The sequence below is a fragment of the Alkaliphilus flagellatus genome, assembly GCF_018919215.1.
GTDB lineage: Bacteria > Bacillota > Clostridia > Peptostreptococcales > Natronincolaceae > Alkaliphilus_B > Alkaliphilus_B flagellatus.
In genome coordinates, this window is the sequence record NZ_JAHLQK010000004.1 from 173,015 (window position 1) to 230,685 (window position 57,671).

Annotated in this window: 58 protein-coding genes, 1 pseudogene and 2 other annotated features (1 of these 61 cut by a window edge); of the genes and pseudogenes, 9 read left to right on the forward strand and 50 right to left on the reverse strand. The window is 30.7% G+C overall.

Features of this window, described 5'->3' with window-relative positions; all coding sequences use genetic code 11:
* The 5 genes from KQI88_RS11105 to KQI88_RS11120 all read right to left on the reverse strand — a co-directional run.
* On the reverse strand, positions 1 to 248 hold the 5' portion of the coding sequence (locus KQI88_RS11105; RefSeq protein WP_216417332.1) for a zinc ribbon domain-containing protein. Its footprint begins 16 nt before the window's first position; only the first 248 of its 264 coding nucleotides appear in the window; the start codon lies at positions 246 to 248; its stop codon lies beyond the left edge, outside the window.
* Between the two features lie 308 nt (positions 249 to 556).
* Complete coding sequence (locus KQI88_RS11110; protein ID WP_216417334.1) at positions 557 to 1,060, reverse strand: hypothetical protein; 504 nt, start codon at positions 1,058 to 1,060, stop codon at positions 557 to 559.
* Between the two features lie 379 nt (positions 1,061 to 1,439).
* On the reverse strand, positions 1,440 to 1,685 hold the full coding sequence (locus KQI88_RS11115; RefSeq protein ID WP_216417336.1) for a DUF2933 domain-containing protein: 246 nt from the start codon (positions 1,683 to 1,685) through the stop codon (positions 1,440 to 1,442).
* A gap of 15 nt (positions 1,686 to 1,700) precedes the next feature.
* Positions 1,701 to 1,832, reverse strand: a complete 132-nt coding sequence (locus tag KQI88_RS18345) for an LDCC motif putative metal-binding protein (RefSeq protein ID WP_330656205.1) — start codon at positions 1,830 to 1,832, stop codon at positions 1,701 to 1,703.
* A gap of 176 nt (positions 1,833 to 2,008) precedes the next feature.
* Positions 2,009 to 2,236 (reverse strand): SHOCT domain-containing protein, encoded by a 228-nt coding sequence (locus tag KQI88_RS11120; protein ID WP_216417338.1) that lies wholly within the window; start codon positions 2,234 to 2,236, stop codon positions 2,009 to 2,011.
* A gap of 184 nt (positions 2,237 to 2,420) precedes the next feature.
* Between KQI88_RS11120 and KQI88_RS11125 the strand changes: the two genes are divergently transcribed.
* On the forward strand, positions 2,421 to 2,717 hold the full coding sequence (locus KQI88_RS11125) for a hypothetical protein (RefSeq protein WP_216417340.1): 297 nt from the start codon (positions 2,421 to 2,423) through the stop codon (positions 2,715 to 2,717).
* Between the two features lie 160 nt (positions 2,718 to 2,877).
* Here the strand turns inward: KQI88_RS11125 and KQI88_RS11130 are convergent, their stop codons facing one another.
* Both KQI88_RS11130 and KQI88_RS18495 read right to left on the reverse strand, forming a co-directional pair.
* Positions 2,878 to 4,890, reverse strand: coding sequence for an alpha/beta hydrolase family protein (locus tag KQI88_RS11130; RefSeq protein WP_216417341.1), 2,013 nt, complete (start codon positions 4,888 to 4,890; stop codon positions 2,878 to 2,880).
* A gap of 119 nt (positions 4,891 to 5,009) precedes the next feature.
* Entirely contained in the window at positions 5,010 to 7,277 is a 2,268-nt protein-coding gene (locus KQI88_RS18495; RefSeq protein ID WP_330656226.1) for an EAL domain-containing protein, read from the reverse strand.
* Positions 7,278 to 7,463: 186 nt separating this feature from the next.
* Between KQI88_RS18495 and KQI88_RS11140 the strand changes: the two genes are divergently transcribed.
* A complete protein-coding gene (locus tag KQI88_RS11140) occupies positions 7,464 to 8,039 on the forward strand; it encodes a rhomboid family intramembrane serine protease (protein ID WP_216417345.1) in 576 nt (191 codons plus the stop codon).
* A gap of 66 nt (positions 8,040 to 8,105) precedes the next feature.
* Here the strand turns inward: KQI88_RS11140 and KQI88_RS11145 are convergent, their stop codons facing one another.
* The 4 genes from KQI88_RS11145 to KQI88_RS11160 form a co-directional block, all read right to left on the reverse strand.
* Positions 8,106 to 9,293, reverse strand: a complete 1,188-nt coding sequence (locus KQI88_RS11145) for an FprA family A-type flavoprotein (RefSeq protein ID WP_216417347.1) — start codon at positions 9,291 to 9,293, stop codon at positions 8,106 to 8,108.
* A 172-nt stretch (positions 9,294 to 9,465) separates the two neighbouring features.
* Positions 9,466 to 10,668 (reverse strand): uracil-xanthine permease family protein, encoded by a 1,203-nt coding sequence (locus KQI88_RS11150; RefSeq protein ID WP_334300610.1) that lies wholly within the window; start codon positions 10,666 to 10,668, stop codon positions 9,466 to 9,468.
* A gap of 384 nt (positions 10,669 to 11,052) precedes the next feature.
* The gene (locus tag KQI88_RS11155) at positions 11,053 to 11,862 is read right to left on the reverse strand and encodes a DUF92 domain-containing protein (protein ID WP_216417351.1); all 810 of its coding nucleotides are present in this window, start codon (positions 11,860 to 11,862) and stop codon (positions 11,053 to 11,055) included.
* A 12-nt stretch (positions 11,863 to 11,874) separates the two neighbouring features.
* Complete coding sequence (locus tag KQI88_RS11160) at positions 11,875 to 12,537, reverse strand: diacylglycerol/polyprenol kinase family protein (RefSeq protein ID WP_216417353.1); 663 nt, start codon at positions 12,535 to 12,537, stop codon at positions 11,875 to 11,877.
* A 188-nt stretch (positions 12,538 to 12,725) separates the two neighbouring features.
* On the opposite strand from KQI88_RS11160, the gene KQI88_RS11165 reads away from it, so the two are divergent.
* Positions 12,726 to 12,893 (forward strand): CDIF630_02480 family spore surface protein, encoded by a 168-nt coding sequence (locus KQI88_RS11165; protein ID WP_216417355.1) that lies wholly within the window; start codon positions 12,726 to 12,728, stop codon positions 12,891 to 12,893.
* Between the two features lie 83 nt (positions 12,894 to 12,976).
* On the opposite strand, the gene KQI88_RS11170 is transcribed toward KQI88_RS11165, so the two are convergent.
* The 3 genes from KQI88_RS11170 to KQI88_RS11180 form a co-directional block, all read right to left on the reverse strand.
* Complete coding sequence (locus KQI88_RS11170) at positions 12,977 to 13,987, reverse strand: ThiF family adenylyltransferase (protein ID WP_216417357.1); 1,011 nt, start codon at positions 13,985 to 13,987, stop codon at positions 12,977 to 12,979.
* Positions 13,988 to 14,190: 203 nt separating this feature from the next.
* Entirely contained in the window at positions 14,191 to 17,721 is a 3,531-nt protein-coding gene (gene nifJ, locus KQI88_RS11175; RefSeq protein WP_216417359.1) for a pyruvate:ferredoxin (flavodoxin) oxidoreductase, read from the reverse strand.
* Positions 17,722 to 17,861: 140 nt separating this feature from the next.
* The gene (locus KQI88_RS11180; RefSeq protein ID WP_216417360.1) at positions 17,862 to 18,533 is read right to left on the reverse strand and encodes a beta/alpha barrel domain-containing protein; all 672 of its coding nucleotides are present in this window, start codon (positions 18,531 to 18,533) and stop codon (positions 17,862 to 17,864) included.
* Between the two features lie 152 nt (positions 18,534 to 18,685).
* Here KQI88_RS11180 and KQI88_RS11185 point away from each other — a divergent pair, with 152 nt between their 5' ends.
* Both KQI88_RS11185 and KQI88_RS11190 read left to right on the forward strand, forming a co-directional pair.
* Positions 18,686 to 19,201: a hypothetical protein gene (locus KQI88_RS11185; RefSeq protein WP_216417361.1), complete on the forward strand. Its 516-nt coding sequence runs from the start codon at positions 18,686 to 18,688 to the stop codon at positions 19,199 to 19,201.
* Positions 19,202 to 19,391: 190 nt separating this feature from the next.
* Positions 19,392 to 21,005, forward strand: coding sequence for a putative manganese-dependent inorganic diphosphatase (locus KQI88_RS11190; protein ID WP_216417363.1), 1,614 nt, complete (start codon positions 19,392 to 19,394; stop codon positions 21,003 to 21,005).
* A 54-nt stretch (positions 21,006 to 21,059) separates the two neighbouring features.
* Here the strand turns inward: KQI88_RS11190 and KQI88_RS11195 are convergent, their stop codons facing one another.
* The 8 genes from KQI88_RS11195 to KQI88_RS11230 all read right to left on the reverse strand — a co-directional run bounded on the left by KQI88_RS11195 (position 21,060) and on the right by KQI88_RS11230 (position 29,213).
* The gene (locus KQI88_RS11195; RefSeq protein ID WP_216417365.1) at positions 21,060 to 21,974 is read right to left on the reverse strand and encodes a chemotaxis protein; all 915 of its coding nucleotides are present in this window, start codon (positions 21,972 to 21,974) and stop codon (positions 21,060 to 21,062) included.
* 142 nt (positions 21,975 to 22,116) lie between these two features.
* Entirely contained in the window at positions 22,117 to 22,395 is a 279-nt protein-coding gene (locus tag KQI88_RS11200; RefSeq protein WP_212382201.1) for a DUF3343 domain-containing protein, read from the reverse strand.
* Positions 22,396 to 22,404: 9 nt separating this feature from the next.
* The gene (locus tag KQI88_RS11205) at positions 22,405 to 22,617 is read right to left on the reverse strand and encodes a sulfurtransferase TusA family protein (RefSeq protein WP_216417367.1); all 213 of its coding nucleotides are present in this window, start codon (positions 22,615 to 22,617) and stop codon (positions 22,405 to 22,407) included.
* Positions 22,610 to 23,722, reverse strand: coding sequence for a YedE family putative selenium transporter (gene yedE / locus KQI88_RS11210; RefSeq protein ID WP_216417369.1), 1,113 nt, complete (start codon positions 23,720 to 23,722; stop codon positions 22,610 to 22,612). The genes KQI88_RS11205 and yedE overlap by 8 nt, the downstream gene beginning before the upstream one ends.
* 200 nt (positions 23,723 to 23,922) lie before the next feature.
* On the reverse strand, positions 23,923 to 26,211 hold the full coding sequence (locus tag KQI88_RS11215; RefSeq protein ID WP_216417371.1) for an S-layer homology domain-containing protein: 2,289 nt from the start codon (positions 26,209 to 26,211) through the stop codon (positions 23,923 to 23,925).
* Positions 26,212 to 26,462: 251 nt separating this feature from the next.
* On the reverse strand, positions 26,463 to 27,845 hold the full coding sequence (locus KQI88_RS11220) for an MATE family efflux transporter (RefSeq protein ID WP_216417373.1): 1,383 nt from the start codon (positions 27,843 to 27,845) through the stop codon (positions 26,463 to 26,465).
* 11 nt (positions 27,846 to 27,856) lie between these two features.
* Positions 27,857 to 28,303: a MarR family winged helix-turn-helix transcriptional regulator gene (locus tag KQI88_RS11225; RefSeq protein WP_216417375.1), complete on the reverse strand. Its 447-nt coding sequence runs from the start codon at positions 28,301 to 28,303 to the stop codon at positions 27,857 to 27,859.
* 181 nt (positions 28,304 to 28,484) lie between these two features.
* Positions 28,485 to 29,213: a GNAT family N-acetyltransferase gene (locus tag KQI88_RS11230; protein ID WP_216417377.1), complete on the reverse strand. Its 729-nt coding sequence runs from the start codon at positions 29,211 to 29,213 to the stop codon at positions 28,485 to 28,487.
* A 194-nt stretch (positions 29,214 to 29,407) separates the two neighbouring features.
* On the opposite strand from KQI88_RS11230, the gene KQI88_RS11235 reads away from it, so the two are divergent.
* Complete coding sequence (locus KQI88_RS11235) at positions 29,408 to 29,899, forward strand: YajQ family cyclic di-GMP-binding protein (protein WP_216417379.1); 492 nt, start codon at positions 29,408 to 29,410, stop codon at positions 29,897 to 29,899.
* Positions 29,900 to 29,985: 86 nt separating this feature from the next.
* Here KQI88_RS11235 and KQI88_RS11240 read toward each other — a convergent pair whose 3' ends face one another.
* The 8 genes and pseudogenes from KQI88_RS11240 to KQI88_RS11275 form a co-directional block, all read right to left on the reverse strand.
* Positions 29,986 to 30,663 (reverse strand): phosphatase PAP2 family protein, encoded by a 678-nt coding sequence (locus KQI88_RS11240; protein ID WP_216417381.1) that lies wholly within the window; start codon positions 30,661 to 30,663, stop codon positions 29,986 to 29,988.
* Positions 30,664 to 30,874: 211 nt separating this feature from the next.
* Entirely contained in the window at positions 30,875 to 33,355 is a 2,481-nt protein-coding gene (locus KQI88_RS11245) for a DUF3656 domain-containing U32 family peptidase (RefSeq protein WP_216417383.1), read from the reverse strand.
* Positions 33,356 to 33,674: 319 nt separating this feature from the next.
* The gene (locus KQI88_RS11250; protein WP_246579260.1) at positions 33,675 to 33,845 is read right to left on the reverse strand and encodes a LexA family protein; all 171 of its coding nucleotides are present in this window, start codon (positions 33,843 to 33,845) and stop codon (positions 33,675 to 33,677) included.
* A gap of 183 nt (positions 33,846 to 34,028) precedes the next feature.
* Complete coding sequence (locus tag KQI88_RS11255; protein WP_216417385.1) at positions 34,029 to 34,205, reverse strand: hypothetical protein; 177 nt, start codon at positions 34,203 to 34,205, stop codon at positions 34,029 to 34,031.
* Positions 34,206 to 34,605: 400 nt separating this feature from the next.
* A pseudogene (locus tag KQI88_RS18695) lies at positions 34,606 to 35,015 on the reverse strand (phage holin family protein).
* Positions 35,015 to 35,512 carry an N-acetylmuramoyl-L-alanine amidase family protein gene (locus KQI88_RS11265; RefSeq protein WP_216417878.1) on the reverse strand — a complete coding sequence of 166 codons (498 nt, stop codon included), beginning with the start codon at positions 35,510 to 35,512 and terminating at the stop codon, positions 35,015 to 35,017. The pseudogene KQI88_RS18695 and the gene KQI88_RS11265 overlap by 1 nt, the downstream one beginning before the upstream one ends.
* Positions 35,513 to 35,817: 305 nt before the next feature.
* Entirely contained in the window at positions 35,818 to 36,321 is a 504-nt protein-coding gene (locus tag KQI88_RS11270; protein WP_216417387.1) for a hypothetical protein, read from the reverse strand.
* A 162-nt stretch (positions 36,322 to 36,483) separates the two neighbouring features.
* On the reverse strand, positions 36,484 to 37,077 hold the full coding sequence (locus KQI88_RS11275) for a hypothetical protein (protein WP_216417389.1): 594 nt from the start codon (positions 37,075 to 37,077) through the stop codon (positions 36,484 to 36,486).
* An 80-nt stretch (positions 37,078 to 37,157) separates the two neighbouring features.
* Between KQI88_RS11275 and KQI88_RS11280 the strand changes: the two genes are divergently transcribed.
* Entirely contained in the window at positions 37,158 to 37,511 is a 354-nt protein-coding gene (locus tag KQI88_RS11280; RefSeq protein WP_216417391.1) for an Arm DNA-binding domain-containing protein, read from the forward strand.
* A gap of 74 nt (positions 37,512 to 37,585) precedes the next feature.
* On the forward strand, positions 37,586 to 38,263 hold the full coding sequence (locus KQI88_RS11285) for a tyrosine-type recombinase/integrase (protein WP_216417392.1): 678 nt from the start codon (positions 37,586 to 37,588) through the stop codon (positions 38,261 to 38,263).
* 118 nt (positions 38,264 to 38,381) lie between these two features.
* Here the strand turns inward: KQI88_RS11285 and zapA are convergent, their stop codons facing one another.
* The 10 genes from zapA to infC all read right to left on the reverse strand — a co-directional run bounded on the left by zapA (position 38,382) and on the right by infC (position 47,235).
* Positions 38,382 to 38,948 carry a cell division protein ZapA gene (gene zapA, locus KQI88_RS11290; RefSeq protein ID WP_216417394.1) on the reverse strand — a complete coding sequence of 189 codons (567 nt, stop codon included), beginning with the start codon at positions 38,946 to 38,948 and terminating at the stop codon, positions 38,382 to 38,384.
* A 173-nt stretch (positions 38,949 to 39,121) separates the two neighbouring features.
* Complete coding sequence (pheT, locus tag KQI88_RS11295; RefSeq protein ID WP_216417396.1) at positions 39,122 to 41,515, reverse strand: phenylalanine--tRNA ligase subunit beta; 2,394 nt, start codon at positions 41,513 to 41,515, stop codon at positions 39,122 to 39,124.
* 22 nt (positions 41,516 to 41,537) lie between these two features.
* Positions 41,538 to 42,557, reverse strand: coding sequence for a phenylalanine--tRNA ligase subunit alpha (pheS, locus tag KQI88_RS11300; RefSeq protein WP_216417398.1), 1,020 nt, complete (start codon positions 42,555 to 42,557; stop codon positions 41,538 to 41,540).
* Positions 42,558 to 42,604: 47 nt separating this feature from the next.
* Positions 42,605 to 42,843: a binding site (T-box leader), on the reverse strand.
* A 20-nt stretch (positions 42,844 to 42,863) separates the two neighbouring features.
* Complete coding sequence (locus tag KQI88_RS11305) at positions 42,864 to 42,953, reverse strand: YqzL family protein (RefSeq protein WP_212376772.1); 90 nt, start codon at positions 42,951 to 42,953, stop codon at positions 42,864 to 42,866.
* A 101-nt stretch (positions 42,954 to 43,054) separates the two neighbouring features.
* Positions 43,055 to 43,897: a TrmH family RNA methyltransferase gene (locus KQI88_RS11310; RefSeq protein WP_246579262.1), complete on the reverse strand. Its 843-nt coding sequence runs from the start codon at positions 43,895 to 43,897 to the stop codon at positions 43,055 to 43,057.
* Complete coding sequence (locus tag KQI88_RS11315) at positions 43,875 to 44,531, reverse strand: potassium channel family protein (RefSeq protein ID WP_330656208.1); 657 nt, start codon at positions 44,529 to 44,531, stop codon at positions 43,875 to 43,877. The genes KQI88_RS11310 and KQI88_RS11315 overlap by 23 nt, the downstream gene beginning before the upstream one ends.
* An 11-nt stretch (positions 44,532 to 44,542) precedes the next feature.
* A complete protein-coding gene (locus KQI88_RS11320) occupies positions 44,543 to 45,898 on the reverse strand; it encodes a TrkH family potassium uptake protein (RefSeq protein WP_246579263.1) in 1,356 nt (451 codons plus the stop codon).
* Between the two features lie 212 nt (positions 45,899 to 46,110).
* Positions 46,111 to 46,470: a 50S ribosomal protein L20 gene (gene rplT / locus KQI88_RS11325; protein WP_212376763.1), complete on the reverse strand. Its 360-nt coding sequence runs from the start codon at positions 46,468 to 46,470 to the stop codon at positions 46,111 to 46,113.
* A gap of 31 nt (positions 46,471 to 46,501) precedes the next feature.
* Positions 46,502 to 46,696, reverse strand: coding sequence for a 50S ribosomal protein L35 (rpmI, locus tag KQI88_RS11330; RefSeq protein WP_012159827.1), 195 nt, complete (start codon positions 46,694 to 46,696; stop codon positions 46,502 to 46,504).
* A gap of 20 nt (positions 46,697 to 46,716) precedes the next feature.
* On the reverse strand, positions 46,717 to 47,235 hold the full coding sequence (infC, locus tag KQI88_RS11335; protein ID WP_216417884.1) for a translation initiation factor IF-3: 519 nt from the start codon (positions 47,233 to 47,235) through the stop codon (positions 46,717 to 46,719).
* A gap of 530 nt (positions 47,236 to 47,765) precedes the next feature.
* Here infC and ftsH point away from each other — a divergent pair.
* Positions 47,766 to 49,334, forward strand: a complete 1,569-nt coding sequence (ftsH, locus tag KQI88_RS11340) for an ATP-dependent zinc metalloprotease FtsH (RefSeq protein ID WP_216417886.1) — start codon at positions 47,766 to 47,768, stop codon at positions 49,332 to 49,334.
* Between the two features lie 226 nt (positions 49,335 to 49,560).
* On the opposite strand, the gene KQI88_RS11345 is transcribed toward ftsH, so the two are convergent.
* The 10 genes from KQI88_RS11345 to thrS form a co-directional block, all read right to left on the reverse strand.
* The gene (locus KQI88_RS11345; protein WP_216417402.1) at positions 49,561 to 50,331 is read right to left on the reverse strand and encodes an ABC transporter permease; all 771 of its coding nucleotides are present in this window, start codon (positions 50,329 to 50,331) and stop codon (positions 49,561 to 49,563) included.
* Complete coding sequence (locus tag KQI88_RS11350) at positions 50,328 to 50,984, reverse strand: ABC transporter ATP-binding protein (protein WP_216417404.1); 657 nt, start codon at positions 50,982 to 50,984, stop codon at positions 50,328 to 50,330. The genes KQI88_RS11345 and KQI88_RS11350 overlap by 4 nt, the downstream gene beginning before the upstream one ends.
* Before the next feature lie 271 nt (positions 50,985 to 51,255).
* Positions 51,256 to 51,546, reverse strand: coding sequence for a hypothetical protein (locus tag KQI88_RS18760; protein WP_330656210.1), 291 nt, complete (start codon positions 51,544 to 51,546; stop codon positions 51,256 to 51,258).
* Positions 51,547 to 51,648: 102 nt separating this feature from the next.
* Entirely contained in the window at positions 51,649 to 52,329 is a 681-nt protein-coding gene (locus KQI88_RS18765; RefSeq protein ID WP_330656211.1) for a bile acid:sodium symporter, read from the reverse strand.
* Positions 52,330 to 52,404: 75 nt separating this feature from the next.
* Complete coding sequence (locus KQI88_RS11360) at positions 52,405 to 52,806, reverse strand: arsenate reductase ArsC (RefSeq protein WP_216417406.1); 402 nt, start codon at positions 52,804 to 52,806, stop codon at positions 52,405 to 52,407.
* Between the two features lie 23 nt (positions 52,807 to 52,829).
* The gene (locus KQI88_RS11365) at positions 52,830 to 53,198 is read right to left on the reverse strand and encodes an ArsR/SmtB family transcription factor (protein ID WP_330656228.1); all 369 of its coding nucleotides are present in this window, start codon (positions 53,196 to 53,198) and stop codon (positions 52,830 to 52,832) included.
* Positions 53,199 to 53,452: 254 nt separating this feature from the next.
* A complete protein-coding gene (locus KQI88_RS11370) occupies positions 53,453 to 53,692 on the reverse strand; it encodes a thioredoxin family protein (RefSeq protein ID WP_216417408.1) in 240 nt (79 codons plus the stop codon).
* 41 nt (positions 53,693 to 53,733) lie between these two features.
* Positions 53,734 to 54,738 carry a permease gene (locus KQI88_RS11375; protein ID WP_216417411.1) on the reverse strand — a complete coding sequence of 335 codons (1,005 nt, stop codon included), beginning with the start codon at positions 54,736 to 54,738 and terminating at the stop codon, positions 53,734 to 53,736.
* A 37-nt stretch (positions 54,739 to 54,775) separates the two neighbouring features.
* Positions 54,776 to 55,063, reverse strand: coding sequence for an ArsR/SmtB family transcription factor (locus KQI88_RS11380; protein WP_246579264.1), 288 nt, complete (start codon positions 55,061 to 55,063; stop codon positions 54,776 to 54,778).
* Between the two features lie 212 nt (positions 55,064 to 55,275).
* Positions 55,276 to 57,186, reverse strand: coding sequence for a threonine--tRNA ligase (gene thrS, locus KQI88_RS11385; RefSeq protein ID WP_216417413.1), 1,911 nt, complete (start codon positions 57,184 to 57,186; stop codon positions 55,276 to 55,278).
* 169 nt (positions 57,187 to 57,355) lie between these two features.
* Positions 57,356 to 57,570 (reverse strand) — a binding site (T-box leader).
* Positions 57,571 to 57,671: the final 101 nt, after the last annotated feature.

Consider the following 57,671-nt stretch of genomic DNA (forward strand, 5'->3'; position numbering starts at 1 on the left):
CTATTTTCCTTTGCTATTCCACAATATGGACAGTACCTCCAATTAATATGAACCATTTTTCTACAATGGGGACACTCTTCCTTTAACGTTTCTTTACAATAGGGACAAAATTCATTGGATCCATTCACTTTTTCTCCGCAGCCATTACAATGAATATATTCGATTTCATCCTGGTTAGTGCTGTTATTATAATCCCTTAAAAAAAAGTACATACTCAAAAAAAATACAATACAAACTATCGTCGGCATATTTTCATCCTTTCATTATTTATATAAATTCCTACAAGAATAATTTAATAAACATTTTTATTATCCTTTAATCTAATTGTAGCATATGACACAGTTTCTTGTAGTATTTCATACAATGTAAATCTAACTACTACCTTTTTTACTTACAGTATTTTGTTTTTTTATTTTTAAAGTTTATATATAAACTTTAAAAATAAAAAATAGAAACTTACTATTTAACCATGCAATTTAAATACCAAAATCGACAAAATAAAGAGCATCCTGAATTATCCAAGATACTCTTTATTATTTATTTTATACTATTTTTATTATTGAAATCTGCCCATCATATTTCCCATTTTATTAAAATTAGAACCATTTCCACCCATCATGGAATTGTGCATATTAATCATATCTTCTCTTCCAATGGATTCCATCATTTTTGACATATTACCATAGCCATTTTCATTCATTAAATCAATCATCTTTTGATAATCTTCATCTGACATATTGTTCATAAATTCGTCCATTGATTTAAAGTTACCATCTTCCATCCACTTTGCCATATCCTCAAAACCATTTTCTTTCATAATTTGAATCATTTCTTCACTGTTTTCACAATGATTATTATTGTTTCCTGCTACTACCGGCTCCTGAATTGTAGGTTTTTGTTGACTGTTATAATTTTTAGTTGTTTCTTTTTCCCCAATTGTAACCTTTTCTTGATCGCTACTAAGTCTTATCCCATTGCTTCCTTGGGCGAAGGCATAACCTCCTATAGATGCCATTGTAATAATAGCTGCACTTGCTAGTACTAATACTCTCTTTTTCATAATCTCTTGCCTCCTATTTATTTTTTGTATTTTGCTAAGTAAATCTTGCTTCTTATACATTATAGAAAAAGATTTTGAAGAAAATATGAAGATAAACAATATAGATTTATAAGGTTTATTTTTCGTAGTTATGCTTTCTTTTCACTAACTAAGCTTCTCCAATCGCTTTTTGTTTGAGGCTTAAAGGCCAAACAAACTATTCTTCTTATAATTGAGTATTCTTATGTTATATAGCATACGCCTGTAAGGTATATAGCGAAGAAAAATCATTTTCTTCTGGCCTTATATAATTCCACAAAAAAAATGCCACAATGAGTGTAGCATATACTACACTTTCCTTCAAAGTTAATGTAGAGAGAACCTTTCGGCTCCATCCTAATTATTTTTGTTTTCCAATGTATTCAGATTGATGACAGTCTCCTTTTTTATTACCTTTAGATATAGCTATCATCATTCCAATATGCATTATGGGACAGATCAAAAACATTGCATAAGGTGCTAACCTACCTATAGGTCCCAGTTCAAATCCCAATCTTGGTAGAATCAAAACAACTAGTATGGGAACTAAGCAACATAGTAACATTAAAATACCGCTACTTTTTCCTTTGCGATTTTGATGATTCATTTTATTTCCCCCACTTTATTTTTTCTGCTGATTGTTTGTATTTTTCTTATTACTATTTAAATCGCAGCAATCCAGCTTCTGATTTCCGAAGTTTTGCTTATTTGCATCTTCAATTGATTTTAATAATTTTTCAAACCACTTTTTCACAACATCTCCTCCTATATTTATTTATATTACATACGCAAATTCCATGCCAATTTTCGAGATACAACTTATTAATTGAGATAATTAAAGGATTCACTATATTTAAACAAAAAACTAGGATAAGATTAAACTCTCCTAGTTTATATTTCAGATTTCAGCCGCTATATATTGATTGTTAGTCAATCTCTTAACATTTTCTTCTTTTGCATATACTCTTCTTCTGAAATTTCTCCCTTTGCATATCTTTGATTTAAGATATCAATAGCATCATTTTTCCCATTTCGCATATCATAATTCCCATTATTATTCTGCATTAATTTCACTACTGCATATATGACCAATACTATTAATATTACTGGAATAATCATACCAAATCCACCCATCAATCCATATCCATAACCCATCATATATATATCAATCCTTTCCATTCTTAATGGTGTGAAATTATCTGTTAGTCATATTGCCATACATATTTATTTCAACTGTTGATGATAACCATCTGTTACTGTTTATTTTCTGTAACTTTTAGAATTCTATTCTTTATATTAGGAAATCGTATTATTAGAATTAAATATTTCTAGGAGAGATATTATGAGCATAAACTGTAAGGTGCAGACAAATAGGAGCTTTGAAAAGGCTATTGAGGATCTAAAGAAAAGCTTAAGCAATCATAACTTTGCTATGTTATGGGAGCTAAATTTTAAGGATAAGCCTAAGGAAAAAGGACTATATTTGGATAAAAATTTTAAAATATTAGAGGTATGTAACCCTGTACAAACAAAAAAGTATTGGGAAAAATATAAAATTAAAAACTTGCAGTATAGACGATTGAATATCAGAATCTATTCTGCAAGTTTTTTATTCTTTATTAAAATGTTTGATTTTTGATTATTTTCCCTTCAGTTATTGCCGCCTGTACTACTGCATGATAACATTTTCCTAAAGGATTCTTAATTTTTCATTGATTTGTCCCCCTACATCTACAAATACAACTACAAGTGAGTGGTTCTAGTGGCAAAGAAAATTCTTTACCTTCCTCTCTTCTATATTATTTTAAGTATTTATCAAACCAATCTGTAATCTCTTTTAGCCTTCTAATGCGGTGTTTTGGTTTTCCACTTCTACTTAACTCGTGATTTTCTCCCCTAAACATACAAAGTCTTGCTTCCACATTATGATATTTTAAAGCAGTAAACATTTGTATTCCCTCTACTAACCAGCATCGGTAGTCCTCTTCTGAATGTATGAATAATGTAGGAGTCTTTGCACGATGGGCATACTTTAATGGTGAATGGTCCCATAGTTTTTCTTGATTATCCCATGGAGTTGCTCCTATTTGATCATGGTTAAAATAATATCCTATGTCCGTTGTTCCAAATTTAGAAATCCAGTTCGAAATACTTCTTTGGGATGCGGCAGCCTTAAATCGATCTGTATGCCCTATAATCCAGTTCGTCATAAAACCACCATAGGAGCCTCCAGTAACACCTACCTTATCCTTATCTATAAATGTATATTTTTCTAATACCACATCAGTAAACTTCATTATATCATCATAGTCTATAGTTCCATATTTACCTCGAATATCAGCAAAATTATTTCCTTTTCCATCGCTACCCCTAGGATTACAAAAGAAAACTACATATCCTTCGTTAGCCCAATATTGCATTTCATGATAAAAAACTTCCCCATAAGCCGTCTTTGGTCCCCCATGAATATCTAAAATTGCTGGGTATTTTCTATCTTCTTGAAAATCTACTGGCCTTATAATCCAACCATCAATAAATATATTATTAGAGGTTTCTACGGTGATTTTTTCAGGCTTAATTATTGATTTTGTTTCCTTAACCCATTGATTAAATTCCGAAATTTGATGCTCTTTATTATCTTTTAGTAAATATATCTCTTGAAGCTTTGTATCCCTTAACCCAATAAATAAAATATCCCTATTATCATTTACAGAGAAGTCATCTACACTTCCATTGTTAGAAGTTAATTTTTCGATTTCTCCATTCATGTTTAATCTATTTAAATATGAATATTCTCCTTCCGTTGAAATAAAATATATATTATCTCCACTTTTTTGAATGCTAGATGCTGGAGAAATTCCATATCTACAATCGGACCCAACAGAATTAGTTAAATTACAGTCTAAATCTGGAGTAATGCAAGTTGTTTTTTGCTCCTTAACATCTAAGATATAAAACTTGCTATTTTCATTCATTCCGTATTTAACCATATCTTTTCCTATATACACTATTTTATTATCGTCAATAAAATTAGCATATCCATGCATAACCGTGTAAGGAGTTTCTACTTTTTCTATTGTTTGTTTCAGTAAGTCATATACATATATTGAATTTTCAAGTTCCATTTTATTCTCAAAACTTTGTCCAATAAAAATAACTTTATCCTTTTTATCATTTAAATTTACACTACTTACGTTGGTAAAATCATCTGTAATCAAATTATAGCTATTTGTTAAAACATTATAGATATATAATCTATTTCTACTTTTATTTGTAAAGCCTACCCCATTGCTCCAAAATGGAATCTCATCTAAAATCTCATAATCCTTCTCTTCCTTTTGTGTTTTTAACTCTAGATTTCTTTCTTCTTCTGATAATTTATCTAGTTCTTTATTATAGAGATTAAACCTAGCAGTAAAAATATATGTATTGTCATCAATCTGTTTAATAGAAGTTACTTTTTTAGAAATTCTAAATGCTTTTTTAGCCTCTCCACCATTAATGCTAATTTTATAAAACTGGGTAAACACTTCTCCTTCTTTAACCTTTTCCTTATCCTTTAAATCTCTTAAACTTGAAAATAAAATGGTTTCATTATCTCCTAGCCATAGAAACATTTTGTCTTCATTAGATGATGTTAATTGCCTATATGTATTATCTTCATTATAATAAATCCATATATTAGATAGATACTTGTTACTATCTAAGTCAGCTTCGTTCACAGTAAAACAAACTTTCTCACCGTTTAAAGAATGTATTATATTTGACAAAAACTTATACCTTATAAAATCATCTAGCTTCAGTTTTTCCACTATGTTACCCCCTTTATTAATATTGTTGTCTATATTTTCCCTTAGTTTTATTATACATTAATATATACATAATTTAAAAAATTTTATGAATACAAGGTAGTTAAATTTGTTTTAATCTGTTAATCTAAAAACTTTTCAAATTCATCCGCTGATATTGGCTTACTATAATAATATCCTTGAACATAATCACAATCATTTTCTTTTAAAAACTCTAGCTGTTCTTTAGTTTCTACACCTTCTGCAGTTACAGTTAAATTCAATTGGTGAGCTAAAAGTATAATAGTTTTTGCAATAGCTCTCTTTCTACAATTATTATTTGTTTCACCAATAAAAGACCTATCAATCTTAAGTCCATCCACCTTCATATCTTTTAAGTAGTTAAAACTGGAATATCCTGTGCCAAAATCATCTATAGAAATACTTACACCTATATCTTTAAGCTTGTTTAATATTTCAATAGTATATTTTATATCTTGAACTACTGTAGTTTCAGTAATTTCAAGACCAAGATAATTAGGATCCAGTCCTGTTTCATTTAAAATAGTTATTATTTTTTCAAAAAAATCTTTCTGTTGGAATTGCCGAGCTGAAATATTAACAAATACTCTTTTTGCATTATAACCTCTATCTATCCATCTTTTATTTTGTATACAAACGCTTTTTAACACCCATTCACCTATAGGTATAATTAATCCTGTCTCTTCAGCTAATGGAATAAATTTATCTGGGCTAATAAACCCTTGTTCAGGTTTATTCCATCTTAGTAAAGCTTCCATGCCTACAACTTGCCCCTTTACAGTATCTATTATTGGTTGGTAAAACATAATTAACTCATTATTTTCAAGGGCTTGTCTTAGTTCATTTATTAAAATTAAATTTTCCATTTGTTTTTCGCTTAATGCTTTATTATAAACATAATAACAGTTTCCACCATTGCCTTTAGCTACATACATTGATATATCAGAGTTTTTTATCAGATCGTTAGAATTTTCTCCTCCATATGGATATATACTTATGCCAATACTAGTAGTTAAAAACAACTGATATCCTGATATTTCAAATGGCCTATTAAATTCTTCAATAATTGCATTTGCCATGTCTATTGTTTCTGCATCATTATTTATATGTCCTTTTAAAATAATAAATTCATCCCCACCAATACGTGCAAAAAAATCTTCTTTTTCCATGAGCTTTTCTATTCTTTTTCCTACAAGTTTTAGAACTTTATCGCCCGTATTATGTCCTAGTGTATCATTTATATGTTTAAATCTATCAAGGTCAAGATGCAAAACTGCAAATCTACTATTCTCTATACTAGCATTTTCAATATATTTATTTAAAGTTTCTACAAGAAAAAGTCTATTAGGTAACATTGTTACAGAGTCATAGTAGGCAAGATTATTTATTTTTTGTTGATGTAATAGTAATTCCTTATTTGCAGTCTCTAGTTCCATTGTCCTCTTCGAAACCTCTTTTTTTAATTTTTTATTCCAAATTATAAAAAGAGAAAAAACTGTTATTATAATTATTAGTGATAATATAATTTCTTCTAAATATGTTTTTAATATGTTTTTTCCATCAATAACTTCTTGACCAAACCACTTGGCATATATTTTATCATAGGTTCCACTTTTCTTTAAAAGCTCAATTCCTTCATTAAATAAATTAACTAACTCTTCATTTCCATTGTAAGTTACAGGGCCATACTCTACAGTATTCATCTGATCGCCTACCATCTTCACTAAAAATGACTTTCTGTATTTTTGTAAATAAAATAATCCTGTAAGCCTATTTCCTATATAAGCATCTGCATCACCATTTAATAATGCGTCTATTGCTTCTTCTTGGTTTTTTTTAGGAAGCATAATTATACCTGAAGTATCCATTATGTTTTCATGATTTATGTCCCCGTATTGAAATGCAACCCTTAAACCCACTAAATCTTCTAAACTTGAAATAATACTAGTTTCCTTCATTACAAAAATAGACTGAGAGTTAATTACCGTAGGAGTAGCGAATAAAAATTTTTTTTGTCTTTCTTCTGTCTTAGACATTCCCTGTATAGCATCAACTTCTCTTTTTTCAAGAGCTTCTATAGCATCTCTCCATTTCATTGGTATAAACTCTATATCTATTCCTAACTCTATAGATAACGCATTTATTATATCAACATTAAAACCTTTATAATTTCCAATCTCATCTGTATATTCATAAGGAGGATGATTTTCGTCCCCTGCTACCCGTATAGTTATAGCATCTTCTCTATAGGCTTTTTGTGGAGTGGCCTTTGAAAAGGATGTAATTATGGATATAACCGTAATAATAGCTATAAATGACCAAAACCAAATTTTATTTTTGAAAGCAATCCCTCCTTTTTTATTTCTTATAAATTAATTTCAACAAATTAATTTATAATCCTTCAAATAATTCGTATTTTGTACAAATATTTGTAATATTTTTATAATTCCAAATCTTTTTATAGATTGACCTTTCTTTCATTTTTATGATATATATAATAATATTGAATGATTTGTTAAATTTTAGGTCAATTTTTAAAGAAAGTAGGTTTTCTTATGTTAAAAAAAATTCAATATAACTCACCTGCCATACTAACCTTTACAATATTATCTTTTATATCTCTAATACTAGGGCAGTTAACTAGTAATTTCTCTACAGCTTTACTTTTTTCTGTATACAGGAGTTCATTAGCAGATATATTTTTCTATTTTAGACTTATAGGACATGTGTTAGGCCATGCAGATTTACAGCACTTTTTAGGTAATTTTCTTATTATATTACTAATAGGCCCTATCTTAGAAGAAAAATATGGTTCTCGGGTTATAATCCGCATGATGTTAATTACAGCTATTATTACGGGGATATTAAATATTTTATTGTTTGACACTGCATTACTAGGTGCAAGTGGCATTGTATTTATGCTTATTCTACTTAGCTCCTTTGTTAATACTCAAGAAGGTAAAATTCCATTGACCCTTATTCTAATTATTATTCTTTTTGTTGGAAGGGAAATAATAGATGTGTTTTTTGCAAATGATAATATTTCTCAACTCACTCATATAGTTGGTGGTCTATGCGGTGGTATTTTTGGATTTTATATAGATCGACGAAAATGGAGAATATCAGCATAATTTCTTTTAAATCAAAAAAGCTACCTAAATTTAGGTAGCTTTTTTGCTATACCAACAATATTTATACTACTCTATCATTTTTCCAATCTCTTTTCCAAATTCGTAACATGCTTTAAGATCTTCTTCCGTAGGAACATATTTTATTTGTAAACCTTCTTTAACAATACTAATACCTGCATCTTTTATTCTTTTTTCTATATTAGCAACTGCTCCCTTGCCCCATCCATATGAACCAAATGAAGCTCCTATTTTCTTTACTGGCCTTAATCCTACTAATTCTTCTAGGAAGTAAGCTACATCTGGGAGCATAGTATTATTTATTGTGGAAGAAGCAACAAGTACTGCCTTTGCATCTAAAATATCTGTCATAATATCATTAACATCGCTTCTAGATATTTTGTATAACTTTGTTTCTACACCTTCACTAGATAAACCCTCAATAATAGATCTCGCCATTTTTTCTGTGCTGAACCACATTGTGTCATAAGCAATTACAGCTTTCTTTGTAGTTTCACCTTTGCCCCACTGCATATATTTTTCTATAATTTTCTCTGGAGAACTTCTCCAAATAATACCGTGACTTGGAGCAATCATATCTATTTTTAGTCCCATCTTTACAATTTCTTCTATTTTCCTAACCACCAATGCACTAAATGGCATTAAAATATTAGCATAATAGCGTTTTGCCTCTTCCATTATTGTACACATATCATTTTCATCATCAAATCTACCAGTAGAAGCTAGATGCTGACCAAATGCATCGTTAGGAAAAAGTAAAGATTCTTCTTCTACATAAGAAAACATGCTATCTGGCCAGTGTAGCATTGGCGCCTCAACAAATTTAATTGTTCTTTTTCCTAACTCAATTACATCTCCTGTTTTTACAACTTCATAGCTATAATCACCAAAATAATGATGTAACATTGCATCCTTACCATTTTTGCTGCAAAATACCTTAGCATTTTTAGCATACTTCATAAGAGTTGGGAAGGCACCAGAGTGGTCTGGTTCCACATGATTAACTACAACATAATCTATTTTACTAGGATCAACGATTTCTCTAATATTATCAAGCATTACATCTACAAAGTCTGCATCTACAAGGTCTACTAATGTTATTTTATCGTCTATAATTAGATATGCATTATATGTAGTTCCCCTAGTAGTGTGGTATGATGGGCCGTGAAACTCTCTAATATCCCAGTCTACTGCACCTACCCAATAAATCCCCTTTTTAATTTCCACAGCTGACATTAAATCATCTCCTTATCCTTACATAATATATCTCTACAGACATATTAATTATATCCAATATAACATTTAAGTAACAAAATTTCATTACATTTAATAATAATATACTGATTAAAAATCCTCTTTAAAAGCTAATAATTAGCTTTTAAAGAGGATTTGATTATATTTAGTCCTACTATTTTCTATTTAATAATGTATTTAATGTTACACCCATTATTGCCGCAAGACTTAATCCCTCTATTTTTATAGTTTCAGTTATTGGAATTCCTATAGCTAGTCCTGTATGTTTTTCAATAAATCCTGCCCCTAGTCCTAGTATTAAAATAGTCGCCATTACTATGATGTTCTTTACGTTAAATTTAACCTTACTATTTCTAATTGTATTTACACCTACTAGAGCTATCATACTAAAGAGCATTAAACTAATACCGCCCATAACCGGAACTGGTATTGATCTTAAAAATCCACCTACTTTTGCAACAAATCCAAGTATAATTGCAAACACAGCTGCTAGTCTTAATATTGATGGATCATAGTTCTTGGTAATTGCCAATACTCCAGTATTCTCACCATAAGTTGTATTAGCAGGACCACCAATCAAGCCTGCAAATAATGTAGCCAATCCGTCTCCGAGCAATGTTCTATTTAATCCTGGATCCTCTATAAAGTTATGTCCAACTACTTCTCCATTTGTTGTAATGTCTCCCACATGTTCCATAAAAACTGCCAATACTATAGGGGCTATTATTGATATTGCACCTATATCAAATTTAGGTAATGTGAAGTTTGGTATAGCTATTAAAGCAGCTTGTGTTATCGGACTATTGTCTATTATTCCTAATTGTGCAGAAATGATATAGCCAGCTACTACCGCTATTAAAATAGATAATTGCTTAATAAATCCTTTTGCTAAAAAAGTGATTCCTAATGCTATAGCTAATGTAACCCCCGCTATAACATAGTGATTAGAAGCCATATCAATAGCTACTGGCACTAGAGTTAACCCTATTACTACTATCATAGGTCCAACTACTTGTGAAGGTAAAAATCTTTGAATATTGTCTACGCCTATTTTCTTAATCATAAAAGATAGTAGTACATAAATTAATCCGGCAACTATAATACCACCTTGAGCATAGCTTAAATCTCCATTAAATTTATCTTTTACTTGCATAATAACACCTATAAACGCAAATGATGATCCTAAAAATACTGGCACTTTTCTTTTAGTTACAAAGTGGAATATTAAGGTCCCCGTGCCTGCAGCAACAAGAGCAACGGAAGGGTCCAGTCCTGTTAGTATAGGTACTAATACAGTTGCACCAAACATAGCAATTAAATGTTGAATGGCTAATATAGCTTTTTTAAAGTTCTCCATTAAATAGACCTCTTTTTTTACAGACTCTGTTGTTTTAGATAATGTATTAACTGACATAAAAAAACCTCCTTTTATTTTTGCAAAATTGCATAACTAAAGGAGAAAACATATTATTTTTCTCCCTTTTCGGTCTCACAGAACCGATTTAAAGGTGTTAAAACCCTCAACAATTTGAAAAGTTTACTTCCTTATTACAATAAAAAAACTTCTTACATGAGGCGCAAGAAGTTATACTTATACTATGATTAGTAACTAAGTCTATTATTATAACCTTGCCAGCCTCACGGGACTGCATTAAAGATTTATTTTCTTTCCTAGTAATTGTATCACCTTTATAGTTTATAATCAAGAATTTTTTCATATATAAAGCAATTCCTATAGGTTTTATTTTACTATAGTTATAAACAATAATACTATTAAAGAAGCAAATAAACCACTCAAAAAATTGACGATATCATTGTTAATAAACCTTATTCCCTTTAGATATTTCGTTTGCTTACCTTTATAAAACTTTCTTTCAGTAATAATATTCTCCCTCTCATCTATATATTTTACTTGTATAGTCGCCCCTAAAATACTATCAATTAAAGCTCCCATAAATCCAGCAATAACTATAATCATGGTTTTTATAGGCAAAGTCCTATCGAATTTAAACAATATTATATACCCACCAAAAAATATAGTTGCAATTAAACTAGAACCTAAAAGTGAAAAAATAGTACCAAGAAGTGTAACACCTCCTGACATTCCCTTTTCCATTGGCTTAAAAGTAATTATTGATACAGGCTTTTTATTACTTAATACGCCTATCTCAGATGCCCAAGTATCTGCATTAGATGCCGCAAATACTGCAGCATACGCCATTAAATAATTATAGTTTTTAGTTTTATAATATAGAAATGAAAATACAAGACCCAAAAGTCCATTAGCGATTACCTGAATATACCCTCTACCTTCTTTATTTTCGTCTATTATTTTATCCATACTTTTCTTTTCTTTTTTCCTATATTTTGTAAATAATGAAGAGGATGCGAAGAAACTTATCATAATACCCCAAAAATAAAATCCACCAAAATAATAAATAGATGTACCTAATATAAAAGCTGCTACAAATCCACTCTTATTTAAAGACTTTTTCATATATGCCATAATTACTACTAAAAAAGTTATTATTGATCCAACAATAAGTTGCATTAATACTCACTCCTAAAAAAATAATATATAGTACAATAAACTAGAAAAAATAGGGACTGTTAAATTATCAAAACCCCAAGGAGAAAAACCTTCCAATATTGTAGCAAATACAGCTATTACTAAACTCTTAAAAAGAATAATATTAGGTGAGTAAATAGTAAAGATTAAAAAACATACTAACAGAGAAGCAATAAACATAGTTAGTGTTCCCTCAAAAGATTTTTCATTATTAAAAACATAATATTTGCTTTTTCCAAATTTTTTACCTATTATTGCTGCTAAACCATCACCATAACCCATTATCAATGTACCTAATGCTCCTATATATGGTATTTTTATAATACCAAATGTAAAAATTACTAAAATTAAAAGCGAGATAGGAAAATATACCGTTCCCAAATCATTACTTCCACTTTTACGTTCCATAGCATTAATTAGTTGAAACCGATATGATAAATAATTAATAATAATAAAAACCGATGGTAAAATTATCGCATACCATATATTATCAAAGTAAATCATAGCAATAATCCACCAATTAGATACTCCAATATGAATTAATTTTCTAGTTCCTTCTTTAGATAATTTATTTCTTTTTTCCAAAACAGTAGCAATACCAATAAGTATAAATATAAAAGCAAAAGAAATTATAATCCCTACTAAGTTTCTCTCCATTTAAACATATTCTCCCTTTTAAAAGTCATTTTTTCATATAGCTATTACATAATGTTATAAATTTTTTATAATATTGTCAATGTTTGGCTCTATCAAACTAGACTATGTAATTACCCTAAATACTTCCTAATATTGTTTCTAATAGATTTTGTTCTATATGAAAATACTAACTATAAAGGAGTGATTATATGGCAAAAAATAAATCCAAAGAAAAACACATGGCTATGCCTATTGAAAATCATATAACTGCAGCCTGGGCAAATATAGATCACCTCAAGAGTGTATCGAGGGTGCCTATTCCCAATGAAACAGAAGTAAGAAATGCTAAGGAATGGGTAGATACTAATCAAAAATAAATAAATTTTTAGCTATAATTGAAGATATACTAGTTAAAATAAGAGACAAGATAAATGATTTACCTTGTCTCTTATTTTCTATACTAAAAACCTATATACTTTCCGTATAATATTTTTGCTTTTATAGTATCAGAAATATTTTTGAGTATTGCTCTGCCATCATAAAACAAAGTAAACTCAATACCTTCAACTTCAAATTTTAAAAAGAAATTGTTTCTTCTCACTTCTATTCCTGTAGATTCTAATCTGCTCACAATACTATCTGCAGAAATATCATTATTCATAGGGTTTACTTGTACACTATCCTTACCGCATAAAAAAATTACATCTTGTGAATTACGATTAAGAAACTCCAGTTTATTGTTACTACAAGCTGGACAATCTTCTTTATAATTTATTTTTATAACCTCAAAATCATTATTCCAAACATCTATATACCTTAAATCTTTTATTACAGCCTCTGTTTTTCCGATCAATAGTTTTATAGCCTCTGTAGATTGAATAGATGCTATAATATTTACAATACTATTTAGTACCCCTACTAGATCACAGCTGTCTACAGATCCAGCTGGAGGTATATCTGGCATAATACATCTTAAACATGGTGTTTGTTTAGGAATAATAGTATGGGTCATTCCAGTACTTCCAATAACAGCACCATATATCCAAGGTATATTTAATTTTATAGATGCATCGTTAATAAGATATCGTATATTTAAATTATCTGTTGCGTCTAATATTAAGTCCATATCTTTACATATTGTTAATATATTGTTTGAGTTTACATCCTTTATAATACTATCCACAATTATGTTAGTATTAATTTTTTTTAGCTTATATTCCGCAGCAATAGCCTTAGGCAAGTTATTTTTGATATCTTCCTCATCGAACAATATTTGTCTCTGCAAATTAGACAGTTCAATATAGTCTCTATCAACAATCCTTATATAGCCTACTCCAGATCTTGCAAGGTTGTTTGCAATTACTGTTCCAAGAGCTCCACAGCCAATAACAACTACTTTTGATTCACTAAGTTTTTTCTGTCCTTGTTCTCCTATTTCATCAAACAGTATCTGTTTTGAATACCTTCCCATTTTAACTCCCCCATTTTAATATGGAACATAGATATAATTTCAGTACTCTTCACTCTAATTAAGATATTATTCTATAATACTTAATAAATACCTTCAGTAAGATATAAATATTAAACTATAATACTTAATAAATACCTTCAGTAAGATATAAATATTAAACTATAATACAGGCCAACTATTAATAATAGTTGGCCTGTATCTATTTATTCATATTTCATTTCTGCTAATCGTTTATAGGTAGCATATCTTTCTTTCGCATCTTCCTCTGCTGCACTAAACAGTTCATCTGCGAGATGTGGGAATGTATTCATAATTTGAGAATATCTGATTTCGCTATGAATAAACTCTTTAAATGATGCTATTGGTTCTTTAGAATCTAGTATAAATGGATTTTTACCTTGTTTTTTTAGTTCAGGATTAAATCTGAATAAATGCCAGTATCCAGCTTCCACTGCCTTCTTTTCTTGTCTAACAGAGGTACCCATTCCACTTTTAATACCGTGACTAATACATGGTGCATAACAAATAATAATCGATGGTCCTTTATAAGACTCTGCTTCTGTAATGGCTTTTACAAGTTGGTTCATATTAGCTCCTAGTGCAACCTTTGCTACATAAACATATCCATATGTAGTAAGCATTAAACTAAGATCTTTTTTCCGTATTTTTTTACCTGAAGCAGCAAATTTAGCTACTGCAGCTGTTGGTGTTGCTTTAGAAGCTTGCCCTCCAGTATTTGAGTATACCTCTGTATCCATTACTAATATATTTATGTCTTCCCCTGAAGCTAATACATGATCCACTCCACCATAGCCAATATCATACGCCCATCCATCTCCACCAATAGCCCAAATCGATTTTTTAACTAGATGATCTTTACGATCTAAAATTTCCTTTACAATTGGATGTTCTTTATGATTATGTGTATTTATCACTTCTAATAATTCTTTAGTGACTTCTTTAGTTTTTTCTCCATCATCTTTGTGTATTAACCATTGTCTAAATAGGTTTTTACAGTCTTCATCTAAATCTGAATTTATTCCTTCTTCCATTAAACTAGCTATTTTATCTCTAGCCTGTCTAGATGCTAATGCCATACCATATCCAAACTCTGCATTATCTTCAAATAAAGAATTAGCCCAGGATGGCCCTCTACCACAAGGCAGTGTTGAATAGGCCATAGATGGAGAACTAGCACCCCAAATTGAAGAACAACCAGTGGCATTTGCAATCATCATTCTATCACCATAAAGCTGAGTAAGCAGTTTTATATAGGCAGTTTCCCCGCATCCAGCACAAGCTCCTGAGAACTCTAACAAAGGCATTGCAAACTGACTTCCTTTTACAGATTTTCTATCCATTAGGTCAGATTTATATTTAATATTAGCAATAGCATACTCCCAATTTTCAGCCTGTCTAACTATTTCCTTCTCTGCATCCACCATAACTAATGCTTTTCCTGGCGCTGGGCAAATATCAGCACAGTTAGAGCATCCAGTACAATCTAATGGACTTATTTGAATACGATAGCCTAAACCTTCTAAGCCCTTACCAATTGCCTCTTTAGTTTCAAAAGTATTAGGTTTTTTGTTCATCTCTTCTTTATCAAGAAGAAATGGCCTAATAACCGCATGAGGGCAAACATAGGAACATTGATTACATTGAATACATTTTTCTGTTTGCCATTGAGGTATCATTACAGCAATGCCCCGCTTTTCATAAGATGTTGTTCCTAAAGGGTAGGTTCCATCTTCCATTCCTTTAAATGCACTTACAGGCAATTCGTCTCCCTCATGTCTAGCCATAGGTCTTTGTATTCTCTTAACAAAGTCTGGTTCGTCTTTTATTGGCAGGTCTTTAATTTTTGCATCTGCCCAACTAGTAGGAACATCTACTTTTACAAGACCCTGTGCTCCTTTATCTACCGCATTGTAATTCATTTCTACGATTTTTTCGCCCTTTTTACCATAGGTATCTACTATAGCTTCTTTTAGGTATTTAACTGCATCTTCCATTGGAATAACCTCAGCTAGTTTAAAGAAGGCAGATTGCATAATCATATTTATTCTTCCACCTAAGCCTATTTCCCTAGCAATTCCTACTGCATCAATAATGTAGAAATTAATATTTTTCTGAGCAATAGCTCTTTTAATAGCTGCTGGAATTTTTTCATCTAATTCTTCAACTGACCAAGGACAATTCAATACAAATGTACCCTTTTCCTTTAGCCCCTTTAATAGATCGTAGTGATATACATAGGAGCTGTTATGACATGCAATAAAATCTGAATTATAAATTAAATAAGGTGATTTTATAGGTTTCTTACCAAATCTCAAGTGTGAAATCGTAGTTCCTCCAGATTTTTTACTATCGTAAGAGAAATAGGCTTGTGCATATAAATCAGTTTTATCTCCTATAATTTTAACAGCAGTTTTATTAGCTCCTACTGTACCATCAGAGCCTAGCCCCCAGAACTTACATTTAATGGTGCCCTCTGGAGAAGTTTCTATAATGTCTTCTTCCAAAAGAGATGTATTAGTTATATCATCTACTATTCCAATAGTAAAGCCATCTTTAGGGTTGCTATTTTTTAAATTTTTAAATACTGCTACAATTTGTGAAGGTGTAGTATCTTTTGATCCTAATCCGTATCTTCCACCAACAATAATAGGTTGATTATCTTTTCCATAGAATAGGTTTCTAATATCTTCATATAGAGGCTCACCTAATGATCCTGGTTCTTTTGTTCTATCTAATACTGCAATTTTCTTTACTGATTTTGGGAATACATTAAAGAAATATTTTTCGCTGAAAGGTCTATATAGATGTACCTTTACAACTCCAACCTTTTCTCCTTTTTTGTTTAAGTAATCCACAACTTCTTCCGTTGTTTCGCATACAGATCCCATTGCAACAACAATATTTTCAGCATCCTTAGCACCATAATATGTAAAAGGCTTATATTCTCTTCCGGTAATTTTACTGATTTCATCCATATAGTTCGCAACAATATCTGGAACTTCATTATAAAAGCGATTTGCAGCTTCCCTACCTTGAAAATAAATATCTGGATTTTGTGCTGTTCCTCTAAGTACAGGATGTTCAGGGTTTAATGCCCTCTTTTTAAATTGTTTTAATGCTTCATAATCCAATAACTTTTCTAAATCCTCATATTCCATAACTTCTATGTTTTGATATTCATGAGATGTTCTAAATCCATCGAAGAAATGCAAAAATGGCACTCTACCTTTAATAGCTGATAAATGTGCTACTCCTGCTAAGTCCATTGCTTCTTGTACACTAGCAGAGGATAGTAATGCAAATCCTGTTTGTCTAGTTGCCATTACGTCTTGATGATCTCCAAATATAGATAAAGCATGAGTCGCAATAGCTCTAGCGCTTACGTGAAATACCGCTGGAAGGAGTTCACCTGCCATCTTATACATATTTGGAATCATAAGTAGTAGTCCTTGAGAAGCCGTATATGTTGTTGTTAACGCACCAGCCTGCAATGAACCATGTACTGCACCAGCAGCCCCTGCCTCAGATTGAAGCTCTGCTACCCTTACTGGTTGTCCAAATATGTTCTTTTTACCATGGGCTGCCCATTCATCTACACCTTCTGCCATAGAAGAAGATGGGGTAATAGGATATATGGCTGCCACATCAGTAAAAGCATAAGATATATAAGCAGCTGCCTCATTACCATCCATTGTTTTTCTTTTCTTAGCCATGTCTACTCTCCTTTTCTCTTTGTTTTATATAAAAGGATCAATACATTTCTATTATTTTACTTTTTTGCATTTATCATACGCTAAATTAGGAAAATAAATAAATAGAAGGTGTAAAAACTAATCGTTTTTACACCTTCTATTTATTTTTTTACATTATCTCTATATCTTTGCATTACTTCAGTAAAGAGATCCGCAGTAGATGGCGGAGTATATGTTATTGCATTAGCTCCTGCCGCTATTGTTTTTTCTATACTTTCTTCTGTTGGTCCTCCAGTAGCTATAATAGGTACGTCAGGAAACTTTTTTCTGATTTGTTCTACAATATTTGCCGTATTAGCGCCCCCAGAAACATTAAAAATTCTTGCACCAGCCTCTAATTTTCCTAGGTAATCATCATATTCTGAGACAATTGTAGATATAATTGGGATATCAATTTTTTCATTCATTTCTGCAATTACTTCTTTTTCCATAGGTCCATTCACAACCACCCCATAGGCCCCCATAAGTTCAGCTTGTAGCGCTATGCCTATCGATCTTTGGCCTGTTGTTAATCCGCCACCAACACCACAAAACACTGGGACAGTAGCAACTTCTAATATAGCCTGTGTAATAGATAGTTGAGGAGTAAAAGGATAGACTGCAATAATTGCATCGGCATTAGTATTTTTTATAATAGCAACATCTGTAGAAAATAAAATAGATTTTATCCGCTTTCCTAATATCCTTATTCCACTTGCCTTCGAAATTACTCGAGGCACATCTACTATTCTATCTCTAAGCTTCAACTTTATTTCTGGAACAAATTTTTCCATTTAAAACACCTCTTCCTCTTTATATTAGTATTTTAAAAATGTTCAATACAAATAATAAAAATCGTCTGATGCTATTAAATCGACTTCTGTGGTACAATATATTAATAGATTTTTACTAACATATTAATTAAATAATGCTAGGAGGGTATCTTTTGTTAGAAACAGATCCACGTAACCGATCATTACAAACATTAGCACGAATATATAAAATTCTGATGGTTTTACTGTCTTTAATAATTATGCTTTTATCTATTTGGGATATTATTTTTGAATTTAACGAAAAAACTATTCGTTTTATTAATAAATTTGATTTATTTATTATGGCAATATTCATTATCGACCTACTCGTTAATTTAAAACTTACAAAAAACAAAAAACATTTTATTAAAGTAAGTATTATAGAAATAATTATAATTACTCCATTTACAGTTATTTTAAAAGTTCCTGGATTATTAAAAAAATCTACAGGAATTAACATTTCTCAAGGTGGTCGCACCCTTTATATTGAAAAACACCCAAGACTAAAAGGATTTATTAATATATTATTATCTCAGAAATTTATATTAAAGTCCATCGCTTTTATTATGAAACCTAGTGTAACTAGGACTGCAAAATTTTTCAATTTATCAAGAAGATATATTAATAAAGCTAAACCTAAAAAAGACTGAGAACATAGTTCTCATCTTATATGATAGCTAAAAATTCTATGACTCCATATAAACTGAGACTTTGTTTACTAATTAATCTATATTGCCTCTGTTTTCAAAAAAAATAATCTTTTTTAAATAGGATTCTATTTTAATTATTTTTTGATATAATACTTAAATGATGAAATAAGAGTTTTTAAGGAGGTTCACAATGTCTATTTTAGTTTTTGGGCACAAGAGTCCTGATACTGACTCAGTGGCTTCGGCTATTGCCCTTTCTTATTTAAAAAATCAACTTGGTTCTAATACAATGCCTTGTGTTCTAGGAAATATAAGTAAGGAAAGTCAATATGTTTTAGACTATTTTCAACTACCGATACCTAAATATATCTCCGATGTTAAAATACAAGTAAAGGATTTACAATATGATTTTGCTAAAGGAATATCACCTAAAAAATCTATACTTTCTACATATAATCTAATGGAAGATAATTCATTAGAAACTGTAGGGGTAGTAGACGAAGATAATAAACTTCTTGGAATTATAAGCATGAAAAATATTGCTATGGGACTTATACATGGAGATTTTTATCATTTAGAAACTTCTTTAGAAAATCTCGTTCACGATCTAAAAGGTAAAGTTTTATCTGGTAATAAAGAGTTTTTTAATGGCCATGTATCGGTAGTAGCATATTATTATAAAACCATAGAAGGCCTCTTAGGTGAAAACGATATTGTTATTGTTGGTGATAGATATGATATTATAGAATGTGCTATTATGTCGAAAGTACAGTTAATCATTATTACTGGTGGTAATGATATACCGCAGAAATACATAGATTTAGCTGAAATCAACAATATTACAATGATTTTAGTACCAAAAGATACTTATTATATTTCTAAAGTTATAAATATGTGTAATTATACTAGTCGAATTATGAGAACACAAAATATAATTAAGTTTAATGAAATGGAATATATAGATGAAGTAAAGGATGAGCTTAGCCATAGTCATTTTAGAAATTATCCTGTTATTGATAATGAGAGTAAGTTTTTAGGATTTATTAATAGAAACCATATTATGAATCCTACAAGAAAAAAAGTAATATTAGTGGATCATAACGAATATAGTCAAAGTGCTGAAGGTCTTGATGAAGCAGACATATTAGAAATAATTGATCACCATAAAATTGGAGATATTTCCACATCAATGCCAATTAACTTTAGAAATAATCCTGTAGGAAGCACATGTACAATAGTGTTTTGGATGTACAGAGAGCATAATATTGAAATTCCATTTGATATTGCGGGAGCATTGTTATCGGGGATTCTATCAGATACTTTGCTATTTAAATCTCCTACAACAACAGATATCGATAAAAAAGCTGTAGAAGAACTAAATAGGATTGTAGAGCTGAATATTGATGACTTCGCAATGGATATGTTTAAATTCGGTACATCTCTAGAAGGTCAAAGTATAGAAGAAGTCTTCTATAAGGACTTTAAAGAGTTTCAATTAGAAACATTTAAAACTGGAATTAGTCAAGTGTTTACACTAGATATTGATGATGTCTTCAATAGAAAAGATCTTTTTATTAATTATATTAAAAAGGTACACAAAAGAATGAATTATGACATTACATTATTATTAGTTACAGACATTTTAAAAGAAGGTTCCTATATTTTATATCAATGTAAACACAATAGTGTGATACCATCTGCATTTGAAGTTATAGATGAACAAGGTGTATTTGCTAAGGAAGTTGTATCAAGAAAAAAACAAGTAATACCTAAGTTACTAAATGCTATACAGTTAATCAAATAATAAATTTAAAGCAGCTCATTAGTTACAATAGATTAGTGAGCTGCTTTGATTCTTTTATTTCATTATCAATTTATCTATAACTCCTACCAAGTTCCCAATCTCTGGTTTAGTAACTTGAGCATCCGCTCCTAAGCCCTCACCTTTTCTCATCATATCATCAGAAATTAAGGAAGAAAATATTATTACCGGTATTTCAGCCAAGTCTTCATCACTCTTAACAAGCTTTGTTAAATGATGTCCATCCATTTTAGGCATTTCTATATCTGTAATAATACAGGATACATGCTCTTTTAATGATTTCGACTTATCTACTCTAAATCTCTCGAGCAAGTCCCATGCTTCTCTACCATTATTAGTAACCATAAGATTACTATAACCTGCTTCATTTAAAGCTTGAACTAATATTTTTGAAAGCATTTCAGAGTCTTCTGCTACAATTATCGGCTTATTACTTCTTTGTCTAGGACCCATCTCCTTTATTTCTGAAAGTTGAATCCCTGTATTAGGACTAATATCTGTCAAGATTTTTTCAAAGTCAAGTATAATAATTAACCTTTCATCCTTTTTAACAATTCCAGTGGCTACTCCCTCTACACCACCATAAATTGTATTATCTGGTTTCTCCATCTGCTCCCAAGAAAATCTATGAATACCTACTACCTTATGAACCTGAAAAGCTACTGAAATCTTATTAAAATGAGAAATTATAAATAAGTTATTTGACTCATCTTCTTCAGACTGAATACTTAAGTACTTAGGGAGGTCTACAACAGTCACTATTGTTTCTCTCGGCTTAAAAATTCCTTTAACACATGGATGAGCCTTTGGTATATTGGTTACTTTCGAAAACGGAATTATTTCCTTTACCTTCGCAACATTAATTCCAAAAAAATTTTCACCTATTTTAAATTCTACAATTTCTAATTCATTTGTTCCACTTTCTAACAATATTTTCTGCTCTTCCTTCATACTTTTTCCTCCCTCACATCTTTTTGCCAAAATCTAAGTATATACTTGGATTATACCATAATTGCTTTAGATATAACAAAAATTTTAGGATTATATAATAACTATAAAAGCTAGAGCAATAAAACTACCTTTTCATAATAGATTAACATTTTTCTCTTTTAATTAATTTTGTATACCAGCTAGGTTTAGCTTCTTTTTCTATACAGTGAAATTCACCATAGTCTATATAATTTTCACGACATATCCTTAAAATTATCTCCTTATCATTACAGGGAATTTCACCTGCTGTACCACAGCTAGTACTTACTTGCCTAGGTACTGGAATCAACCGTACTTCGCAATTATTTTCTTTTAAAATTTTTTCAAATCGTAGCGCCTGATAAGTAGAATGAAATGTAATAACACAATATCTTTCCTTCAAATTAACCACCTATTTTTTAATAATCAGTGAATATCCATCGGCATCTTCTGAGCACTCAACATTGAATCCCTGATTTTTACTAAAACGCTTAATGTTTTCAACGGCTACCATCATATCTACTAAAACTTCTATAGGTGTACCATCATATTCAGAAACGGCTTCTTTAGTCATCAATACTGGTTCTGGACAGGATCGTCCTCTAGCATCTACAACTTTATACATGGCTTACCCCTCCTTCTACTGCTCTACCTTTTCTATCATTTCTAGCTTTCTCATTATATTTTACTACATTGTATCCAATAGCCATAATAACTATAAAACCAATTAATACTGCAACCTTACTATTTATCCCTACTCCTTGTGGACTAGCAGCTAATCCAAAATTGTGAGCAAAAGCTGCTCCTGCTATTAATCCTAAAATGGTAATAGCAGCATCTGTATCCCCTTCGCCAGCCAAAATAGTTTGTCTTAGAGGACAGCCACCTAATAATGAAGATGCAACTCCTGCCAATACCATACCTAGGAAGTTCCATAGAAAATCATTATGAGCTATTGGCTGTTCAACAAAACTAATTTTAAAGCTTTCTGGATTTAAAACTAGATTTCCAATAAGGGCAAATACAAAAATACCAATTAATCCCCATAAGAAGTAAAAATCTTTAATAAGTATAGCATCTCTGAATCCTCCTGCAGTACAAAGTCTTGTTCTTTGTAGAAGTACTCCCACTATTAAACCAGCAGCTAAAGCTATAGCAATAGGTGCTCTGGCTGCTCCAGGTCCACTCTCACTAAATAAAACAAAAGCGGGTTGTATAGCTAATAGCACTAATAGACCTATTGCAAATATAGGCATAATGTATCCGCTTGACTCTGGTTGGTTTACACTTCTTCCTAGACTAAATCCTCGTTTAATAAATTGAATACCTATAAAAATTCCGACAACGTAGCCAACTAAACCAGTAATAGCATTTAAATCTCCGTTAGCTAATCTTAAAATCATCCTAAGAGGACAGCCTAAAAACACTAGTGCTCCAATCATTAGAAAAAATCCTAATACAAATCTTAAAAGTGGAGATGATCCACCTCTTGCCCTAAACTCTCCCTTAGTTTTAGCAATAATAAATGAACCTAAAATAAATCCTGATATTTCCGGTCGTATGTACTGAACATTTCCTGCTCCATGAAGTCCTAGAGCTCCTGCAATGTCCCTATAAAAACAAGCTACACAAACACCCATGTTAACAGGATTACCAAACTTGACCAACAGTGCTGCTAATAAACCTAGTATACCTCCTGCTGCTATAATCTTTGCTTTTCCTTGTTTCAATTTTACCCCTCCTATTCTATTATTGCTTCACCTATATATTATTAAATAATTAACAATGTTAACAATTGAATTTTTCTATTTATTTCCATCATTCTATTGAATTTATTTATAACAATAAAACAATCCCTCTTGAAAGTAATATTCAAAAGGGATTGATCTACTAAAATTAATATTTATATTATTAATATTTAAGTGTTATTCTAGTTTTTCATATCTTTATAATCTCTTATTAGTTGATACATAAAGTGAATAAATTCACCTCTATTAAGATTTTTGTTAGGCGAAAATTCTGCTTCAATATTTTTATCTCCAAATATATTATAGTATTTCACTAACGCCGCATAACCTATATCCTCTGTCTCTATTGCTTCCTTATCCTTATATGGTACTTGGAAAATACTAGAGTAATTAGCTAATTCTTTTTGTTTCATAGCATTTATAATCCACTTTGCTAATTCAATTTTACTAATTTTTTCATCTGGTTTAAAATAATCACCCTTATCGATAATACCAAACTCTACTCCAGCTTCAATATATTTATAGTAAGGACTGTCCTTTGAAATATCCTTAAAATAATCTTTTCCTTTATTTTCATTGGATCCATTGTAATATCTATCTACATAATAGGCTTTATTGCTCCAACCTATCTCCACTATCCATTTAAGTGCATCTTTTCGAAGTAAAGCTTCCTCTGGCTTAAAAGTTTTCTCTGTTACCTTCAATATCCCCATTTTATCCATAAGTAAAATGTCTTTCTCATAAGGAGATCCTTTTATATCTGTAAACTGAGTTTGATTGCTTTGCTCTTCTTTAAATTCTTCTCCTGAATAATTTAGAAACTTGCCGGTTACCCCATCAATGTAATTAAAGCCAAAGCTTTTTAGTGCATATACAGGTAGCAACTCTTTTATAGGTATTTCTAAACCTTCCTTTTCCAGTTTCTCTAAGTCTTTTAATTGTACTAAATATTTTTCAAGTCCTACATTGTCATAGAATATTTTATGAGCATTTTCCTTAGTTAACATTGAACTAGATTTTTGTACATCTACATCGTACCATCTATATCTCAAACTGCTTATTTCCTCGGTTTCATCGTTATATGTCATATGCACATAATTATCATCGAATGGAATGTTATTTATATATCTAGAGCTTGATACATATACTTGATCTTTATCTATAACATTATCTGATTTTATTTCTAATTTTAATGCTCCTTTAGTTTTTGGAAACATTGTTTGAATTTTTTCATTTGTTATATTTAGAGCATCATCATTCTTTCTAACATTTTCTTTAATATTTTCAGTTGTTTTTAAGTCTCTTACTTCTTTTATAGGCTGATATCCTTCATTTTTATTATATAAAAGTTCTAATACCTGACCATTTTCAGCATTTACCACTGAATTTAAATATTTATCTCCCTCATCAGAATTCCAATATACAGACCAGAACTTGCCTTTAATTCCAGCATAATAATTTGTGTAACTAGTATTATTTAGTTTGATTCCTTCTATATCTACATGTTCTTTAAGTGTATTTATTATTATTTGCTCTGCCTTTTCCTTTGAAATTACACCATCCTCCGGTATCATTTCAGATCCACCATCTGATGCCTCTTTAGCCATCATCTCATTTGCAGTAGATGAGTCTTCTCGATAAAATGGATAGCCATAATAATTCCAATTATATAATTGATCCGATGTTAGTAATTTCCCAGTAATAGCATCTATTTTATCAGTTTCTTTTGGTGTATAAATATATACTGGAGTTAAAACAACATTTTTACTATCTTCTTGATTATATTTATTTAATCTTACATATTTAAGTTGGAGACGATCTTCTTTTTCAAAGAAATCTCTAGCCTCTTCTTCATTTAAGAGTTGTTTATTTCCTTCATAACTTCCAATATCCCATTTCATTTCATATGAACTTACACTTTTATTTAGCCCTGATACGGTAATTCTAAAATAATTACTTGGAAAAAACTCCCCATTTATTTCTCTTACAAACATGAAGTGATAGCTATCATCGTCAGTATAATTTATCTTTATATCATATGGAATAACTGTAGGAGCCTTAACAGTAACTTCTTCAGTTTCATTAAACCTTTCTGCTTCCAAGGATTTAATAAAATCTACAGCAATTTTCTTAGCCTCATCTTGAAGTAAGTCTACGGCTTTTCCTTCATTATTACCATTCCATTGGTTAAAAGAAATTATTTCTCCAGAGTCAGCGGCCATAACAATAGAAGCGTTCTTTTTATCTCCTTCAAACCCTAAATTCCAAAACTGTCTTTGCTGTATATCTCGAGTATTTAGGTTGCTATATTGAAGCTTGTAATCCTTCCCTAAATCTAATTTTTCCCTAGCTAACTTTTCTGCTTCCACTTTAGTTAGAATCGAAGATTTCACTGCGCCATAACCAACAGGTGTTGTTACACTTAAAAACAAGGTAAACATAATAATAACTGCCATTATTTTTCTTAACATTATAAAAACCTCCTCTATTTCATATTTATTCCTATTTAACATTATAGACGTAAAAAAAATAAAAAAGTTTCATTTGTTTATTAATATTTTAAAAATATTAATTTATTTATTTTTTTATAGTCTTAATTAAAATTTACAAATTAAAAATACTGTAAAAAACCCAAAATATACCAAACGAATATTCTGTGAATTTAAGATTTGAAAAAAAGAAACCCATTTTTATTTTAAAAATAAGTTTCTTTTTGATTAATCTATTCTTGATATAAAGGTTTTGTAGGGTTCTTTTCTGTAGCCTTATTTGTTCCTAAATTTTTAATTTCAAGTAATATCCATATCCCTGTTACTACAGATGATAATATATCCGAAACTGGACTTGCCATCCATACACCATTTAACTCAAAATATCTTGGTAAAATTAGAAGCGCTGGTATAAGGAATAATACCTGTCTAGATAAACTTAAAATTGCTGCTTGTTTTGGCTTTCCTATAGCCTGAAAATAGTTAGCACTCACAATTTGAAAACCGATAATTGGCAATACAGCAAAGAATATTTTAAGTCCATTAGTACCAATATCTATTAAAGTCTGATCACCTTGAGCAAACAGCGTAATTAACTGTACAGGCAAAAGTCTTATTAGAAAAAAGCCTAATACAACCAAAGCTGTAGCTGCTGTAATAGCATATCTTAAGGTTTGCTTTACCCTATTAAATTGGCCAGCACCATAGTTAAATCCTATAATAGGCTGAGAACCCTGATTAATACCAAATATAGGCATCAATATTATTGTGCTTATACTGTTAACGATTCCCATTGCAGATATTGCAATATCTCCTCCATATACAGCAAGTTGGTTATTTAATACTGCTGTTACTGCACTGGCAGCTAATTGCATCATAAAAGGCGCAAAGCCTATGGAGAAAATACTTAATACTACATCAATCTTTAGGCGTAGGTTTTCTTTGTATACCTTTAGAGTACTTCTTCCACTTAGAAAATGACTAAGCACCCAAATAGAAGATGCAGCTTGAGAAATTATAGTAGCTAATGCAGCTCCTTGTATTCCCCAATTAAATACAAATATAAAAATTGGGTCTAGTATTGTGTTAAGTATAGCACCTATTAACATAGTTAACATAGCTATTTTAGGGTTTCCTTCCGCCCTAATAATGTTATTCATACCAAAACCAATACCTTGGAAAACTGCACCAAATAAAATAATTCTTAAGTAATCCTTAGCATAGGGCATTACATCTGCACTGGCACCAAAAATCCTTAAAAGGGGCTCAAGAAAAACCAGTCCAACTACTGTTAGCCCTAACATAATAACAACTAATAATGTCATAGCATTTCCTACAATCTTCTCGGCGTCTTCCTTCCTATTTTGTCCTAATCTAATAGAAATTAAAGAAGTTGCACCTAACCCAACAAGCATAGAAAATGCCATTAGTATAATCATTATTGGAAAACCAATTGTAATTCCTGCTATGGCTAATGAGCCAACTCCTCTCCCAACGAAAATCCTATCCACTATATTATATAGGGCATTAACCAACATTCCAACTATAGCTGGAACGGAAAAAGTTAATAATAACTTTCCAATTTTTTCTTCTGCTAGTTGTTTCGAACGATCCATACTATCTCTCCTTACAATTTTTTCATTATGTTTATTACTGTTTTAATACTCTTTGAAAAATTATCTACATCTTTATCTCCTAGAGAATCAAAAGCTTGAGTAATAATTTTTTCATATTGAAGCATTTGAGAATCTACATACCCTTTTCCTTCTTCTGTTAAATAAATCCACGTTTTTCTTCTATCCTTTCCATCAGCCTCACGAAAAACAAGATTCATATTCTCTAATGAATCTAATAAAGTAGTTAAACTTCCTTTTTTCATATCTAAAGATTTCCCTAACATAGTAGGAGTTATTTTACCTTTTCTTCCCAAAATCATCAATGCCTTATTTTGGTTTTTATTACAACAATAATCAATAGAAATATTGCTATTTAATATTGAACTTATTTTTTGGTGAAAAAGGTCTGAAAATTCAAGCAAGCCATTATGGATTTGTTTAAGATTTTCTTCCTTCATACATAATTCCGCTCCTTATATTTAACATAGACAAAAGTAGTTAGATTTCTTACTATTAGAATTCTAACTACTTTTATAGTATTTGTCAACTGCTTGTCTAAATTTTGTATTAGTAATACTATTTAGTATTCTCAGTTTAATATAATTCTATAATTATGCTAATAAATAAATTGCATTTATATTATTTATATTTGCAATACATTACATCCAGGTATCCTTCTCGTTTCTCTATTTTATATCCCTCATATCCTTCATCTAATAATTGTTGTTGCTTTAGTATATCTGTATTTTTTACTATTATAATATCTGTTATCTCTTTATCAGTATTTATAAAGTCAATTGATAGCAAATATCTAAGTTTACCTTTATACTCATTATTTCTAATCTTTAAATTTTTAATTGTTAGCCCTTGATCCATTACATTTTTAAGACTTGGATAGTTATAAGGGGATATTGTAGTTAAAACAAATTCATATCCTAGCTCTCTAATTAACTTTATTGAATGTGGTAGCATTTTAGCCTGAAGTCTATTTCCTCTATAAAATGGATGAACTACTGTAGACTCTAAATGAGCTACCTTGTCCAAATCATTTCCAATCAAATTAATCTCTCGACCTAAATTTTTCTCATCTTTACCTGGAAAATTTATAGTTCTATAGGCAATCAAACCTTCATTAGTAAAAACTCCTATAACCATCCCTTGATCTGGAGGGAAAATTGATTTTTCCATGAATTCTTTTGTGTCTGGTACAAATGTCTCTGGATTATCCAAGGTTTTAAATACTTTCTCTTGAAGATCTAAAATCTCTTCTAAATATGTTTCATCTAAAAATATCATTTTATATGCTACTGTATCTTTATATCCACCATTCCTTTTTATTAATGTTCCGCATTCTATAACTTCTTTCATTTTTTCGCCTCCTATTCCTCCTTATTGTTAATTATTATCCAATAAAATATTTACAGAAATTATTTATATTTATATATGTATACCTTTTTTTACATAAAGTTATCATATATTATGTTTCTCATGTAATATGGCTAGACTTTCTAATAGAAAAACATATATAATATTAATTAACTACGTAATATGGAGGGATAAGAATGGCAAAAGATAACTCTTTTGATATTGTTTCACAAATTGATTTGCAAGAGGTAGATAATGCTGTTAATCAATCTATGAAGGAGATTTCTCAGCGCTTTGACTTAAAAGGAACAAATACAACTGTAGACAGAAGTGATTCAGAAGTAACAATTAATGCTCCTGATGATTTAAAGCTTAAAAATGTAATAGATATTCTGCAAACCAAACTAACACAAAGAAATATTTCTTTAAAAGCTTTAGAGTATGGAAAAGTAGAGCATGCATTAGGTGGCAGGGCAAAGCAAGTTATTAAGCTTCAACAAGGGATAGATAAGGAACAGGCTAAGAAAATTACTACATTGATAAAGGATTCGAAAATAAAGGTACAAGCTTCTATTCAGGGAGAGGCAGTTAGGATATCCGGAAAAAATCGTGATGATCTTCAAGCTGCTATACAACTAATAAGGGAAGCAGACCTACCAATGAACCTACAATTTACAAATTATAGATAGAGTACTATATATAGTAAAAGAAACCTCATCAACTTTTAAAAAAGTCGATGAGGTTTTAAAATTCTAGAGTTATTATTTAACTTATTTTACATAGATATAGATGTATTTTCCTCTCTTCTTGCAGCCTTTTGTCTTCCTGCTATTAAATCTGGAACTAAATAAATAGCTACATAAAGCACCATAGATAGTGCTATAGCCCATATTCCATCTAGTATAGAATGTTGCTTAACTAATACTGTAGATGCACTAATTATAACCATAAGTAAAAAAGAAGTTATCCGTAATCCTATATTTTTTTTAAAGGGTTCGTAGCCAATTAAACCTACATGTATTGCAATAGAATTCAATACGTGTATGCTCGGTGCCACATTAGTCGGTGTGTCAGCAGCATAAATACCTTTCATAATTCTTGAGAAAATATCATTTTCAGTAATTACAGGACGTAGACTTTGTCCATTTGGAAAAATCCCATAAATAGTATAGCATATAGCCATACCAAAGAACATAAATAAAAACAGCCTATAATAATCCTTTTTTGATACAATACCTAAATAAATAAACCCAAAGGCCATGTATATATACCAGAATAAATATGGTATAACAAATTCTTTTATAAAAGGAATTTTCATATCCATAGGTGAAAACATATCATACTTTGGAACAACAGTTTTTTCTAGATAGTAAAACCATATATATAGCAGTCCATATAACGAAAGTAATAAGAAATGTTTATACTCATCCCATCGTTTTTTAAGTAAAATCATATAATACCTCCCTGTTAAAGTAATACCTAAAATAATTATTTCTAATCATTTTTAGACTTTGCACTATATACCACTAATTATATAGTATATACTTTAAATTGTTTTTAACTATTTATAAATTTTTTCTTAAGTTTATTATTAATTTTACTTAATCTCATAAAAAAGAGCTATTTATATATAATAGACTCTCTTTTGATTTATATTTAATTTATTACTCTACTCCTCTATAATAATGTCCCCTAGTAAATCCATCTTTTAGTTTATTAGTATAGTCTTCACTATATTTTAAATTTTTGCCTGTTAATATATTATTCATATTGTTTAGAGTCATTACTATTATATCTTCTATCTCATTATTAGTTTCATCAGTAAATTCTAATCTTAACCACCCTATATTAATATCTTTAAAGTCATTTAGCTTATCTAACATAAATAAAGGCTTTGAATTAAGAATCGTACTTCTTCCCCAATAATCTTTTCCAAATGGAAATGTCACGTTTTTAGCATCTTTTAATCCAAAATTGTACTTATATTTAGGATAACGACATTCTCCACATTTATGATCACATTGGTTTTCCTGAACTAAAGGACAATACTCAATAGTCATAACAGTCGTCTTTCCGTATATAATCGCCTCTTTTTCTAATCCATTATCTAGATTTAACTTATAAATAGTTTTGAAATCTAGCTCTGGTGACAGTGTAATTCCATTTAATCCAAGCTTTTCGAAGGAATCAATAGTGTAACTATTCATTACGTTTAATGAGAAATCCCCTATCAATGGGAGCTTAAAATAAGTATTGTTAAACCTAATTATTCCCAAATCACCAGCTAAAATTCCATCAAACTTTAATCCTTTTACTAACTTTTCTAAGATTTCATATTCACTATCTCTTAGTATAGGCGGTGTTCTTAAGTAAATTTCTATATTTTTATCTTTACATAATGATATAGCTTCTTTAAAAGTAGATATATCTCCATAATAAATACGATTAATTGAATAATTTAAAGCCACCTTTAATTGCTCTAATGTATCTAATTTTACAGATATTTTTTGTTGTTTAGTTATTTTCCCATCTCGATTTTCACTTGATATCTTAAGATCTTCTAGTTTTCTTGTAAATCTTAAATCTTCTATCTTTTCTCTAGCATGTCTAGTTTTTCTTAATTCTACTAGCTTCTCTACTGCGTCTCTTCTTAAACTATTTAATACAGAAATAGGTACAGAGCTATTTTCCTCTAAACTAATATCTAAATTATACAGCTCAAAAGGAGTATTTCCTAATTTAGATAGTTGTTCTAAAAGTTTATCCTCAGTAAGAGGAACTTTCATCGCTCTTTGAACAACATCATCACTTTGAACATATACAGTATGTCCTTCTTCATCCCATAGATGAAGTTTAATTTTCTCATCAATTTCTATTTGTACTTCACCATATATGAATATCTTTTTATGTTCTTTATCATGTGCATATGTTCTTTCAAGTTCATCCATTAAAGATATGTTTAAGGTTTTATATACTTCATCACCTTTTTGTATATCACCCTTCATTTCTATTTCAACTACTTGACCTTTTTTAGCCTCTTTAACTAATTTATTATTAATATAAATATTTCTAATAGTACCACCTATATCTCCAGAAGATTTGTTCCATATTTCTATACCATCTCCCTGAGCTATATCTACCTCTAGCTTAATCTTCAATTTGTTTTCTCTTACATCAAAATGCTCTATCCTACCTAAATACAGCCCCCGATTATTTGGCTTTTCAATATTAATTACATCTGCTTTTGGACTACTAAACAAATATCCTTTTGTAAACTTACGATTAAACATTTGTTCCATTTCTTCTTCCAATGCTTTATCTCGTAAAACTTTTCTATTATCCAAATAAGTATCTATAGCTCTCCTATAACCCCTAACAATAGAAGCTACATATTGTGGTTTTTTCATACGACCTTCTATTTTAAAGGAAGTTACACCAGCATCTATTAACCTACCTATTTCTCCTACAGTATTTAAATCTCTCATACTAAGATGAAATGCTTTATCGCTCTTTAGAAGCTGATCTGTATTTAATTTTAGCAAACTATATTCTCTTCTACATGGTTGTGCACAACGGCCCCTGTTACCACTTCTACCTCCAATAAAGCTACTCATTAAACACTGTCCCGAATAAGAAACACATAGGGCACCATGTATAAAAACCTCTAGCTCTATATCAGTTTCGTTATAAATACTTTTAATTTCTTCGACCGTTAACTCCCTTGCTAAAACTGCTCGATTAACTCCCATATTTTTTAATAGCTCTACACCATGTTTGTTGTGTAGTGTCATTTGTGTACTTGCATGGATCTCAAAGTCTGGGAATGTCTCTTTAATTAAATTAAAAACTCCTATATCTTGAACTAGAACTGCATCTACATCTATTTCATATAAGAACTTTATGTACTTCATTAAACTTTGAACTTCACTATCCTTCATTAATGTATTTACAGTTACATATACTTTCACACCACGTATATGTGCATATTCTACAGCTTCCTTCATAGTATCTCTATCAAAATTAGAAGCATAAGCTCTAGCTCCAAAATCTACACCACCTAAATAAACTGCATCAGCACCATTTTGCACAGCAGCCTTTAAAGCCTCAAAACTACCTGCTGGTGCTAACAATTCAATATGTTGCATATTTCAACAACCTTTCTATCTTTTTCTTATACCACTTTTTATACAAAGATAAAAAGTAGTGATAATATTATTATATCTAAACAATCTATAAAAACATACTATTTACTATAAAAATTATTAAGAAACGCACAGTTTTAGTATTTTATTAAATTTATAGATATAAACAAATAGACATAAACATAAATTAAATTTTGACGAATTTTTGACGGCAAATAAAAAAGCGATAGTCTTAATTAGATTATTGCTTTTTTCTATTTCTTATATTCTTCTAGTACGCTTATTCCCTTTTCAGTTATTGCTATAGATCTTGGACTAACATCTATCTTTGTAATATACCTTCCTTCTCTAAATTGCTAAGATGGCCATGTACAGTACTGCTAGATTTTAACCCAACTAAATCTGCAATACTCCTTACAGTTGGGCTTATACTATTAGCTTGTATATATTGATGTATTGCTTTTAAAATTTCCATCTGCCTTTCAGTTAGCATGATAATTCCCCTTATACCTTCGTTACTATATCTATATCCAAAGCTTTTATGATTGATTTATCATCTTATCGCTCCAAACATGTGTTCTTTATTATATATTATCAGAATGTACGTTCGGTGTAAAGAGTAAAATAGACATAAAAAAGGGTAAAGCCTCAGCCCTACCCTAATTCATTTATCTTTTTAGCATCCAAAGAATCCACGTCCACCAAATAATACAACAAGTAATAGGAAGAAGAATAATAAGCTATCTCCACTATCTCTGAAAATGCCACAGTTACAGAAAATTATAACCAAGATCAAGAAGAAGAAAAGTAAGCTACTTTGCCTTCCTCCAAATAAACCTAGTTTATCGCTCATATATTACACCTACCTTTTTTTATTTTAAGTACTGCTAAATACACAACTTAGTTTATCTTTTAGGACTATACTTAGTTGTAATACATACTATGCAATTTCATATAAACTGTTCTATATTTCATGTTGAAAATAAAAAAGGATAAAGCCTAAGCTCTACCCTAATTATGTTTCCTTTATCTTTTACAATCACAAAATTCACATCCGCATCTACGTTCACGTCAATATGCACAACATAATATAATAATTAAAAAGATGAAAGAAAACATATATTTCACTACCTTTTTGAAACTGAGTTAGATGTAATATAATTGGCTTCATCTTTAGTTGCAATATATATTATGAAACAAACTATATATTGTGATATATCTGTATAAAAATAAAAAAGGATAGAACTTAAGCTCTACTCTAACATTTTCTCGTTATTATCTTTTAGTTTCTTTAATGCATCTAATATACCAGGAGGTAAAGGTACACCCAATAATGCTATGTTTTCTGTTACAGATATGCCCTCATTGGCTGTATAGAATAAAACTGCCATAGTTCTAAAGATAGGATTTTCTACAGCTAGAGTTAAATCTATTTGGTGGGCCAGAATAATTACTAAGAATATAGCACCTTTTTCATTAGTCCATTAAAACCTATATCACTGGCTAGGTTCTTATTTTTAAATCCTTTCATTAATTCTGTTATATAGTCTACTGCCATTAAAATAGCTAGTATTTTCAATATGCTATCCCACCCTCCAAGAAGATATGTTGTCCATGTACCAAAAAAAGCAACTAAACTATTCCAAACTGTTTTATAGTTCATTATTTATCTCCTTTCAAATCCTTATGTATATTCATAAATAAAGTTGTTACCGCCCATACTGGCATAGGTTCGTCTATTTTTTTAATCCATCCTATAGGATCAGACATTAAATTATTTTTTGCTAGATATTCTATTCCTTCCTTTTTCCATTGTGGTGTTTCCATAGGTTTGTCCTCCTTTGGCATATAATCAATGTCTATGTGATTTAATATTCCTTTTGCAATTCCCACAGCTGCCTTCTCCAAAAACTCGTCACTTTTGAGTAGTTGTTCTTCTGCAGGATTATTGATAAAAGCTACTTCTACAAGTACAGCTGGCATAATGGTACTTCTAAGTACTTGAAAACCATCATATTTAACACCTCTATCTGCTAATCCTATTGCTTGTACTAGATTGCTTTGTATAGAGCGTGCTAGTCTATCTCCTTCAACTTCTGCTTTGTATGCAAAGGTTTCTGTACCTGTAGCCTTAGGATTACTTGCACTATTAATATGAATAGATACAAAAAATCAGCTTTAGATTCGTTGGCTATCTGAACTCTTTTATCTAAGCTGACTCTTTCATCTCCTACCCTTGTAAATATAATCTCTATGCCATATCACATGAGAATATCTGCCACCATACATGCGATTTTCCATGCTACATGACTTTCTTTTAATCCAGTAGGGCCTACTGCTCCTGGATCACTCCGTCATGGCCTGGGTCAATAACTACTATATATCTCTTCATAACTTCACCTGCTTTCAAAATTTCTGTTTCTAAGCACAAAAAAACCAGCTTTTTGAAAACTGGTTTTTAACTTTTATAGTTGTATAGTTCCTTCTACTGTATTTCTATCTAATATTATTTCAGTTAAATAGTTTGAAATTTGAACCGCTTTTATAACTTGTGATTTTAATTCTAATACGATTGTTCTACTTCCTCCTAGGCTAATGTAATTAATTATAAGGTAACTTCCTTTATCGTATTTTTTACCAATTCCAGCTGGATTACTTGCTTGAGTTAGTAAATTTGTTTTGTTTGTAAATTTTACAGATGTAAGTTTATCAAGTAGTAATTCAAATTTCCTTTCCTTACATTCTAGTATTAGTTTGTCTTCAACTAAAAAAACATCGACAGGAGCATATGCATTTATATTTGGCATCCCATGCCTGTGAAGTGTTCCTCTTAAAGTCATTTCTGAATTATATTCTCTTTTTTTCGCATTATGTCGTCTTATCAATTTTTGTTGATATGAAATAGCAAAAATCAACATTGCTAATACAAAACCAAAAATAATTAATATGATAATTAACTCAAACTTCATAAATATTCTATCCCTTCTGCTTTTTCACTTTTCCACCATTATACAATATTTAAGAAAAATTTACCATATGATCGTAATTAATCTATTAAATGAATTAAAGAAGGGCATAATAAAAGCACCCTCAAGGGGTGCTCCTAACGTTTCTAACCTTATAAATAATTTTTATCTCATATCATATCGGTATTGTTCTCCATTAATATCAAAGAACAATACTACAGGATTTTCAGATTCTTCAACTTCTTGAGGACAATTCACCAAAAATCTAACTCCTAATGTTTCAAGAGGATCTATATCTGTTATATTTGCGTAAGTGAACCCGAGTGATTTATCTTCTGGAACAGGAGCACCTCTGTACTCATATCCGTTATTGTAATCTACCTTAACTTTCATAATTTTATCGACCGGTAAATTTTGTTTTTGAATATTTTTCACATCAGTATCAATATGGATATAAACTTTACCAGATTCAGCTGCATAATGAGTATACATTCCAGAAACATTGTCAGGTAGCACATCATAGGAAAATTCAATATTATTTATAGTTATTTCACTTGTATCTGTAACTATAGTATCACCAATTTTAAATGTCTTAACATCTTCTTCTTTTTCCTTAGGTTTTTCCTCTTCTGCTTTATTGGTTTCTTCACTATCTTGAACTCCACTTTTACCTTGATTTGTTGTGGGTTCATTATTGTTACAAGCAACCCCTGTAAATAACGTCAATACTATTAAAATACATAAAAAGACTTTTTTCATATTCTTTCCTCCATTTTAGATTTATTTTATCATGGTAATTATACCAAATATTAGAAGTAATGGGAACATTAATTTTTTGAATGGTAAATTATAATTTTGTTTGGTCTCATTGTATGACCTCACTCTCTAGATTAAAGAAGGGCATAAAAATACTTCTAGGTGTTATATGTGTTAAAAATGGAAAATGGAAACAAAGGAGTAAACAAGGCTTTAGAACAAAAGCTTTAGCTAAAAAGGCGGCAGATACAAGATTAGATGAAATGAAAGGTGAGTTTATAGCAGATTTGTCTATAAACGACAAAGGAATTACTTTTTTAGAATTCAAGGAGAGATACCTGAATGACCTAGTAAAATATAAGGAAGCTAACACGATAAAAACATACAGAGAAACATTTGAACATTTTAATAGATTAAATTTTATTCCAATGGAATAAATAAAGTATCTGCACATACAGGAGTGTGTAGATGAAATGTTAGAGAATCCAAACTTAAAAATAAAAACTATTAATTGTACATTTCACGAATAAAATCGTTATTTAATAAAGCTACTAAAAAACCTTATAAAATAATAATTAAAACTCCTTTAGATGAAGATATAGATCTTCTAGAGGAAATTAAAGAGGCGAAAGCATTAACTAAATCAGAACTTGACAATTTGCTAAGTTTAATTAAACCTGAAAAAGACTATGTTATATGCTTATTAGCTGCTACCTGCGGATTGAGAATTGGGGAGATTATAGGTTTAACTTGGGGAGATATAGACGAGGTGAACAGTGAGTTAAATGTTAATAAACAATGGAAAAGATTAAAAAATGGTTCATTTGGATTTGGCACTGTAAAACGTAAAAATTCAAATAGGATTGTCCCTATACCTCAAAGCACGTTAAGTACACTTTTGAAGTATAAAAAGAACAATCCTACAGATATTAAAAATAGAATATTTTTAGATAACCGTCCACAAAATGCCTCTTATAGAATCTATAAAAAATTAAATAAAAGAGGACTGAGTGTTACCTTGCACGATTTAAGACATACTTATGCTACTATGCTAGTTGCAAGTGGAGTAGATTTTAAGACAGTTGCTAAATTCATGGGTCATGATGTAGAAATGACTATAAAAACCTACTCTCATGTAACTAAGGACATGATAAAAAGAGCTACAGATACAGTTAATTTTATTTTTTAATTCATTTTTGACGAATTTTTGACGTTTTAATGCTAAGCCCAGTAAAATACAAGGTTACAAGGAGAATTATAGATATTATTATTATATCACTACTTTCCATTTTCCATAGCAAACCTTCTTATTTTCCTCGAAAATCCCTATTATTTTTCTTCAAATCATTTTTCACCATATATTCTTCTAATTCCTTTGTTGCCTGTACTAGTTTAATTTGATTATCAAACAATTTATTCTGTAAGTCATTAATTAGGATTTGCGCTTTTTGCAAATCATCTTCCTTCTCTAATAATTGATCATTTAGTGCCTTTATCCGCTCATCCTCTTGTTGCTGTAATTCTATTTCTTCAATTTTTTTCTCAAGATTAAAGTATGCTTCGTCCTTTTCCTTTAACTGGTCATTGAGAGTTTCTATATACTTTTCTAATTCATCAATTTCTACCTGAGGTAATTGCATTTCTTTCTGTAACTCTTCAAAGTTATTTTTCATCTTTAAAAATTGGTCTGTAATGTTAATACATGTTAATACAGCAATCATTGAGGTGCTAAGTTTTTTATTAGCCTTAGCTACAGCTTCCATATTATCATCTACAAAACTGCCTACCTTTAATAAATACTCTTTAGGTTCAGCACCGACAATAGGATATTCTTGTCCATTTATTTTAACTAAAACTTTGTTTTTTTGACTCATTCTTCTATCAGCTCCTTTTTGAAGAAGTTGTTGTTATATATTTTCTGTATATCTTTCAAATATCCTGCTAGAAATGGTGATTTTTCTATAATTATTTTGTTTATAAAAAAGTCGTATTATGGATATAGAAGAGTGCCTTCTTATACTATATGAAAAAGGAGCTATTTAGCCCCTTATTCTCTTAATGCTCCATCCAATTTTTTACCAATATCAGCTAAGATACGATTGTGGACAACATTTACCTCATCATCTGTTAAAGTACGTTCCTTATTTCTATAGGTAATAGTATATGCAATGCTTTTAAAGCCATCTTTAATTTGGCTTCCTTGGTAAACATCAAATAACTTAAAGCTCTCTAGTATGTCCCCACCTTGAGCCTTAATAATATCTTCAATTTCCTTTACCAATATATTATCCTTTACCACAACAGCAAAGTCTCTAGTTATAGCTGGGTATTTTGGTAGCGATTCATAAAGTCTTTCCATGTTTGTAATATCTGCTAAAATACTAAAATCTAATTCCCCACAGTAACATCTTTGATTTAAATCATAGTTTTCTATTACTATAGGATGTAATTCACCAATAGTTCCTAGAACTCTATCTTGTACTATAACATTTGCACATCTGCCAGGGTGATAACTTGGATTATTTTTCTCTACTATAAACTCATATTCTTTAATTCCTAGACCATCTAATAATGTTTCTACTATTCCTTTCAATGTAAAGAAGTCTTCTTTACCATACATAGCCATTACTAAACTTGGAATTTCAAGCGGTAACTCTTGCACCTCATCAGTCTTAGTAATAAATATTTGACCAATTTCAAATGCCCTAAAATCCTCAACCTTTCGATTTGTATTTCTAGCTGCAACTTCTAATATATTTGGAAGTAAACTAGTTCGCATGACACTAGTCTCATCTCCAAGAGGATTGATTAGCTTTACCATATTTCTTTTTATGCTGCTTTCATCAAGATTAATCATATCTATAGTTTTAGGGCTAACAAATGAATATGTTAAAATTTCATTAAAGCCCATTGCATTTAAAAGATCCTTCGCCACATCTTCTATAATTTGTCTGCTAGGTTTACCTCCAACTTCTATATTTCCCTTAGCCATTGTAGGTGGTATTTTATCATATCCAAAAATTCTCCCTGCTTCTTCAGCAAAATCTGCTTCCATTACAAGATCCATTCTATAGGTTGGAACTGTAACTTCAAGAGTATCACCTAAATCCTTCGCAGTGATCTCTAGCTTCTCGAAAATATCAATCATTTCTTCATTACTTAAAGAAATGCCTAGAAGGTCATTGATTTTTTTAGGTCTAATTATTACTTGTCGAGGCATTCTTTCTTCAGGATAAATATCAACTGCTCCTTCAAGTACTTCTCCTGCCCCTAGTTCTACAATTAATTGACATGTTCTATCTGCAGCTAAGCGTGCTATATTAGGATCAACACCTTTTTCATATCTTGAAGAAGCCTCTGTTCTAAGGGCCAATTGCTTAGAAGTAAGCCTTATATTATTTGGGCTAAAATGTGCAGACTCTAATAATATAGTTTTTGTATTTTCTGTTACTTCAGATTGTTCTCCACCCATTACACCTGCAATAGCTAGAGATTTATTCTCATCAGCAATTACTGTCATAGACGACTTTAATTTTCTTTCCACTCCATCTAAGGTTCTGAATAATTCATCGTCTTTAGCTCTCTTAATTATAATTTTGTTCCCTTCAATATAAGATAGATCGAAAGCATGTAATGGTTGACCGTACTCTAGCATTACATAGTTAGTAATATCTACTATATTATTAATTGGGCGAACCCCTGCATTAATTAATCTTTGCTGTATCCACTGTGGAGAAGAACCAATTTTTATATTTTTAATAACTCTTGCAACATATCTTGTACATCCTTCATTGTCTTGTATTTCCACAGAAATATGATCTGATGCCTTATCTTTTATTTCTATAACCTCTACTTTTGGATATTGCACACTTTCATTTAAGGTAGCTCCTACTTCCCTAGCCATTCCGATAACACTTAAACAATCTGGTCTGTTTGATGTAATTTCAAATTCAATTACTTGATCTTTTAAATTAAGTGTTTCAGTAATATCTTGACCTAAAGGATAGGCTTTATCTAATATCCAAATTCCATCCTTAATTTCTTCAGGTATCATAGCTTTAGGGATACCTAGTTCGTCGGCAGAACAAAGCATTCCCTCAGAAATCTCTCCTCTAAGCTTTCCTTTTTTTATTTTTAACCCTCCAGGTAGTATTGCACCATGGACTGCAACTGGAATATAATCTCCTTCAGAAATATTAGTTGCGCCAGTTACAATTTGAAGTTTTTCGTCTCCAACATTTACTTGACAAACAACTAATTTATCAGCATTAGGGTGCTGTGTGATACTTTCTATATGTCCAACAACAACATTTTTAATATCATCACATAGTATATCTATTTTTTCTACCATAGATCCAGACATTGTCATTTTATCTGCAAATTCATTAATATCTATATTAATATTTACATAATCTTTAATCCAGTTCATTGATACATACATAATACATTCCTCCTACTTTCTATTAAAATTGATTGATAAAACGCATATCATTTTCAAATAATAAACGAATATCATCAATTCCATATTTTTGCATAGTTAGGCGGTCTATTCCCATACCAAAGGCAAATCCGCTATACACTTCAGGGTCTATACCACAATTTCTAAGTACATTTGGATGAACCATTCCTGCGCCTAAAACTTCTATCCAACCATTTCCCTTACATACACTACAACCCTCTCCACCACATTTAAAGCAAGTGGCATCAACCTCTGCACTAGGTTCTGTAAATGGAAAGTTATGTGGTCTAAACTTTATTTGAGTATTGGGACCAAAAAAATTCTTTGCAAATACATCTAATGTTCCTTTCAGATCTCCCATTGTAATGCCTTTATCTACTACAAGCCCCTCTATTTGATGGAACATAGGAGAATGTGTAGCATCTGGAGTATCATTTCTAAAGCAACGACCTAATGAAACAATTCTAATTGGTGGCTCATTTTTTTCCATAACCCTAACCTGTACTGGAGATGTTTGTGTTCTTAAAATTGTACTTTCGTTTATATAGAAAGTATCACTAACATCTCTAGATGGATGATTTTTAGGAGCATTTAAAGCATCAAAGTTATAATATACGGTTTCTACTTCTGGACCTTCAGCAACTTTAAAGCCCATGCTTATAAAAATATTTTTCAAATCATCCATAGCTTGTGTTAAAGGATGTCTTTTTCCTACCTTAATCTCTTTACCAGGCATGGTGACATCAATTGCTTCAGATTGTAACTTCTTTTCTAACTCTTTGATTTTAATACTTTTTTTAGCTTCTTCTAATGCAATCTCTATATTTTCCCTAACAATATTAGCTATTTTACCTATTAGAGGACGTTCCTCGGCACTTAATGATCCCATCCCCCTTAATATTTCAGTTAATTCTCCTTTTTTACCTAAATAGTGAATTCTAGCCTTTTCTAAAATAGCTGTAGAGTCAGCTTCGTTAATTTCTAATATGGCTTTTTCCTTCAATTCTTTTAATTTTCCTTCCATAACAAATCTCCTTTCTAATTTTACAAATAAAAATAAACCCTCATCCCAGAAGGGACGAAGGTTTCACTCCGTGGTACCACCCTAATAGTCCATTGCAATTAAACAATGAACCACTCGAAGACATTAACGGCGTCAACCGATAAAACCTACAATCTCAAATACAGACTTCAGTTTTATAGCTCCAGAGCGAACTTCTGCTATACTTGTTATAAGGTACTTTCAGCCTAAGGTACCTTTTCTCTTTTAGAACAGTTTATAGCTTACTTTTCTCCATCAATGCTTTTGTTTATTTAACTTATTCATCTATTAATTAATGGATAGTTTCTTATACATAATATAGGCTGTAACGGAACCTGTCAACTCAAATAGTTTCCAAAACACATCAGGAGTCTTCATTGTTCCACTCTCCTTCCTTCAAGCCATCGTATGTTTATTATAACATAGCTTAATAGCTGAAACAAGGTAGTTTGATTAAATAAATATAATTTTTAAAATTTTCAAACTTTTCTTAGATGTTTTTCTTCTGCAGCTTTATATATTAAAATGCCAGCAGCCACTGATGCATTAAGGGATTCTATTTTACCCAAAATTGGAATTATAACCCTTTCATCCACACTGGACAATATATTGCTATTGATACCATTAGCTTCATTCCCTATTACTATACCAATATTCTTATTATAATCAATATCTATATAGGTTTTATCCGTATCTAAATCTGCTGCTATTAGTTCTACATTTTTTTGTTTTAAGTATTCAATCCATACATCATTATCGCATTGTATAATTGGCAAATGGAATATAGCTCCCATTGTTGCTCTTAGAGTCTTACTATTATATGGATCTACACTTCCTTTTGTGATTATAACTGCATCAACTTTAGCACTTTCTGCGGTGCGGATAATAGTTCCCATATTACCAGGATCCTGTATGCGATCTAAAATAACAAAGAATAAGTTATCAACATCTTCAAACTTAAGATCTTCTAAACTACTATTCTTCATGTTAACTACAGCCATAATGCCTTGTGGACTCTCTGTGGTTGCTAGCTTGCTAAATAATTGGCTTGGTAACTGATAAATAGTATGCCCTTTTGAGGAAACCTTGTTTAATAAATCTGATCCCCCTTGGACTTGGTGTAATTCTTCACTGAAAATAACATATTCAATATCCCCATTATGTTTTAGGCATTCTTCAACAATTCTTACACCCTCTACTGTAAACTGAAGGTGTCTCACTCTTTGTTTCTTAAGCTGAAGCGATTTTATATGCTTAATAATAGAATTGTTTTCACTACTAATTAACTTAATCTCCATTTTATGACCAAACTTGTTTTTCAATTTTTTCTAAATCCTTGTTATGACCAATAACAACAAGAATATCATCCTTGCCAATTCGATCCATAGCTATTGGGGATACATTCATTTCATAACCATGCTTTATCGCCATAATATTTACACCATATTTAGATCTAACATCTATTTCTAACAATGTTTTACCCACCCAATCATCTAAAGGTGCTATTTCCATGATACTATAATCTGGAGCTAATTCTATATAGTCTAATATATTACTAGATACCAAATTGTGAGCTACACGCATTCCCATATCCCTTTCAGGGAAAACTACGCGGTCCGCTCCTATTTTAAATAGTAGTTTTGCATGAATTTCATTATTGGCTTTAGCTACCACATATTTAATACCTAGTTCCTTTACTATTAAAGTAGCCATAATAGAAGCCTGTATGTCTGAACCAATTGTAATAATTGCAACATCAAAGTTACGTATTCCTAAAGATTTCAAAGAGTTTTCATCAGTAGCATCAGCTTGAACCGCATGGGTAACTTCATCAGAAACATGCTGAATAATTTCTTCATTACTATCTATGGCTAATACATCATGTCCCATCTTGTAAAGAGTTCTTGCAACGCTACTTCCAAAACGGCCACAACCTATAACAACATATTGTTTCATGTTCATCCTTCCTATCCTACTAAAATTTTTCCTTCTGGGTATTTAATATTTCCTTTATATTTATGTTGCTGTCTCGCCAGTGCAAATGCAATTGTAAGTATACCTACTCTACCAGAAAACATCATAAAAATAAGTAGAGTCTTACCAAGTGCACTTAACAGAGGTGTTATTCCTAAGGTTAAACCAACAGTACCAAAGGCAGACACAACTTCAAATAAAATTTCCATAAAATCAAATTGGCTATCAGTAATAGATAATACCATTGTAACAGAAATAATTAAAAATATACCTATAATAGCAATTGTTATAGCTCTATTAACTATATCTCTAGATATTCTCTTTCTAAATAATTCGGTTTCACTCTTACCCTTAATAACAGAAATAATTGTAAAGAGAATTACACCAAGAGTCGTGGTTTTAATACCACCTGCTGTAGATGCTGGAGATCCTCCGATATACATTAGAATAATGGCTAATAATTTTGAAGCAGTTCTCATTTGAGCAAAATCAACGGTATTAAAACCTGCTGTTCTAACGGTTACTGATTGGAAAAATCCAGATAGAAACTTACCACCTAAAGTTAAGTTTCCTAGGGTATTGGGGTTTCTCCATTCTAAAACCATAAAACCAACAGTGCCTATTGTTAATAACAGTGCAGTAATTAATAATGCCATTTTAGTATGAAGAGATAGTTTCTTAAGTTTTCTATTAGTAAACACATCAGTTATAACAGAAAAACCAATCCCTCCAATAATAATTAAAAAGGAAACCGTAAGAGATACAATAGGATCCGAGACATAGGGCATTAAATTTTTTCCATTACCGATTAAGTCAAAACCTGCATTACAAAAAGCTGAAACTGAGTGAAATATCGAATAAGCTATACCTATTATCAATCCATATTGTGGAACAAACCTCAAGGAAAGAAATAAAGCACCTAATCCCTCTACTGCGAAAGTCACTATTAAAACATACTTAGAAAACCGCACAAGCCCCGCTAGAGTACTCTGATTAAAAGCCTCTTGGATAATTAATCTTTCCTTTAAAGATATTTTCTTTCCTAATATAATAAAAAACATGGTAGCCAATGTCATAAATCCTAAACCACCTATTTGTATCAGGAACAGAATAACAGTTTTTCCAAATACAGTCCAGTAGGTACCAGTATCCACAACAGATAAACCTGTTACACATACTGCTGATGTAGCAGTAAAAAGAGCATTGATAAAACCTACACTTTCCCCATTTTGAGATGCAATTGGTAGATTTAACAATAATCCTCCAGTTAAAATTATCGTTGCAAACCCGATTACAAGAACTTGTGTAGGCTTCAATTTTATATTATGCATATCTATTTTAATACTCATGTTTTAACACCGTCCATATATATCTTATATACTTAATTTTATTTAACTATTTTATTTAATATATATCTACTATAGAGTATTCCCAATACATCTAACAATCTATACTATATCCATCCTAATACATTATCAACATACAATCAAGAAACATATATTATAATAGTTTTAGGTATTATATAAAATTACAAAGAGTCCTTATTAATAAGGACTCTAAACTATGCATTTAATTTTTGTTTTGCTGTTTCAACTAATTGTGCAAAGCCTTCTTTGTCATAAATAGCCATTTCAGATAACATTTTTCTATTCATTTCGATACCAGATAGCTTTAAGCCATTCATAAGTCTTGAATAAGAAATGCCATTTGCTCTAGCTGCAGCATTTATTCTTGTGATCCAAAGTCTTCTAAAATCTCTTTTTCTTAATTTTCTACCAACATAAGCATGTTTTAATGCTTTCATTACGAATTGGTTAGCAGGTCTAAACAGTTTGCTTCTAGCTCCTCTGAAACCTTTTGCTAACTTCAAAACTTTTTTATGTTTTTTATGGGCAGCAGTGCCCTTTTTAACTCTAGCCATTATTTACAACCTCCTTTTCTTCCTACGTTATCTAATATGGTAATAATTGTGCTATTCTTCTTTGATCGCCCTTGAATACTATGCCAGCTTTTCTAAGCTTTCTTTTTCTCTTAGGTGACTTCTTAGTTAAAATATGGCTTGTATAAGCTTTGCTTCTTTTAATTTTACCTGTACCAGTCTTTTTAAATCTTTTTGCTGCACCTCTATGAGTTTTCATTTTTGGCATTAGTGTTTCCTCCCTTCAAATTATGCGTTTTTCGGAGCCAAAATCATAATCATTTGTTTTCCTTCAAGTTTTGCTTCCTTTTCAACAACGCTTACTTCTTCAAGCATGGAAGCAAACTGTTTAATTACACCTTGACCCTTACTTATATTACTAAGTTCTCTTCCTCTAAATCTCATGCTAACTTTTACCTTATCTCCACTTTTCAAGAACTTAATAGCATTGTTAGCCTTAACACTTAAGTCGTGTGTTTCAATACTTGGACTAAGTCTTATTTCTTTAACATCCACGATTTTTTGATTCTTTCTTGCTTCTTTTTCTTTCTTTGCCAACTCATACTTATATTTTCCGTAGTCCATAATTTTGCAAACAGGTGGTTTAGCTTGAGGTGCGATTTTTACCAAGTCTAAGCTTTTGCTGTTTGCAATTTTCTGAGCATCCTTAGCTGACATAATGCCTAATTGATCACCATTTGTGTCAATTACTCTTATTTCTTTGTCTCTAATCTCTTCATTAATTTGCTGTTCATTAATTTCTTTAATAACTTGACACCTCCTATATTTTTTGAAAACTTTAAAGTTGTCTTATGCTATCGCATTGACTCCTGTCGCACTTAATTTTAAAGCTTGCGCTTTGAAATTTCAAATGCTCAAAGTATTGTCAATCTTCTGCTTCTTTAGAAATACCTATAATTAGAAAAGTATAATCTATTATACAAAAATAAAGCGGATAGTTAGACTATCCGCATAGATTCAATATGACCGTCATTGATAAAACACAATGAATACAATCAAAATATTAACCTTACTAACTATAGCTGTAAGGTGAGAAGCGGATGTCTTCTACTTTCTTTACTTGTATAGTTTAACAGTACTAAATTGTTTTGTCAATACTTTTTTATATTATTAGATTTATTATATCTTTACTATACAATATAATATGAATTTTTTTCCTGCATTTTTTATATCTATAATATTTATGTTTAAACTTTTTTTGGGCAATATAACATTAAAGACTATAAAAGGTGGGTGAGTAAGTGAAGGTAAAAATAAAATTAAAAAAGAAAATAATAATGATTATCCTTTGTATATTCGTAGCATTAAACATTGTTTCTAACTTTGTCACATGGGCAAATAGCTCATTAATTAATAGATTAACATCTGGAGACCGTTTGTTAATTTTAGGAATTACCATATTGCTTTTTATCTATTATATGAAATTAGATAAAAATCCCCAATATGCACATGCCACTATAAATACAGAAAAGAAAGAAAAAGATCAAAACTCTAATGAGTTTTTTACTAAACCAAAAGTTACATTTCAAGATGTCGCAGGATTGGAAGAGGTAAAGGAAGAGTTAATAGAGGTTATTGACTTTATTAATCAATCGGAGAAATACAAAAAAATGGGAGCCAAGATTCCTAAAGGCATACTGTTTCATGGGCCTCCTGGAACAGGTAAAACCTTACTTGCCTCTGCTGTAGCTGGAGAAACAAAATCTGCATTCTTTTCTGCCAGCGGCTCCGAATTTGTTGAAAAATATGTAGGTGTTGGAGCAAAAAGAATACGTACACTTTTTGAAAAAGCTAGAAAAGAAGCACCTAGTGTTATTTTTATTGATGAAATTGATGCTATTGGAGCTAAACGTCATCTAGATAGCAATAATGAGAAAGATCAAACTCTAAATCAATTGTTAGTTGAACTTGATGGATTTAATACGGATCAGACCGTAGTAGTTATTGCAGCTACCAATAGGATAGATCTTTTAGACGAAGCACTACTTCGTCCTGGCAGATTTGATAGACACATGTATATTAGCAATCCAAATGTAAAAGCAAGAGAAGAGATCTTGAAGGTACATACGAGAAATAAGCCTTTAGATCCAAGTATAAGCATTTCTGATTTAGCTCGTAAAACACATGGTATGAGCGGAGCACATTTATCGAATGTTGCAAATGAAGCTGCAATAATTGCGGTTAGGGAGAATAAACATATAATTACAATAGCTCATTTTGAACAAGCCATCGAGAGGGTAATTGCAGGGCTACAGGTTAAAAATCCTACCATTTTACCTAAGGAAAAAGAAGTTGTTTCCTACCATGAGGCTGGCCACGCCCTTGTAGGAAAAATACTACGTACAGATATGGTCCACAAAGTTTCTATAATCCCTAGGGGACAAGCATTAGGCTATGTTATACATATGCCACAGGAGGATAGATATGTTTTAACTAAAGAAGAGCTATGCGATAAAATGATGGTAATGCTAGGGGGCAGAGCTGCCGAAGAATTGATTTTTAATCATTTATCTACTGGAGCAAAGGATGACCTAAAAAAGGTAACTGAGGTTGCTATGCAGATGGTGTGTGAATATGGTATGAGTGATCTAGGCTTTATTTATAACGAACCTAGTATGATACGCTCTTTAAGTGATTCTATAAATCAGGAAATTAACAAAATAATATATGAATGTTACAATACAACTTATAATTATTTAAAAAAATATAGGAATGAGCTAGAAAAAATTTCTACTGCTCTTTTAGCAAGAGAAACTTTAAATAGTAGTGAGTTAGATGAATTATTAGGAGATTTCCCTCCAACACCTAAAACTAAAGATGAAAAAGAGAAGCTAGAAGCTGTATAAAATATTCGTTGCGTTTTGTATAACTAAATTTATAACAAAATAAGCTTAGAAAGTCTGTACATTTCTAAGCTCATTTTGTTATATTTATAATAAAAATTTTCTTTACATGACTTTTATTTCGTCTTTATAGCTTTCAACAAATCCAAATATTGCGCTTATAAACTCGTATCCTTTTTCATACATAGCTGCATGCCCAGCTTCTTTCGGTTTAGAGTGACTAAAAAATTTATATCTTTTGCAACAATTGTTTTCTTTCATTAAAAAAGTTTTTATATGATAGATAGCAGGCTATGAAAGATGATATAGACGTTGTTGAAAGAAGCATAAACGTTACCATAATTTGATATTTAATCGCCTGTACAGGCGAAGTACCAGCAAGTATAAGACCTGTCATCATACCAGGTAAAGAAACTATACCTAATGTTTTAGTGGAATCAATTGTTGGTAGCATCCCAATTTTGATTGAATTTCTAATTATTTCAATAGATGATGGTAAAATATCTGCCCCAAGAGAAAGTTTAGTTTCAATTTCTTCTCTTCTATTTTTAAAATCTGCACCCAATTGCCTATAGCATAGTCCTAAAGCTACCATTGAATTACTTATAATCATTCCGCTTACGGGTATAATCTGATATGGTTCATATTTAATTGCACCAGATAATAGGAGAATAGTTAAAGTACTTATTGTTCCGACCCCTATTGAAATAAACGATATTAACGTTCCATTTCTAATCACCTTACCTCTTTTAGAAGCATTATATGAAGCATTAAAGGTCATAAATAAAAGTAGTAATGTTGTAAATATTGGATTCTCAAGTCCAAATATGTAATTGAGAAGATAACCAACAATAGTTAATTGTATTATTGCTCTGACTACACCAATAATAGTTTCTCTCTCAAGCTTTAAATTTTGCGAATGGGAAAATAGTATAGATATTAATACAAGAGATGAAGATATTAAAAGTGAAGAATTAGTTATAATATTAGTCCCATTCATCTTAACACCTCCAAAGATTTTACTTTTCCAGCTTCGATAGTTAATAATTTATTCGCATTTCTTTTACTTTGATCTAGGTTATGTGTTATCCATAATATAGTAGTACCATCCTTATTTAAGGATTTCATTATACTCTCCACAATCAAGCTATTATCTACATCAAGAGCGGAAGTTACTTCATCTAAAAGAAGTATCTCTGGTCTAAATAACAATGTCCTAATAAGGGCTATTCTCTGTTTTTCTCCACCTGAAAGATTCTTTATATCTTTATTTAAATAGTTTACATCAATCTTAAAAACAGTAAAAAGTTCTTCTACCCTACTAAAATTCACCTTACTATTTCTTATTGAATATGGAAAGGATATGTTGTCCATAACTGTATCTCCAAAAAGATAAGGAGTTTGAAAACAATAAGATATATTCTTTCTTAAATCAGTGGGATTATACTCCTCTATAGATTTATTTCTATATATTATTTGTCCTGTAGCAGGGCTTATAAGGTGGCAGCATAGTTTAAGAAAGGTGCTTTTACCACTACCGGATGGTCCGACAATAGAAATGTAATCTCCAGATTTAATTGATATTGTTATATCATCAAGTATTGATCGATTATCATCCATAAAAAATACATTTTGAAATTCAAGTAAGGACATAATGTCCGCCTCCTTTCGCCTATTTATAATTTATTATATCAAAGATAATAAAGAAAACTTGATTTAGATTAAGCGTTAACTCTATTTGATCTTATTTTTATATAGACTATCTACACTATGTCCATAAATTCCAGTATAACCAACTTCTATTTAAAAACCATCTCCATCCCTCTTATTTAAATATCTATATGTAATTTTATTTAGTGGTATAGTAAGTAGATTTCTCTATTTACATACCACTAAATTTATTAAATATTGTATTTAACCTATATTAATTTCTATTACTGACTTCCAGAAACCAATGTCTTGTTTTGTTGGCAATTTCAACCAATACAAGCATCACTGGTACCTCCACTAATACTCCAACTACTGTTGCTAGAGTTGCACCAGAATTTAATCCAAATAGAGAAATCGCTACAGCTACTGCCAACTCAAAGAAGTTACTTGCTCCAATCATTCCAGCAGGTGCTGCAATATTATGTGGTAGTTTCCAAGCCTTTGCCCAGCCATAGGTAATAGCAAAAATAAAGAAAGTTTGAATAGTTAGTGGTATAGCAATCAATATAATGTGTAGTGGATTACTTAAAATAACATCTCCTTGAAAGGTAAAGATAATAATTAGTGTTAGTAATAATCCTACAATTGTTACATTATCAAACTTCTTTTAAAATACATTTTCAAAGTATTCTATCCCTTTATTTTTTACAATGTATTTTCTTGAAAAGTATCCACCAGCTAATGGAATAACAATAAATAAAACAACAGATAAGAACAAAGTTCCATAGGGAACCAATACATCGGTAATCCCTAGCAATATGGCTACGATAGGGGTAAAAGCAAATAAAAGAATAAGATCATTTACTGCTACTTGTACCAGTGTATATGCAGCATCTCCCTTAGTTAAATGACTCCACACAAATACCATGGCTGTACAAGGAGCTGCTCCTAAAATTACCGCTCCAGCTAAATATTCATTTGCTAAAACTTCCGGGATTAGAGCACTAAATACCACCTTAAAGAAAAATGCTGCTATTAAATACATACTAAATGGTTTAATCAGCCAGTTCATACCACAGGTTACAATTAGTCCTTTTGGTTTTTTTGTAGCTTCTACAATACTACTAAAATCAATTTTTAACATCATTGGATAAATCATTAACCAAATTAAAATTGCTACTGGAATTGATATTTCATAGTAGGTAAACTTACTTAAAACCTTCGGAACCACTGGTAAAAACTGTCCTATGGCAACACCTAATACAATACAAGCTGCTACCCATACTGTTAAATAGGTTTCAAAAAATCCTAAACCTTTTCCTCTTTTTTCAATGATTTCATTGCTCATAATACAACTCCCTGTTCAATAAAATTTATGATGACTTCCTTGTATTCTAAATATTCTAAAAAATATACTTTTAATCTACAGTTCTTTATTTTTTACTCTTTTAATAAGTTCTTCTATTTTAGTCTTAATCAGATCTCGTGTTTTTCTAAACTCTTCAATAGATCCACCAGATGGATCTTCAAGTCCCCAATCTTCACTGTGACTACATAGTACAAATGGACATTGCACATTACAGCCCATAGTAATGAGAATGTCTACTTCTTCTGGGATATCGGTTAAAAGTTTAGGATAGTGCTCACTTATATCAATACCTACTTCTTTCATTACATCTACTGCCCCATATTTTACTTCGTGATAGTTCTCTGTCCCAGCTGAGCATACTTCCAGTACATCGCTTCCTAATTTTTTTGCCCAACCTTCTGCGATTTGAGATCGACATGAATTATGAACACATACAAATGCTACTTTTTTCTTCATATAAATTTCCTCCTAGTTTTTTACTAGCCATTCTTACATTGATTTTCATCAGATTCTGTACAGTTTCTAATAAACCCTTCACAGATACATCCATCTTTAAAGGAAGTCAGTTGCCTAATAAAGTTTTGCAATTCATCTACCATTTTTCGATTGATTGAATAAAACACCCATTTTCCTTCTTTTCTTCCCTCTACAATTTCACACTGTTGCAAGATTTTCATATGGTGTGAAATAGTTGGTTGGGTTAATTTCAGACCGTCCATAATATCACAAGCACATAGCTCCCCACAGGAAAGCATATCTAAAATGAGTAATCTGTTTTTATCCGCTAAAGCCTTAAGTAGTTCTACCTTATTATCTATTGTAATCCTCTCCCTTATTTGTACAGATATCTAAATCTATCTATTTTAAATATATTAATATTTTGTACAATTTATATATGCGTAATATTCTATTTGTCTAATTCTTCATTACATAGATACTTATCTATGTATAGATTAAATTAACTTTTACTTATTGTCAATATACAAGTTATAATTTATTCATGAAAAACCAGTCAAGATGATTTCATCTCAACTGGCCTATATCTTAGATTTCTACTAAGAAATTGTTACTTAAAAGGATTAATTTCCAAATAAAATTATATTTACTTCACCTTTTCTAAAATCTTGATAATTTCTTTTGGTTTTAAAACCTTTCCAAATGATACAACCTTCTCATCAATAACTAATGCAGGAGTTGACATCACTCCATAGGCCATTATGTCTTTAAAGTCTTCTACTTTAATAACTTCGGCATCAACACCTACTTCTTTTAGTGCTTTGTCAGTATTTTCTTTCAAAGTAACACAGTTTCTACATCCAGAACCTAAAATTTTAATTATCATAACAAATCACTCCTTATAATATTATTATTTTTTATAAAAAACTAAATAAAAAGATAACTAAATGTATTAAAAGTGTATCCAATTAACAGAATGCCAATAGTAACAATACCGATAAATATACCTAATAGTTTTGGCTTAACAACCTTTTTAAGCATAATTATAGACGGAAGTGAAAGTGCTGTTACTCCCATCATAAAAGATAAAGCAGTACCAAGACCTACTCCCTTTAAAACTAGAGCTTCAGCTATCGGTAGGGTTCCAAAAATATCCGCATACATAGGTATACCTACAAAAGTTGCAAGTAGAACAGAATACCACTTATCTTGGCCTAACAATGCAGTTATTACTGACTCTGGGATCCAATTGTGGATTGCGGCACCTATTCCAACACCTATTAAAATATATAGCCAAACTTTTTGAATAATATCCAATACTTGCTCTTTTGCAAAACCTATTCTATTCATAGCTGTAAGCTCTTCTTGTTCAGCTTCAAGCATCTTGTTACTATAAACAAATGGTTCTACATACTCTTCTAGTTTTAGCTTGCTAATAATACTTCCGCCGATTACTGCAAGCACAATACCCACAACAACATAGGCTATTGCAATTTTCCAGTTAAATACGCTAGCGAGTAAAATAACAGATGCTAAATCTACAAGGGGTGAAGAAATTAAAAATGAAAATGTAACACCAATTGGCAGTCCTGCACTTGTAAAGCCTATAAATAGAGGGATAGATGAACAAGAACAAAATGGTGTAACAGTTCCAAGTAAAGCAGCTAATATATTCGCTGAAATCCCATTGAATTTCCCTAATATTTTCCTAGTTCTCTCTGGTGGAAAAAAACTCTGTATATATGAAATCATAAATATTAAAACAGATAGTAATATAAATATTTTAATTACATCATAGATAAAAAAGTGGATACTACTCCCTAGCTTACTATTCACATCTAATCCAAATATATTTTGCACTAATAATGTTACCAAATTATAGAGCCACTCCATTTTAAGCAGTTGGTTATTTAACCATTCAAAAATAATCATAGAATCCATCCCCTTAATATTTTTACATAGCCTTATTTTACTTTCTAATGCTTTCACTAATATCATCAAAGAGATTTTTTAATAAATCTAATCCATCTTTATTAATCGAATATTTCATCCATACACCATCACGCCTACTATTTACTAAACCGCTTTCGCTCAATATTTTCATATGATATGAAAGTGTAGGTTGTGTTATATCAAAATCCTCAAGTATATTACAGGCACACAGCTCTCCTTTGGAAAGCATATCAAATATCTTTACTCTTGTCTCATCTGCTAATGCTTTCATGAATAATGTGTATTGTACATAATCCTTATCCAATCTAATCACCTCCATATTAAATCTATTTCTATATAGACATTTATCTATATCCATAATATACCTAGACATAGATAAGTGTCAATATATTTATTAAAAATTTTTAAAATAAATTTTATAATGAGAACACAAAAAACCCTATAGTAGATTTTTAAATTTATCTATTCTATAGGGTAAATTTTAATATATTTAGCTTCTAAATTTATTTACTCTTCTTATCTTTTCTCTTCAATTTCTTTAATAGTATCATTAATAAAGTTTTCCACTGTTACAGCACCTAAATCACCTTTATCTCTAGATCTAACTGCTACTTCTCCTGACTCCACTTCCTTATCTCCAATTACTAACATATACGGAACCCTTGAAAGTTGTGCTTCTCTTATTTTATATCCTATTTTTTCATTTCTTGTATCTACTTCCACGCGGATTCCTTTTTGCTTCATTTCTTTTTCAAGTTTTAATGAATACTCAAGGTGCTTATCTGTAATTGGTAGTATTTTAACTTGAACTGGAGCAAGCCATGTTGGGAACTTACCTGCATAGTGTTCGATTAAAATACCAATAAATCTTTCGATACTTCCAAAAATTACCCTGTGAATCATAATTGGTCTATGTTTCTCACCATCAGCACCCACATAGGATAGGTCAAACCTTTGAGGCATTTGGAAGTCTAATTGAATTGTTCCACATTGCCATGTACGTCCAATACAATCTTCTAAATGGAAATCGATCTTCGGACCATAAAATGCCCCGTCACCTTCATTAATCTTATATGGTAAACCCTTTTCGTCAAGAGCAGCTCTAAGTGAGTTTGTAGCTATTTCCCAATCTTCATCTGATCCCATAGAATCCTCTGGTCTTGTAGATAACTCTATATGATATTTAAAACCAAAAGTATTGTATACATAGTCAACAAAATCTATTACTCCAATTATTTCGTCCTTAATTTGTTCTGGTAGCATAAATAAATGAGCATCATCTTGTGTAAAGCAACGAACCCTCATAAGTCCGTGTAGAGCTCCAGATAATTCATGTCTATGAACTAATCCTAACTCACCCATTCTAATAGGAAGATCCCTATAACTATGTTTTTTTCTATCAAACATCAAAATAGATCCTGGACAGTTCATTGGTTTAACAGCATAATTCATATCATCAATATTTGTAAAATACATATTTTGTTTATAGTGATCCCAGTGTCCTGATTGTTTCCAAAGCTGCTCATTTAAAATAACAGGTGTTTTTATTTCATCATAACCACGTTTTACGTGTTCTGATCTCCAGAAATCCTCTAGTATGTTTCTGATAACCATTCCCTTTGGATGGAAGAACGGAAAACCTGGTCCTTCTTCATTTAAGCTGAATAAATCTAGCTCTTTACCTATTTTTCTATGATCTCTCTTTTTAGCTTCCTCTAATCTATTAAGATATTCTTCTAAATCGGCTTTTTTAGTAAAAGATGTTCCGTAAATTCTTTGAAGCATTTTATTCTTTTCGCTACCTCTCCAGTATGCACCTGCAATATTTAAAAGTTTAATTGCTTTTACTTTTCCTGTAGAAGGCACGTGAGGTCCTGCACAAAGATCTACAAAGTCGCCTTGACGATAGAAGGATATTGTTTCATCCTCTGGTAGATCTTGAATTAATTCCACCTTGTAATCTTCACCTTGTTTTCTAACAAATTCTATTGCTTCATCTCTAGGAAGAACAAATTTTTCCAAAGTTAGATCTTCCTTAACTATTTTTTGCATTTCTTTTTCAATCTTTTTTAAATCCTCTGGTGTAAAAGTATGATCAGAGTCAAAATCATAATAAAATCCATTATCTACAGATGGTCCAATAGCTAGCTTTGTACCTGGGTAAAGTCTTTTAACAGCTTGAGCTAGAATATGAGAACTTGTATGACGTAAAAAGTCTTTTCCATTTTCGTCCTCAAACCTTAAAATATTTAAATTACAATCTTCTTCTATAGTAGTCATTAAGTCAGCACTTTCTCCATTCAGTTCTGCACCTATAGCTACACGTGCAAGCCCTTCACTAATCTGTTTTGCAAAATCTAATATAGATGTTCCCTTCTCTACCTCACGAACTGAACCATCTTTTAGTTTAACCTTTACTTTTGACATAGTTATTCCTCCTGTTCTTTATTTTTATTGTTTTAAACTTTATATAAAAGTTATCTGATACTATTACACTTGAAATATTCCCAAATTTTTATTTTTCTAGAAATCCTCAATAATTAGAAAATTGTTATTTTATAATGTACAATAAAAAAATCCCTCATCCTATTAAAACTAATAGGACGAGAGATATATTCCCGCGGTTCCACCTAAATTGACATTTCCACTTTCGGGACTGTAACGGAGTCACCGGTTATCCTTTCACTATTTAGCTAATAGGTAACAGCTCCGAGGTAGTTTTCAACTATCCATATATAGAAGCACTTTCAGCCATGATGCTTCCTCTCTTAATATTGGGACTAATTTACTTTTCCTCTTCAATGCAATAAAATATTGAGTTATTTTATAATATTTCCATAATTATAATAGTTAATACCAATTTTGTCAAGTTAATTATCAATTTTTTTAAAATATTTGAGGAATACTTGCAT

Excerpts from the sequence above, each read along its gene's own strand:
- KQI88_RS11110 (WP_216417334.1), bottom strand. The coding sequence starts at position 1,060 with ATGAAAAAGAGAGTATTAGTACTAGCAAGTGCAGCTATTATTACAATG.
- KQI88_RS11115 (WP_216417336.1), bottom strand. The coding sequence starts at position 1,685 with ATGAATCATCAAAATCGCAAAGGAAAAAGTAGCGGTATTTTAATGTTA.
- KQI88_RS11120 (WP_216417338.1), bottom strand. The coding sequence starts at position 2,236 with ATGATGGGTTATGGATATGGATTGATGGGTGGATTTGGTATGATTATT.
- KQI88_RS11125 (WP_216417340.1), top strand. The coding sequence starts at position 2,421 with ATGAGCATAAACTGTAAGGTGCAGACAAATAGGAGCTTTGAAAAGGCT.
- KQI88_RS11140 (WP_216417345.1), top strand. The coding sequence starts at position 7,464 with ATGTTAAAAAAAATTCAATATAACTCACCTGCCATACTAACCTTTACA.
- KQI88_RS11145 (WP_216417347.1), bottom strand. The coding sequence starts at position 9,293 with ATGTCAGCTGTGGAAATTAAAAAGGGGATTTATTGGGTAGGTGCAGTA.
- KQI88_RS11150 (WP_334300610.1), bottom strand. The coding sequence starts at position 10,668 with ATGGAGAACTTTAAAAAAGCTATATTAGCCATTCAACATTTAATTGCT.
- KQI88_RS11155 (WP_216417351.1), bottom strand. The coding sequence starts at position 11,862 with ATGCAACTTATTGTTGGATCAATAATAACTTTTTTAGTAGTAATTATG.
- KQI88_RS11160 (WP_216417353.1), bottom strand. The coding sequence starts at position 12,537 with ATGGAGAGAAACTTAGTAGGGATTATAATTTCTTTTGCTTTTATATTT.
- KQI88_RS11165 (WP_216417355.1), top strand. The coding sequence starts at position 12,726 with ATGGCAAAAAATAAATCCAAAGAAAAACACATGGCTATGCCTATTGAA.
- KQI88_RS11170 (WP_216417357.1), bottom strand. The coding sequence starts at position 13,987 with ATGGGAAGGTATTCAAAACAGATACTGTTTGATGAAATAGGAGAACAA.
- nifJ (WP_216417359.1), bottom strand. The coding sequence starts at position 17,721 with ATGGCTAAGAAAAGAAAAACAATGGATGGTAATGAGGCAGCTGCTTAT.
- KQI88_RS11180 (WP_216417360.1), bottom strand. The coding sequence starts at position 18,533 with ATGGAAAAATTTGTTCCAGAAATAAAGTTGAAGCTTAGAGATAGAATA.
- KQI88_RS11190 (WP_216417363.1), top strand. The coding sequence starts at position 19,392 with ATGTCTATTTTAGTTTTTGGGCACAAGAGTCCTGATACTGACTCAGTG.
- KQI88_RS11195 (WP_216417365.1), bottom strand. The coding sequence starts at position 21,974 with ATGAAGGAAGAGCAGAAAATATTGTTAGAAAGTGGAACAAATGAATTA.
- KQI88_RS11205 (WP_216417367.1), bottom strand. The coding sequence starts at position 22,617 with ATGTATAAAGTTGTAGATGCTAGAGGACGATCCTGTCCAGAACCAGTA.
- KQI88_RS11215 (WP_216417371.1), bottom strand. The coding sequence starts at position 26,211 with ATGTTAAGAAAAATAATGGCAGTTATTATTATGTTTACCTTGTTTTTA.
- KQI88_RS11220 (WP_216417373.1), bottom strand. The coding sequence starts at position 27,845 with ATGGATCGTTCGAAACAACTAGCAGAAGAAAAAATTGGAAAGTTATTA.
- KQI88_RS11225 (WP_216417375.1), bottom strand. The coding sequence starts at position 28,303 with ATGAAGGAAGAAAATCTTAAACAAATCCATAATGGCTTGCTTGAATTT.
- KQI88_RS11230 (WP_216417377.1), bottom strand. The coding sequence starts at position 29,213 with ATGAAAGAAGTTATAGAATGCGGAACATTAATAAAAAGGAATGGTGGA.
- KQI88_RS11235 (WP_216417379.1), top strand. The coding sequence starts at position 29,408 with ATGGCAAAAGATAACTCTTTTGATATTGTTTCACAAATTGATTTGCAA.
- KQI88_RS11240 (WP_216417381.1), bottom strand. The coding sequence starts at position 30,663 with ATGATTTTACTTAAAAAACGATGGGATGAGTATAAACATTTCTTATTA.
- KQI88_RS11245 (WP_216417383.1), bottom strand. The coding sequence starts at position 33,355 with ATGCAACATATTGAATTGTTAGCACCAGCAGGTAGTTTTGAGGCTTTA.
- KQI88_RS11250 (WP_246579260.1), bottom strand. The coding sequence starts at position 33,845 with ATGCTAACTGAAAGGCAGATGGAAATTTTAAAAGCAATACATCAATAT.
- KQI88_RS11255 (WP_216417385.1), bottom strand. The coding sequence starts at position 34,205 with ATGAGCGATAAACTAGGTTTATTTGGAGGAAGGCAAAGTAGCTTACTT.
- KQI88_RS11270 (WP_216417387.1), bottom strand. The coding sequence starts at position 36,321 with ATGAAGTTTGAGTTAATTATCATATTAATTATTTTTGGTTTTGTATTA.
- KQI88_RS11275 (WP_216417389.1), bottom strand. The coding sequence starts at position 37,077 with ATGAAAAAAGTCTTTTTATGTATTTTAATAGTATTGACGTTATTTACA.
- KQI88_RS11280 (WP_216417391.1), top strand. The coding sequence starts at position 37,158 with ATGGTAAATTATAATTTTGTTTGGTCTCATTGTATGACCTCACTCTCT.
- zapA (WP_216417394.1), bottom strand. The coding sequence starts at position 38,948 with ATGAGTCAAAAAAACAAAGTTTTAGTTAAAATAAATGGACAAGAATAT.
- pheT (WP_216417396.1), bottom strand. The coding sequence starts at position 41,515 with ATGTATGTATCAATGAACTGGATTAAAGATTATGTAAATATTAATATA.
- pheS (WP_216417398.1), bottom strand. The coding sequence starts at position 42,557 with ATGGAAGGAAAATTAAAAGAATTGAAGGAAAAAGCCATATTAGAAATT.
- KQI88_RS11305 (WP_212376772.1), bottom strand. The coding sequence starts at position 42,953 with ATGAAGACTCCTGATGTGTTTTGGAAACTATTTGAGTTGACAGGTTCC.
- KQI88_RS11315 (WP_330656208.1), bottom strand. The coding sequence starts at position 44,531 with ATGAAACAATATGTTGTTATAGGTTGTGGCCGTTTTGGAAGTAGCGTT.
- KQI88_RS11320 (WP_246579263.1), bottom strand. The coding sequence starts at position 45,898 with ATGAGTATTAAAATAGATATGCATAATATAAAATTGAAGCCTACACAA.
- rplT (WP_212376763.1), bottom strand. The coding sequence starts at position 46,470 with ATGGCTAGAGTTAAAAAGGGCACTGCTGCCCATAAAAAACATAAAAAA.
- rpmI (WP_012159827.1), bottom strand. The coding sequence starts at position 46,696 with ATGCCAAAAATGAAAACTCATAGAGGTGCAGCAAAAAGATTTAAAAAG.
- ftsH (WP_216417886.1), top strand. The coding sequence starts at position 47,766 with ATGATTATCCTTTGTATATTCGTAGCATTAAACATTGTTTCTAACTTT.
- KQI88_RS11345 (WP_216417402.1), bottom strand. The coding sequence starts at position 50,331 with ATGAATGGGACTAATATTATAACTAATTCTTCACTTTTAATATCTTCA.
- KQI88_RS11350 (WP_216417404.1), bottom strand. The coding sequence starts at position 50,984 with ATGTCCTTACTTGAATTTCAAAATGTATTTTTTATGGATGATAATCGA.
- KQI88_RS18765 (WP_330656211.1), bottom strand. The coding sequence starts at position 52,329 with ATGAGCAATGAAATCATTGAAAAAAGAGGAAAAGGTTTAGGATTTTTT.
- KQI88_RS11360 (WP_216417406.1), bottom strand. The coding sequence starts at position 52,806 with ATGAAGAAAAAAGTAGCATTTGTATGTGTTCATAATTCATGTCGATCT.
- KQI88_RS11370 (WP_216417408.1), bottom strand. The coding sequence starts at position 53,692 with ATGATAATTAAAATTTTAGGTTCTGGATGTAGAAACTGTGTTACTTTG.
- KQI88_RS11375 (WP_216417411.1), bottom strand. The coding sequence starts at position 54,738 with ATGATTATTTTTGAATGGTTAAATAACCAACTGCTTAAAATGGAGTGG.
- thrS (WP_216417413.1), bottom strand. The coding sequence starts at position 57,186 with ATGTCAAAAGTAAAGGTTAAACTAAAAGATGGTTCAGTTCGTGAGGTA.